This window comes from Bacillus sp. 2D03, from assembly GCF_003946765.1.
Taxonomy (GTDB): Bacteria; Bacillota; Bacilli; order Bacillales; family Bacillaceae_G; genus Bacillus_A; species Bacillus_A cereus.
The window spans coordinates 288,357-334,264 of sequence record NZ_RPSJ01000008.1 but is presented as its reverse complement, the minus strand read 5'-3'; the positions used below and the strand labels follow the sequence as shown (position 1 = coordinate 334,264).

Below are 45,908 nucleotides of genomic sequence, written 5' to 3'. Positions count from 1 at the left end.
TAAAAACATATATTGAAAATCAAAGTGAAAAGTGAGGTGAAATGATATGACAAAGCAGAATAAAGCATATAAATTCCGTTTGTATCCAACAGAAGACCAAGCACATCTTATGCATAAAACTTTCGGTTGCGTACGTTTCGTGTATAACAGAATGTTAGCTGAACGGAAAGAAGCGTATGAAAAACATAAAGATGATAAGAATCAACTAAAGAAACAAAAGCTTCCCACTCCTGCGAAATACAAAGCAGAATTTGAGTGGTTAAAAGAAGTTGATTCATTAGCTTTGGCAAATGCTCAACTAAACTTGCAAACTGCCTATAAAAATTTCTTTCGTGGTCAAAATGACTTCCCAACATTCAAAAGCAAAAAAGACAGAAAGTCTTATACAACGAATGTAGTGAACGGAAATATTATGTTGCTTAACGGTCATATCAAATTGCCAAAACTGAAAATGGTACGTATCAAACAGCATAGAGAAATACCACAAGGCCATATAATCAAGTCATGTACGATTTCTATGACACCTACTGGTAAATACTATGTGTCCATTTTGACTGAATACGAAAAAGAGATCGTACAAAAAGAAGTAGAAACAATTGTTGGATTAGACTTTGCGATGGATCAATTATACGTCAGTTCTGAGGATGAGAGAGCCAATTATCCTAAGTTCTATCGTGAAATGTTAGACCAGTTAGCAAATGCTCAACGAGTATTATCAAGACGTACAAAAGGTTCAGGGCGTTGGAATAAACAACGTATCCGTGTAGCTAAGCTGCATGAAAAAGTAGCAAACCAACGTAAGAACTTCCTTCATCATAAGTCTAAAGAGTTAGCTACTCATTTTGATGTTGTAGCTATTGAAGATCTAAATATGAAAGGAATGTCGCAAGCACTTCATTTTGGAAAAAGTGTCGCTGACAATGGTTGGGGTATGTTCACTTCTTTTTTAGCTTATAAACTACATGAACAAGGCAAACAACTTGTGAAAATAGACAAATGGTTTCCTTCCACAAAAACATGTAGCAGTTGTGGAAATGTGAAAAATATGTCATTGTCTGAGCGAGTCTATTCTTGTATATGCGGTGTAAATCTCGATAGAGATTATAACGCAGCTATCAATATCAAAAATGAAGCAATACGCCTATTGGCGTTAGTATAGATAGCAATAAAATAACCCTTGGAACAAGGGAGTTAGCTCGGCTGTCTTAGGACGAATTCGTTAGCTACCAAAAGTAACGACTAACCGAGAAGCCCCCACTTCAAACAGTCCGTTAGGACGTTAAGTGGCGGGTAGTTCACGAGTTCAACTATTTGTACTAGCTATTCTATAGGAGTGAGGTTTAAAGCAGGAAAATAAATTTTGGTATTATGTGTAATGAGTTCTTCTTTTTTATGAACCGATAAACCACTTTGTAGGATAGCTGTAATAATAAAACTACTATTTTATAGGAATACATTTCCGAATGATCTATTACCATCAATTTAATATTTTTCAAGTTTCCCAAAAACTGAAGTAATTACTAAAGTCTTTATAAGGAAATAGAAAGCTTTTTAAATCTTGACTAATATCTTCTAGATTCCCATATATATTATCTGCTGCTAAATTAATGTCCTCATTAAAATTATATAGCTGTTCATCTACATAACTGAATCCCTCACAGCAATTATTATGTATCAAATTAGATATAAATGGTTTTATTTTCAATACATTTTCTTCATTTAGGATAAATTTATCCCATAACAGCCCCAGTATTATTTTTACGGGTAATTTTTTATCATACGTTCCTTTTACGTTTTTTAATTTAGGTACGATGTCAACCAACTTATCATTACTAGATAGAGAAACTTCTATAATTTCAATAGAAGGGCTATCTAATGCTTCAATTGTCTGATCAGCCCAATCAATTATTTCAGTTTTTGAAAATAAACCAATTTGTAACCCTATACTCAGAACCTCAGCTATTATTTTCATATTATCCATATATAAAACTCCTTAGATTTTCCGGTAATTATACATCACAGTAACCTAAATTTCAAAAGGTTGTTGCTAGTATGCAGTAACTAAAGGGATTTTTAAACCTAGGATATCTCCACATTGTTAGCAAGATAAAAACAAAATCTCTCCTAAAACGAAAAAAAGATGAACAAAATAATAAAAAAGGCTCATTTCTATTTCTTTTTTAGATTCCATTCCTTAGTAAAAGAACTTAATAGATGAAAAGGTTAGATTGCACAATTAATTGGGAGATACGTACAAGTAACTTTGAATCTCTTGAACAAATAGTTCTAATTTATCATATACAGAAACAGACATAAAAAAAACATCCTTTCCTATGATTCTACAGAAAGAATGGCCTGTTTTAATATTTGTAGGATAGTTTTAAATACAAAAATATAGAATTGTGCAACTTATACATGACTTAATGTAAAATATATATTGCATTTATGTTATTAATAATTTAATATATAAAATATAAGATTTATGGTATGAAGTTATGTTTACAAGTGAGGTGTATTTAATGTCCGTAAGTAAAGTGAAGTTTGCAAGGGTTGAAAAAGGTCTGACCCAACAAGGGTTGGTCGATATTGTAAATGTTACACGACATAACATTAGTATTATTGAAAGTAATAATTATAACCCTTCTTTAAACCTTTGCATTCATACAGCTAAAACACTAGATAAAAGTTTAGATAAATTATTTTGGGAGGAATTTTAAAATGGAAAAACTAAAAAAATGGTTTTCACTCAGTACACACCCAGATGAAAGAATTCAACAAGTCGAAATGAAAATTTGGGCTCAATCTGGAATTATTGTCCTACTTATAGTTTTTGTTGATTTTGTAATAAGAGGAGCATATCTACACCGTCCATTTTTAGAATGGGCTGCTTCATTAGCCATTATAATTTGTTATATGATATTCGTTTTTATTAAGTCTATTCTAACTGGTGTCTATGAAACGGATATTAATAATAAAGAACAATTAAAAGAAAAATTAAAAGAAAAAATGAACAATACCTTTATTTTTTGTTTTGTCGCAATAGGTGCTACCACATACAAATATAACTTACCTGAAGATTTCGTTGGATGGTTATCAGTAATAGCAAGATTTATTATACTTTTCGCTTTCTTATTTGGTATTCAATATCTTATTACAGTATTAGCATGGAAGAAATCAAATAAAATTTAATAAGTATAGACAAAAAAGCTTATCTTTTAGCACTTAATGATAAGCTTTTTATTATTTTTTTCATCTTTTTTCGTTTTGGTGTACAATGAATTTCTTAGCTTGATAGCGATGGGATAGAACCACATCGCCATCAAGCGGAAATTTTATAGTACCCCAGAACAAAATTTCGTGCTAACTTGTAACAAAAAAACATGTGAAATTGCCCATAGATAACTATCTTATATTAATTACATAAACTAGTGTGTGATATAATAATATAAAGATATTACATTTAAAGGGGGATTCAAATTGGTTAAAAACTTACCTTTACTAATAGTGATTTTACTACTTGGTATAAGTTCTTCTACGTTAAGTACGAATGGATACTTTTCTCCAGTTATAGAAGGGTCTTTAATGATTATAAGTATTATTTTAAACATTGCTGCAGTGATAGGTTTATCACTACACGTTCTTGTATACCAACCTATGAAAAGATTTGAAACAAATTTAAAAGAGACATTTAAATAAAATAATTATATTTGAGGTAACACCCCATTGCTATCGAGCTAAAAAGTGTATCTATAAAAAGAAAAAATACGCTATTCTTTCTGTAGAATCATAGGAAAGGATGGCGTTTTTTATTTTAGGGAGTATTTTGTTCTGTTAGCTTGATGGATGTGTGGCGGTACCCTATTACTATCGATTTAAAAGAATGACTGCCACGTTTTATGCAAATATTAATTTGTTTTGATTGAAAATAGATTATAAAATTAATATTTAAATATAAAGAATTTGAATATTAGTATGTTATCATTTAAATGATTCAAATGATTCAAATATGTAGTACAAAGTCAATATTTGTAGCTGAGTTCGTTTATACATATGAAAGAATTAAATTATGAAAAGGCGGTATTTATTATGAAAGCAATTAAATTAGCAGGTTTAACAATTGCAGCAGGTTTATTATTGGCAGCGTGTGGTACTGAAGAAGCGAAAATAGAGCAAGACGTTAAGAAAGAGGAACAAAAAGAAAAAGTTAAAGCATTTCAGGCAGAAAAGCAGCAAGAAGATAGGAAAGTAACTGTGCAACAATCGACGGATAAGTCAAAACAGCATGAAAATGTAGCAAAAGAAACAGTTAAAGAAGAACAAAAAGCGGAGTCAACGCCTGTTGAACAACCAAAAGTCAGCGGGTTAAATGAGGCACAAGCACAAGAAAAAGTGGAACAATCGATGACAGCACAAGGCCAGGGAGCGCGTAATAAAGATGTGAAATTAAGCCAATTAGGCATCCAAACAGCAAAGGATGGAATAAAGGTGGCTGCACAGGCGCAAGACGTTCATATTGAAGCAAAAGACAGTCTAACTCGAATTGTTGTTATCGTTCCAGCTGGAACAACGAAAGAAAGAGCGCAACAAGTAGGCGACATAGCAGCGCGCCAAGTGGCAAGTTTTGGGGCTATGGGATTAAATGTAGATTTGAAAGCACCATCAAAAGACTATTTAGGGGAATATTGGGAGAATTTCTCTGGTGATATCGGTATCTATGACAGTAACGAAAAACAATTAGTACGTGGATATATTTCCAAGTTAAATCCAACAAAAATTAAATGGTAAGAAAAACAGAGTCCCTACACAATGTATGGGGATTTTTCCATAAAGAAAAAAACTTAAGGGGTCTTCGGACGAATTGAATTATCGTACAGTAATGCATGTTAATTAATAAAATTAACTATACAAATAATTTATTGTATATCCATGTAATCTAGCTGATATAATATGTAAGGGAATTATTGGTTAATTAATGATGTATATATGTAAGATTAGGGGGATACATAAGTAAAGTTAGATGCTATTTTGGCAGTTGTAGAAATACTCTTCGGTTTTTTTGTATTTATAATAACTTTATTTGCTTATCTTTTTTCAACAGGAGAAGAAAAGCAACAAGCAAAGGAGGATTTAAAGGAGCTTTCTAAAACTGCTCTCATCCCATTTGTAGTGGTTGTAATCGTAATATTATTTTTTGTTGTTAAGGTGATTGATCATGACAATAAAGTTGAACAAGAACAACAAAGGCTACATGAAGAGAACTACCAATGTTACCATAATGATAGTAATTCTAATCTAGATAAAAATCTGGAACAAGATATTAAATAATATAGATAAGAACCTCGCTATTTCTATAAGATGGCGAGGTTCTTACGCATAAAGAAAAGACACTCTAAGGTGCCTTTTCTAATAGTTTTTTAGCAGAAGCAACTGCATCCGATAATGATTAATAGTATAAAGAGTACAACGAGTAGAGCAAAGCCTCCAGCAAAACCGCAGCCCTCGCCGCAACTACCACCATATCCCATAATAATAGTTCCTCCTTTAGATAAGAGAAAAAGACTAGGGGGTCATTCCATGTGTTTTAATGGGTTCACTTTACCTTATGTTTTTACGTATGAATTGAGCAGGTCCTTTTGAAAATAAGGGAGAGATCATTTAATGTGCTTCCCCGAAATATTGATTACCTATTTTCTAAAAAACAAACTATTTAATTATATCAATAATAATATATATTAATATAATGTATTAATCCTAACAGAAGGGAGGATTAGCCATGCAATTAGTTTGTTTTAAATTAGTAAATGGTCAATACTTTTTAGTTGTAGAAGGTATCGAAATTCCTGCGCCAATTCCAGCGTTTACTGCAGCTTTATTAATTGGTTTAGGAGTAATCCCACTTTGTTCTTAATTTAAAGAATTTCAAACAGCTCTATCTTTCAATCGATAACCCCTTAAGTATATGAATGCTTGAGGGGTTTTTATAATAAAAAAAGAAAAGACGCCATAAGGCGTCCCCACAATTAGGTAGATAAGACTTTAGTTTTCCAATCTAAAGAAATTTTGTATCAGTTCTTTGAAAAAATATCATAATATCCAATTGATTTATTATGCATTATTACATTCTTCTCTCAAACCTTCTAGATTCTATTTGATAAAATAGAATCCTAATATTACTAAAAATCAAATAAATGTTTCTAAAAACCCTAAATATTTATAAGGGTAACAAAAGTGATACATTTAAGGTGCAAATTATAAAAAATATAAAAGGAGGGTGAATAAAGCGGTATTTAAAAAGGGCTATTATAAACGGTGAGCAGTTATACAGTATATGAACCTGAATCTTGTTAAAAAATGATACTCATTTGAGTGTACTTTCTGATTTGAACCAACTTGATTAAAATAATGAAAAATCATCATTTGTTTATTCTGATTTCTGGAAAAGTTTTAATAGTTTCATGCTGAACAAACATACTTTTTAGAAAGAGGAGAGATTATTGATGGATAATCAATTACTATATCAACAGCAAAAAAGAGAAAAGGCACTTGTGATTGGAGCTGGTATTGCAGGCTTACTTACTGCACGCGTGCTTTCCAGTTATTTTGAGACAGTGATAGTTGTTGAAAAAGATGAGTTACCTCAAAAACCATCTGAACGTCCAGGTACACCCCAAGACTTTCATCCTCATCGTGTATTACCACGTGGAGAAATAATTATGAACCGTTTCTTTCCTGGATATGTTGATGATTTATTAAATTTAGGGGCCCATAATGTCAAGAATGATAAAATGATTCGATTTTCTCCGTATGGGGCACTGGAACTAGTTATAGAACGAAAAGGTGCAGCAAGCAGTCGAGCATTGTTAGAATGGACAATTCGCCAACGTGTGCAAGAAATTCCTAATGTACATTTTTATTCAAAGCAAGCGGTGACAGGCCTTTTAGCTTCGTCTGATCACAAGCGTGTTATTGGAATTCATATTCAAGAACGAGACGAATTAAAAACAAAGCGAACTGTGTTAACCGATTTGGTAGTTGACACATGTGGTCGTCAATCTAAACTCAATAAATGGCTTACATCTATGGGCTATGATGTTCCAGAACCAGAACGTTTAAAGGTGAATTTTGGATATAGCACGAGATATTATAAAGTACCTTCACATATCAAAGAGAAATTGAGTGCAATTTCTGAAGGAGATCCTGCTAAAAACGTTGGAGCTGTAGGGTTATTATATATTGAAGATAACATAGCTCAAGCGCTACTATTTGTTGCTGGAGGTATGCACTATCCACCAACCAATTCAACAGAATATGAAAAAGAACTGGACTCATTAGTTACCCCTATGATGAGGGAGTTAATTAAAGAGTTAGAACCAATTAGTGTCCCAAGAGGATTTAGAGCGCAGGAGTCAACTCGTCAACATTTTGAACAAATGGAAAATTGGCCATCTGGATTATTAGTGTTAGGTGATGCTTTTTGTAATTTTGATCCCATTTATGGACAGGGGATGACCGTAGCTGCCATTGAAGCTGAAATGTTAGATACTTGTTTAAAAGAACATTCTACTCATAAACCTGGATTCGAACGCAAGGTGCTGCAACGTATGCAACAAGCTATTGAGCCGGCATGGTGGCTGAGTTCAATTGCGGATTTACGTTGGAAAGGTGTTGAACATGTAGGAGCTGTTCCACTCAAAGGTGTGAAATTTGCACAGAAATATTTTGATTTATATCTTAAACAAGCTGCAAAGCAAGCAAATGAAGGTAATTCATCCATGCTCCAAAAATATATAATGATGAATGGGCTAGTTCATTCGCCTCATGAAATCATTAACTCAGATATGTTAAGAATGTTAATCAATGGAGATGAGTCTTCAGAAGAGAATGAACTTTTGAACGAACTTGGAGAAGTAGATAAGAAACCAATGCAAGAAAGAATACATGAACTAATCCCTTCCTTTACATTAGCTTTTGAGAATAGCGTTCCAAATCTGTTCTCATCCATTTCAATTTCTAATGTCAAATGAGGAAAAGAAACATTGCTCTAATTAGGGCAATGTTTCTTTTATTAGATAAGCAGTATTTAATCAACTACTTTTTCAATTGTTGGCATTATAGCGATTGGTGGTAAAGAGTAAGTCCAAGCAGCAGCGTATACGTTTAATTTTTCACCTAATTTGTAGTTTTCACCATTGGATACAGGTACTCTTAAAATTTTATTTTGGGAAACTAGCTCCCACCAATTATTCTGATAATAAAGTGCTTCTTCTTTCGTAAAAGTATCAGCAACAATTAAGTAATTATCGTCTGCTGAAATAACATAGCCCGTGAAAGGTATTTGTATTCGTACCTGTTCCTCCTTAATTGGAGAAGTGTTATTGGCTGTATCCGCAGAAGCAGGTGTTAAGCCAAAAGTAAATCCGCACCCTAATGTTAATGTTGTAACTACTGTTAATAATTTTTGTTTTTTTGAAAACATAATAGAAAGCCTCCTTAAATTTTATTACCACACCAACACCTTTCTATTCATTTAGATATAAAGCCTTTCTGCATTCAAATATTTAACAATTTTGTCATAAATAAAACAAAATTGTATGTGATATGTATTTTTTAGAGTGATTTATGATATAATTCACTAGGTAAAGTATTTTCGTGGTTCATCTCTATATAGTTTTTTACCCTACTTACTCTGTAAAATATTATTGGTGAAGAGAGAATGTTTTCTCTCTTCTTTTTTTATTTGACATTAATAATATCGTTAATAAAGTATGTTTAATATTTTTTAGGCTATTTTGTTGTTGGTAATTAGTTTTGGTACGTATAATAAAATATGGTTTGATTAAGAGATTTAGTCTTGACGTACAGAATTTGCAAAATGTTGGTGTTCCGTCTTTATTTACATCAAATGTTAAATGTATTCTAATTTTAAATGAATTCAACATAATATTTTGTATCTATAATCCCAAAGGAAACTTTACATGGAAATGAAATTTTTCCTGCAGAAGCAGCTTGCATACAAGAAATTACCCAAGATTCCAATTCTAAAGGCAAGCGGTATACTTGAATATTACCATCACTGTTTTTTACAGTTACAATCGGTGTATTTACTCTGGTTGTAGCAAAATCGTCCGTTGTTATCATTCTTACTGCATTATTAGTGTGAAAACCAGTGTTTATAACTTCATAAATCTGTCCATCTTTCTCTTTAATAACCATAGGTATATTTAAATAGGGATAGTTTTTAATATCATTATGAATAATTGCTCCTACTGCATTCTTTCTTATTTGAACCTCTTGCATTCTTTTATGCTCCTTTATAATGATTTAAACATGTTTACGTAAATTTATTTTATTTTACATCTATATCTAAAGCTATTTTGCTCATTAATGGGTTAGGGTCAATTCCTATTGTGCATTCGATCTGTGTTTTTGCATATATTTCACGTTTAAATTTCAACGCAAATTCATAGGGATCGTTAGTAAATAAATGAATGCTATCCGTAATATCCATGAAGAACTCGTCGATGGAATATTGGTGAAAATCCTCAATAGGAACGTACTGCAAAGCTAACTTTGTTATGTAATTAGAACATTTAATGTATGTTCCCATAATCGGATTTATAACAAGAATGTCTTTTCTTCGAGGAATCTCGTATAATCTGGCCATCTTCTTTACTCCCAATTCTTTTAATGGGTGAGTGGCAGCTAATACGAAAGAACCGTTTCTATTTACATCACCGACTACTGCCAATTGTGTATACATAGGATCTAACCCCATTTTGATGCAACTTATAGAAGCGTAAAAGCTACGTAAATCAACACATAAGATGATTCTATTCGGTAAGATAGAATAGTCATACACTGCTATTCTTTCCTAAACAAAAGAACGTTTGTTCTTATTATATACGAGCTTGTGTTCTTTTATAAAGAGGTTTTGTTTTAAAATAATTTTTTCAGATATTTTTCTTGTGGGAGCAGCAGTTCTAACAACAATCAGTAATAGGGGGCGTGACATATGTCCATCAAGCTAAAATTTTAACATACCCACAAAAAGAAAATTTTTATCTCTCTACACCAATTTATGACAAATCATTTTTTTCATTTTTAGGATAATGAATTTCTTAACTTGATGGCAATGACCTAACATTAAAGTGTATGGGTAATTTCTATTAATTAATATATTGAATTTAATAAATATATTAATTAAAGCATAGGTGTATGATAAACGTATGTAATATCCTTCATTATGTCCATAAATGTGCCCTGGATTTATTAGTATTTTTTTGCTAAAACCATACTAAATAAAGGCCGCAATAAAATTAAAGGTAAAATGAACAGAATATTCAAAATTATATATATCAACTTATTTAAAGGTTAATCTAATGTAATACCATGATACCATGGTTTTACATTAGATATAGATAATTTTGGAAAAGGGGAAGATTCTATGAATGTTCAACTAGAAAATGAACAAATAACAAAATTATTAAACGACTGGTATCAATCCATGTTAAAACAACAATTAGTTAAAGCAAAACAATTAAAAGAGTATATAGAAAATGAAATTAACAATGTCAAAGAAAATCAAAACGTACTCTTATATTATTCTTTATTAGATTTTAGATACAAAGCATTAACAGATTGGATAAGTATTAACGAAAGCAGTTTTGATGAAATGGATAATTTCACAACTCCAGCAGATGACTTCCTAGCTTATTATTATCACTTCTTTAAAGCATTCCATTCTACTTTAACATCCAATTACACTGAAGCAAGTGAACACTATGAAAAAGCTAAAGAACTATTAATACACATTCCTGATCCAATAGAACATGCTGAATTTAATTATCGAATGGGGTATTTTTATTATCAAATCTATAAACAAGTAATAGCTCTTGATTATATAAAATTAGCTAAAGAAGAATTTTTAAAACATGAAGGTTATGAAATAAATGTAGCACTATGTGACAATTTTATAGGTCTGTGTTGTATTGATTTAAAACATTTCGAATTAGCTGAGGAGTCATTTAATAAGGCACTAGACACATTCCAAAAAAATAACCATAAAAATTCTATCCTTATGGTAAGACATAATTTAGCTTGGTTATATTCAAAACAAAATTTATCTAAACTCGCGATTCGTCATGTATCTGAAGTAACAAAGAACAATCCAAACCATTTCAAAGCATTTTTCGTAGAAGCATATGAATACTATAAGATAAATGACCATAATTACAGCGATCAACTAATTCAAAAAGGATTAAAACTTAGTAACGATTTTAACAATCAAGAATTCCAACATCGTTTTAAAATTTTAAGAGCCCTCAACAACAATGTCCCTACATTAACTTTAGAAATATTTATTTCAGAAGGTATTACTTATTTCAAACAAGAAAAACTATGGGAATGCGTAAAAGAATATGCTGATATCTTAGCTCTAAAGTTTTATGAAGAAAATAACCATAACAAAGCAAGTCAATATTTTTATATGAGCAATACAGCTCAAAAAAATGAATTAGAAAAAGGAGCGTTAAAATAATGAAAAAAATCTATCTAACTATACTTGGAATATCTTTAATTAGTATCCTATCGTTAGGGTTAAACGACTCTTTTAAAAATCAAGCTGTAAATATAGGAGACGGTGGAGGTGCACCAGCAAGACCAGATTATTTATTACAAACACACGCTGACTTATAAGAAAAAAACACCTTCATTCTTGAAGGTGTTTTTTTATAATCTGATTTTTAAATAAATGAAAAACGGAATATATCAAAGTTCTCTAAGCTAACATTATATTCCAATTATTAGAAAAATATTAAAAATTTTCATTTTTTGTTCTATTATGGAGGTGAGGAGAAATTATACTTATAAGGGAGCTGTATTAGTTTGAAAAAATTTTTAGGATTAGTTTTTGTCGTAGTTATATTTGCTTTTGGAGTTTTTCAACCATACTCACTAAATTTAGAAAAAGTTTTTGCACAAGATAATACTAGTAACAATATTAATAATAATACCAAAGAAAAAAAGATCGATTGTGTACCTTGTAAAAAACCAGAAAATCTTTCGAAAAATGAAACAAATAAATTTGCTGACGAACAAATTTTGGACAAAGTAAAAAAACAATTAACTGATCTTAAACAAAACAAATTAAGTATTTATTCCACAGCAGATTTTGAATGGAAAGAAGCTGTTAAAGTCGATTATAAAGAGAATAAAACATCGGCTATCATAATTCCTTCAAAAGAAAACCCTAAATCCAATGATACAAAACAATATCTAACTGTAGGATTTAACGAATCTGAAAGTAAGTTTGCAGACCCTACATTTTTAGAGTTGAAAACACCAAATAATGGTGATACGATTCTTTTAACAGTAAAAACATTAGATGGTGAAAATGTAGGGACTTTAGACCTAAATTCAAAAGATGGAAAACTTAATCAGATGAAATTATTCACTGATGGAAAAAGTGAATCAATCTTAAAAGAAAACAATGCAAAAGCAGGTTACTGGGAAGATGTTCAACGTTGTATTAAAAACAACTGGAAAACTATGCCTCAATGGGCTAAATGGGCTTGCGAAGGTGCATGTGGAGGATGTTTATTTGCTAGTCCATATGCATGTGGTGGTTGTCTTGGATGTCTAGCTGGTTACGCAATTGGTTGCGCTGCTAGTCAAATATAAAAAGAAGGGTGTGATTCCTCAAATGGAAATGTCTAAAGGAATACTGTTTTATAGACTAACATTGATTATTGCTTGTTTCGCAGTAGTTGCCTTCACATATCCATCTGAATTCTCTAAATTCGCATTAATCGCAGGTATTGTTGGTATTTTTATTACACTAGATAAAATAATAGCAAAAGATAACAAAAAAAGAGTTTATCTCCTCGTATCATTACTCTTTTTAATCGGATTTGCTATAACCTTCTACTACACATTCTTATAAAAATACTTTACAATAGGCGATACTTCAAAAAAAAGAATCCTGATTTTTAAAGGATTCTTTTTTTTGCCCTCCTTCTCTTTTCCCCCCTTAACAAACCAGATTAGCTAGCCAAAACAGGATATGCGAAGGGTAGGGGGCAAAGCTGGGGTGTGGAAAGCCTTTTGACTATGTGTAATTATTTCACTGCCTCTTTAAATTCTTTTCCAGCTTTAAAAGCAGGTGCTTTTGAAGCCGCGATTTGCATTTCTTCACCTGTTTGTGGGTTACGTCCTGTACGTGCAGATCTTTCACGTACTTCAAATGTACCAAAACCAAGAATCTGTACTTTCTCTCCAGTTGCTAACGCATTTGTTATTGTATCTAATAATGCTTGTGTTGCTGCTGCAGCATCTTTTTGTGTAAGTTCAGCTTTTTCTGCTACTACTTTTGTTAATTCAGTTTTATTCATTTTCTGCACCTCTTAATATGTAATTAGGTGACTATTATAACGTGTGTGTATTCATGACGCAATTATACTGTACATAGAGCCATAGCAAGAGCAAGAGGACAATGTCTGTGTAAAAGGCATAAGGAGGATATTAATTATCGCTTTAAACTCTGTTCATATTTCTTTACATCTTCCAGAGTTTTAAATGTTAACACATCAAAAACTCCTTTTTCATTCCCACATACAACAACAAAACCATCTGTTGCTTCGAGAACTCTACCGACGCCACCATCTGTAAGTGAAATATTGGTGAGATGTTTTACGTTCAGTTTTTCTTCTTTTTGAATGTAAGTAGTTATGGGTGTTCCTACAGGAAATGCGTCTGTGATCTCTTTTGTTGTATATGTGCCATCATCTATTGATTGAGTTTTAGCTGTAATAGAATCAGTTTGAGTGGCACATCCTGTTGAACATATTAAAAGAATTCCAGTAATCATACTTACACAAGCTGTTTTTACCATTCACAAAATCCTCCTATAACTGTTCGTATCGTCAACCTATTTAGGGTAACAAATTATATATACGAAGTTTGTTGGTTTATGTGAGTCGTAAATCAACAAAGATACAGGTATTTTGCCAGAATGTGTTTCAAACAAAAGAAAAGACACCCAAAGGCGCCTTCCTGCGACTGGAACCATCGTAATATGGTATTGGGTGCCAACCCGATCATTATTTTACTACATTAAGTAATTTTGATTGTTGAGAAATATAATTCAAATCTATATGTTGTTTACTTTTGCTTTGTTGGCTTTTTTGTAATGGATTCTTCAATCTGTTCAGATGTACTTTTAATTTCATCGGTTATTGCTATCTTGCTATCCGGTTGCACATAATAACGGTATTTTTTGCACCAGAACAAAAAAAGTAATTAAATGTAATAAAGTTAAAAGTCGAAACGTATGTTATTATTATATTGTGAATTATAAATTAAAGGTGGCATCTGGAAGGGAATAGTTAAAAATGAAAACAATAAAGGGGAAGTTATCTTTTAGCATTGATATTATAGGTTGTATCCTTTGCATTATAATGTTTATTATAAGTCTTGTTAATTTTAGAACATGGGTACACCCATTTTTATTCCTTATCTTCGGACTAATTTTCTTCATTAATATAGTAAATACCCGTAAGAGAAAAGGGCGTAATTCAAATTAAAATAAAATTGTATCCGTATAACCAAAAAACGCTATTCTTTTTGTAGAGATATACAGAGAGGATGGCATTTTTTATAATTTTTTTTGTTTCAAGATGAACTTCAATGATTTGCTTAGGGATTATATCAATATTTTCCTCCTTCACTTTTAGAACAGCTTGCTAGAGGGGGAGATTTTGTTTAAAGAAAGGGAGCTTTTGCGATGTTACCTAATTATATAAAAATAGCTCATGAGATAGCCAAAAAAGCCCATGCTGGACAAGTAGATAAAGCAGGTATGGATTATATCAAACACCCTGAGGCAGTTGCTAGATTTGTAAATACGGCCGAAGAGAAAGCTACTGCTTATTTGCATGATGTTCTGGAAGATACTGAGATAACTGCTAATGATCTGTTAAGTGCTGGTATACCTCATAACGTAGTTGAGGCAGTGCAGGTACTAACAAAAGAGAAATACACACCTTATTTTGAGTATCTGAGCAGAGTGAAAGAAAATTCTCTTGCCCGTACAGTTAAACTTGCAGACTTAAAACATAATTCTGATCGTTCAAGACTTGCTAGGATAACAGATAAAGACCTAAAACGATTGGAGAAGTACCGCAAAGCGATTCAGTTTTTAGGGAAATAAAAGAAACAGCAACTTCTTTAGTGATAATTTCTTATAATACTAGTTGTTTAAAGAAACTCCTTCTTGCAATGTTTTAAGAGATGTAAGAACAATTCTCTGGTTGTTATAAAATAAAAAAATAAGAGACGATATTCTAAAGGAGTCTAGAATATCGTCTCTTATTATAAGCCTTAAAACGTTAATTCAGGAATATGTAAATGGTTTTTTAATAAGTTCCAAGTCTCATCTAGAATGGGTTTTGGTGGTATGTAAATAATTGTTCCATCCCGACCTCTTGTTAAAATAACTCTATATGCATTGAGTTTAATTTGGAATGGATCTTCAACACCCCATTGATAGTGTTGCCCCTTCCAAGTCCCATTTTGTAGATATAGATCATCATCCCAATGAACAAGCGTCATATCTAGTTCAAGTCCCTGTGTTTGGAATTCAGTTGAGCTGTAGTTGAGCGCTCTACAATAGTATTGGGATTCGGCATAGTTAAAGTATTGAGCGATCTTACTAGGGCGTTCATATCGTTCATCTCTTGGTAGAACAGGGACTTCTTTTTGATGATCAGCGCCACCAGCACAGACAACGCCAACTGTTTTTGTATCATCCTGATAAAGCTGATGTAAAGTGTGTTTGGCTTTGGCTAAATCACGCGTAATAAAAAGTTGATAATGTTCTTTTGGTAGCTTATGAATAAGCTGTTTTGTTTGTTCAAAATTAGCATCTAATAAGGTATTAATAATTTTATAGTATTTTAAAGCTGCATGAGCACGGAAAGATGAGTTTAAATGTAGCTGAGAATGTGTTCTATAATGTGCTGCATTTGTGAATATAGAATTAGAATGTTTAGAGTGAACAGTCACGTTTTTTCCAGCGATCGCATGATTCCACAGGGCGAGACCGCCTTCTTCTCCAGAATAGATCTCCTGTCCGTCTCCGATTAAGCCAATTGTTACACTCCACGGTTTATTGTTTGTTGTAACATTCATTATAATATCCGGTTCGCTTAAGTTTTGGGCTTTTCGATTTCTTTTAGTGAGCGATTGATCGACTTTTTTTGTATCCCATGCTCGTTGGGCCTCATCAAAAATGATGATCTGTTCCTTTGGAATCATTCTCTTTTCGAGAAAGTCCATTTTATAGCCATATAGGCCTTGTACAAAGGTTCTATTTTTCAACGTATCTTGTAATACGTCTACTAATGGACCGTTACCTGATAAATAAACTGCATTTTTCATCTCATGTGCAATGGTTAGACCTAAATATGTTTTACCTGCTCCTGGCTCGCCAGATACTAAAATGAGATGATGGGTATTTGTATGTTGGGCTTCTTCAATGATTGAGCGTACAGTTTGTTGTACTGCTGGAAAGTTACTGCTTGATACAGCTTTAATATCAGGGAGCGGTTCATTATTTAAAATGGATCGAGCAGCTTCTAGCATAGAAGGTGAGGGTTCATAGACACCATTGATTACTTCCTCTAGCGTCAAAGTTGGTACTTCTGTTTTATTTAATATTCGTTTAAGTATGCTTTCCAATCCATCAACTGTTGAAAGGGTTACTTGATAATCTTTTTGGAAAACCCAATGTTCACCTTCATAATTTGTAAGCAGTAAAACACCAATGACTTGGATGTTAGATTGTTGAATAGCCGAGTGATAATGTTCGAGATCACGCATATAAAGGGATGTTTGGATATATTCAGAAGGGGAAACGTTATTATAACTTTTACATTCGAGAATTATCAAATAACCATTAATCAATAAAAGCACATCTGGACGACGACCGCCTCCGCGTAAAATCTCATATTCAAAAATAAGTGATGCATCTAAATTAGAAAATCGATTGAATAAATCTTGTAGCTTATTAAAACTATCAATCCATGCTCTCTTTTGAGAAGCTATTTTTGGATCATTTGTATTGGTTTTATAGACATGATCTAGCAATTGTTTAATAAAAAACTGTACATCTAATTGCTTAAATTGTTCAATAGTTCCAGTCCAGCCATAGTTCAAGATAAAGGCCTCCTTGTAATATGGTTTTATATATGAATATCTTTATTATACAAAATAAAATAAATAGTTTGGAATAAGAAAAGAGTTAATCCATTTATTTGAGCATTTTCTTTCTCAATTTCCCGATTAAGATGAAGAGGTTAAGAAGGGGAGATGAAGTGAGCTAAGATAAAATTTTTATATGCAAATTAAGATAAGTAATGATCAAGTGGTGATCAAGTGATGATCAAGTAATGATCAAGTGATGATCAAGTAATGATCAAGTGGTGATCAAGTGATGATCAAGTAATGATCAAGTGATGATCAAGTAATGATCAAGTGGTGATCAAGTGATGATCAAGTAATGATCAAGTGATGATCAAGTAATGATCAAGTGGTGATCAAGTGATGATCAAGTAATGATCAAATAATGATCAAGTAATGATCACTTAATCGAATCTTTGTGTTATAATGTATACACAAAGATGTAATTTGTATTTACAAAATAAAAAAGAATAAGTGTTCCAGCACTTATTCTTTAAAGAAACAATAATAAAACGATTTACCAGCATACTTATTTTTTTAGACCGTTTTCTATAGTTCCAGCTACAGAAACGGTTTTTTTCTGTTGTTCCATAAATGCTTTCCTTTTAAAATAATAGTCTATGTATAATTTTCCAACACATTCAATACTATTAAATAACACCAAAACAATAGCACTTATTACGACATTCTCCATTTAAAACACACCCCCTTCCCACACACAGTAAAAGAGAGTTAAATCGTCTTATTATTGCTGATATATATAGCATACCATATAAAAAATACTTATCCTATATAAAATGAGAGTATCATAGCAAAAAATGTTTGTATGCTAATCTATATGATATTAGCTTATTCTATGTATATGATAATTTCGATTCTTCTTTTTTAGGCATCAGAATTTAAAATTCCGAATATTAGTCTTCCACCAAGTAAATTCTTTTTTTTCTTTATTTACCGTATATTCATCTAGTAAAATTCTAATACTTTCTTTAATATGTTTTTTCTTTTCAAATTCACCAAAATACTTTGGGTTGTCTAAAGAAAATTTTATATTTTGTAATATCTCAATCAAATAAGAAATCCTTTGATCTCCCCACCTTAAAATCTCATCTATAAATAAATGTTTAAGAAGAATATATAACGCAAGCACAATAATAATACTACCGAATATAACACCTAAATAAGCTGTTGCTTGCCCTAATGCCATTGGATGATTTTCTTTATTATAATATTGAGTAAAAAACCAAGTATTAAAGCCTGTCCAAGCGGGAACCATAAAAGCTATAAATACAGCACTATATGATGAAAAAATTGTTAAAAACCTTGTTTTTTTCTTTCTTTCAAGTCTGCTTTCTAGTCTTTCTATACAAAAATCTAATGTGTTTCTATTTTTTTCTAAATCCTCTTTTTTAACAGACAAAATTTCTTGATAAATCAAAAATTCTTTTAACAAGATACATCTAAAAATATTCCATTCTTCATTATACAATTCTATTTTATAAATTCTAAAAAACTTTTTTTTACCTTTTCTAACAATACATAAATCAAAAATAAAAAGTAAGATTATCTCCCAAATTATAAAAAGGGACATATACCAAGTTGACATTTCATTTGTATTATCTAAACCGTAAAAGGAAAAAATCACAAAAGCTATAAAAGTACATACCTGAATTACTACAAAAAGAGTAGACCTTATCCATACTAGCTTAAATAATAATGACCACATACTCATACCCTTTCTATAAAAATTTAATATTTCTCTTTCAAACAAAGCAAAACCCCTCCAATATAAATTTTAAATGTTTTTAAATATAAACATGTCCTTCTCTCATTATCACCTAAATAAATGAATAAATGAATAACACTTCCATATTTAGAGATTCACATTCATTTTTCCTTAATAGTTGTCTAAACACATGGGGGAAACCACTACTTAAATTCTAGAATATGATATCGTATGAGGATTATCAAAATTTTTGAAGTACATAGAGCAATCTTTTAGGAATATGGAAATATACATTCTAACTATGTTTTAGTAACAGGTCAATTCAAAAATGCAGTTTTAAAGAGTGATTTAAAAGGTTTTGAATTTATTGAAGTCTGGGATTAAGAAGAGTTTGTATAAGGACATCTTAAAAAGATTGTTAATGGGGAACGATTTATATATGAAGTGAGAATGGAGTAATTATGTGTAGAGAAAAATTGCAGTTTCAAAGAAAATCAAACTGCAATTTTTAATTTTTATAGTAAGAAGATCCAGAATGGAAATTAAGTTTTTAGTAGGTTTGTTTAATTTTAAAATTTGTTTGGATGAAGGGGGAAGCTAAATACACTATGTTGTTCATTTCCTTCTTGGTTCATACCTGCTTGATAAGAAGAAAATCCTTTATACGTTTTTCTTTTCCATTGCCATAAGCCATTAGTTTGATCGAATTCACCATAGTAATGATTGTAATCTAGTTTGTTCCCAGTGTTTTTATTAAAACTATTGCTAATAAAAATACGGCTATTACTTGCATAGATTTGGTTATTGGTAATTACATTGTTCCGAGTATCATAATTTAATTCGATTTGGCCACTCTCTTGATCTTTTGTATCATTTTTATAAATTACATTGTTCGTAATCGTGTTATTTTCCGCATATCCTTGCTGACTGTCATATCCACCAATTGCAATACCACTCATGATATTATTGGATATTGTATTGTCTCTAACAGTAATTTGGCTTGCGCTTTTTCCTGCATGTTCGCTGGCTACTTCAATACCGAGATCATTTTCATAGCTTTGATTTTGCTCAATGATAATTTCCTTCCCACCATCCACGTAAATACCATCAGCTGAATATTCATTGTAACTAGTATTATTAATGGATGTATTGTGATGGACAATGTTATTACGAACAACTCCATTTCGTGCCTGATCTAAAGCAGCTACTGGAGATACGCCTTCATGTCCAATTAGAACAATTCCGATGTTGTTGTTATCATGTACTTTGTTATTGGTAACTTCAAAAGAATCCACATTCCCATTCACAGCAATTGCTTCACTTAATCCTAATTTCAAATTTGCTACTTCGTTATTATCGATGACAATATGATTTAAATTATTTTGTGCACTAGATGAAGTACCGTATACAGCAATACCGTGTGCGTTTCCATCCTGTACAGTCGCTTCAATGTGATGGATATAATTATTTCTAATATTAATGTAACTTCCTGTTCCAGTGATATAAATACCAATAGGGGTTTCGTTAACTTTCGTTGACTTTAAATTGCGAAATTCTAATCCATTTACTTGAATATAGTTTTTGTCTTCTATTGTAAATAACCCATCATCTTCTAATTTGACCTTAGAACCATCGAGAATGACTTTTTCATCCTGGTAATTTTGAAAAGTAATGGGTGCTCCTGAGTTACCAGAATGAGCGACACGAACTTTTTGGTTATAAACTCCGCCTCTTATGTAGATTGTACTTCCTTCTTTTGCGACATTAGCAGCTTTTTGAATGGTAGCGAAAGGTTGATCTAATGTACCGGGATTGAGGTCATTTCCTGTTGGCGATACATAGTAATTTGTAACAGAAATTACATTGTCATTGGATTGTGCAAAGGTAGAGGCAGGGAGTGTGAAAATTAACATACTGAAAGAAAGGATAAAGATAAAAAGCGGTTTTTTTAATGAGGAAAATAAAGTTTGATATTTCATCATGATCCTCCTTCTTTATTAAGCATTCCTTCTCAACTATATAATTCAAACTGACGATTTATATCTTGTACTAATAAAAAAAGACCCAGTAATGTATTCTGGATTAAGAAACACCAACTCCTATGGTCTACGTATTCTATCTGAAACTAAATTTTTAATAATTCATGGTTTTTCGTATAAAATCAAATCATATATATATGTACTTGAAGAAATACGGATATTAAAATCGGTAGACGAGGGAATGAGGGATACTGATACTAATTTTAAGGGAAGTTATTCAAAATATATTTTCTATTCAATTAAATCTTCCCTGTGTATCACGTTAACTGTTGTACTAATTGGATTGGTAAGATTAGCAGATAATTATTTAAAGTGGGGGTAGTTCAATAAATCTGAAATTAACATTGTTTAATATAAGTATTCGAAAAAAGTTTATCAAGTTTTAATATTCAAAAAATAATTTATATAAACTAGTATGTTGTGGTAACATTTAACAAAAGGGGGTAGCGTATATGAATGTTGAAATTATTTCTAAAGAAGAAATCACAAAATTATTAAACGACTGGTATCAAGCTATAATTTCACAACATGTATTACAGTCTAATAAAATAAAAGAAGAGATTGCAGATAAAATCAATAATATTAAGGAAGACCAAACAATATTAGTCTACTATGCTTTATTGAATGCACGGTATAATCTGCTAATTCGTGATATGGATAGTTCAAAAGATATTTTGGATAAAATTGAGCCATTACAAGAGCCTACAGAAACATTTTTAGAGTACTATCATTATTTATTTAAAGCTATTTATGCTACTAATACAGCAAACCATAGTGAAGCAAGAATGCAATTTGAAGAAGCTGAAAAGTATTTAGAGTACATGCATGATGAAATCGAAAAAGCTGAATTTAATTATTGGCTTGCAGTTCATTACTATCACATATTGAAACCAATCCTAGCAGTTCAATTTGCTACGAAGGCAAATGAAGTATTTTCAATTAGTCCAGGGTATGAATTAAAAACTGCTGCTTGTTTGAATACTTTAGGGATGGCACACACTCGCTTAAGTGATTTCGAAAGTGCAGAAGAATATTTACTTTCAGCATTGGGTACTTTCCAAAAATCTCATGACGAAAGTCTTACTAAACGTGTAAAGCACAATTTAGGACTTTTATATGCAAGTCAAAACATGTCAGAGTTAGCAATTAAGCATTTAGAGGAATCACTAGAAAACAACGCTAAAACGATGTTTCTTTTAGCAAGAGAACATTTTAAGTTAGGTCATAATCATAATGCTAATGAATATATTGAGAATGGCTATAAGATTAGTGACTTATGTTATCGTCATCATTTTCAAATTTTACAAGCAGTACATAACTATGCACCACAAGAAGAATTAGAAAAGGTGGTCATGGAAGGTATTTCGTATTTTGAAAAAGAAGAATTATATGATTGGGTAAAAGAATATGCTTATCTTTTAGGTAATATATTCTATGGTTCAGAAAATCACGAAAAATCCAGCAAGTATTTACACATCGCTTTAGATGCAGACAAAAAGAGTATAGAAAGAAGGGCGCTAAAATGAAAAAAGCAATCTTATTAATGATGATGTTATCCGCTGTTTTTACTTTTGGTCTTACTAATGTAAAAGACGTATCACAAAATGAAACTATTGAAGTGTTTATGGATCATGGAGAGCATATTTAATTATCTAAAAAAAGAGGGAGCTGCGAGCACCCTCTTTTTTAATTATGACCATATTAATTTAGAAATAACATAAGTAGCAGTAGGAAAAATATAAGAGATAATGTTTCATAGTACCAAATACTGTCTGATTTACATTCTTAAATACCAAACCATACATTCTTCTTTACACCCAATGCTTTTAAGGGTGGAGTTGCGGCTATAACGATTGAACCGCTTCTATTTACATCACCGACTACTGCTAATTTTGTATGCACAGGGTCTAATCCCATTGCTATCAAGCTAATATTTTGTGGTACCTCCATAACGAAAAAACAGTATTTTTTCTATCTAGGATGTACATGTATCTTTTGAATAAAGTTTGATAAAAATGCTTTTTCTCCCATCCATAAGGAATAGTTTATATTTTTGATACTAGAAAATTGAATTTTTAAACTTGTACCTACAGTTACGTGAGGTAGTATGATCAAGGTAAACAGGTTTGAATAAAGAAGGGAGAATGTAAAATGAGTAATAATAAAAAATATTCAATTGGAGAATTTTCTGCTAAAACCGGGACATCAATACGAACATTACATTATTATGATGAAATAGGGTTACTCAAAGCTGAAAAGCAACTTTCTTCTGGTCATCGGCAATATAATGACCAAGATGTCCTTACGTTGCAAAAAATAGTTAGTTTTAAATTTTTAGGCTATAGTTTGGAACAAATCGGTAAAATGATGAAGGAGTCTAGTTTTAATTCAAACTTAAATGACACATTACAAAAACAAAAAAAGGCTTTCGAGCAGAAAAAAGAACAAATTGAAACCACATTAAACGCTATTAATCGCACGATTGAATTAATAGCAGATGAAGGAGAAGTTGATAGTCCAGTTTTAATGAGTTTAATTAACAGCATGCAAATAGAGAAGGACCAACGACTATGGGTTGAACAACATATATCAAAAGATGTGGCTGATCAGTTATTTAACAAGCCTAAAGAAGAACTAGTGGCATTAGATAAAGAATTTATTCAGTTGTCTAAGGAAGTAAAAAGGTTGATGGGAAAATCGGTGCAGGATCCTGAGGTACAAGAGGTAGTAAATAAGCATATGAAGGCAACATTTGAATTTGTTGGTGAAGAAGCGATATACGCTATACGAGATTTAGAAGATTTAGAAAAAGAAAAGCTTGAAAATATGTTTTCCTCCCCATATACAAAAGAAGAGGAAGAATGGTTAAATCAAGCGATGGAGTATTATATGATTCAGAATGGTATGTATACTCCAAAGGTAGATTGAAAAATATAACAGTGCATTATGTTAGTTAGTGTTTCCTTTTTTATGGATTCAATCTTTAATAAAAAAAGTTAGTTTGATAGCAAAAAGAAATACCCTCAAAATAAAAAATACGTTATTCTTTCTGTAGAATCATAGGAAAGGATGGCGTTTTTTGTATGTCTATTTCTGTATCTGACGAATTACAACTATTCGCGCAGGAGATTCAGAGTCTTTTATCCCCAAATACCTTACAGAATCTAGCTAGAGATGTTGGGTTTGTACAGCGAGCAAGTAAGTATCGAGCACAAGATTTAATAGCTTTATGTGTATGGATAAGCCAAAGTGTAGCAAAAACGTCTTTAACCCAGTTATGCAGTTGTTTAGAATCATCAACAGAAGTGCTCATCAGTCCCGAAGGACTAAATCAGCGATTTAACGCTGCAGCTGTGCAGTTTCTACAGAAAGTATTAGCCAAACTTCTCAACCAAAAGTTATCTTCAGCTAAGCTGCTCTCTTCTCCATACACTTCTATTTTCAAGCGTATTCGTATCCTAGATTCAACTGCATTTCAACTTCCAGATCCTTTTTCATTCGTTTATCCAGGAGCAGGAGGATGCAGTCATACAGCGGGAATAAAGATTCAGCTTGAGTATGATTTATTAAGTGGACAGTTTCTTCATATTCATACAGGTCCAGGTAAACAACATGATCGAACCTATGGTTCCCTGTGTGTCCCAACTGTAACAACGAATGATTTATGCATCCAAGATTTAGGTTATTTTCATTTGAAAGATCTTCAATATATACAAGATAAAAAAGTTTATTATATCTCACGTATCAAATCGAATACACGTATTTATCAAAAAAATCCTAACCCTGATTATTTTCAAGATGGCAGAATCAAGAAAGGTACAGAGTATATCCAGATAGATATGGAGGTTGTAATGAACTCTCTTCAACCAGGACAAACATGTGAAATATCCAATGCTTATGTAGAATGAATGATAAAATCCCAACTCGTGTGATTGTTCATCGACTAACAAAAGAACAACAAAAAAACGATTACAAGATCAAACTGTAAGAGAAAAAAAGAAAGGAATGAAGTATTCCGCTCGTAGTAAACGACTTAGCGGTATCAATGTATATATGACAAATACTCCTACAGATATTGTCCCAATGGGACAAGTACATGATTGGTATTCTTTACGTTGGCAAATCGAGATTTTATTTAAAACGTGGAAATCATTCTTTTATATTCATCATTGTAAAAAAATAAAACGAGAACGATTAGAATGCCATTTGTATGGACAATTGGTTGCCATTCTACTCTGTTCTTCTACCATGTTTCAAATGCGTCAATTACTTCTTATGAAAAAGAAACGAGAACTGAGTGAATATAAGGCCATATATATAATTAAAGATTACTTTCTTCTTCTTTTCCAAGCTATATAGAAAGACACCCAAGAGCTATCAAAGATTCTAATTCGCCAGTTTAACCTCCTACAGCAAAACGGGAGAAAATCTCATCGATATGAGAAGAAAACAGTCTTTGATATATTAGGTGTCGTTTACAATTGTACCATGTCTGATAATCAAGCGGCTTAATTCAAAAAAATGAAACCTGTTAGGGCTTATTTCGCATGCAAATCTTTAAATTCCCTACACGTGGTCTTTAGAAAAAAGAAGCAACCCCTACTATGATTGACGTTGTATGAGCTTAGCTTGATAGCGATGGGTCTAATCCCTTTACTTGAATATAATTTTTGTCTTCTATTGTAAATAATCCATCATCTTCTAACTTGACTTTAGAACCATCTAGAATTACCTTTTCATCTTGGTAATTTTGAAAAGTAATGGTTGCTCCTGAGGAACCAGAATGAGTCACATGAACCTTTTGGTTATAAACTCCGCCTCTTATGTAGATTGTACTTCCTTCTGTTGCGACATTAGCAGCTTTTTAAATAGTAGCGAAAGGTTGATCTAATGTACCGAGATTGAGGTCGTTTCCTGTTGGGAATATATAGTAATTTGTAACAGAAATTACATTGTCATTGGATTGTACAAAGGTAGAGGCAGGGAGTGTGAAAATTAACATACTGAAAGAAAGTATAAAGATAAAAAGAGATTTTTTTAATAAGGGAAATAAGGTTTGATATTTCATCATGATCCTCCTTCTTTTTTTAGGCATTTCTTCTCAACTATATAGTTAAAACTGATGATTTATATCTTGTTTCAATAAAAAAAGACCTGGAACTGAATTCCGGGTCAAAGGACATCAACCACCGTGGTCTCCGTCTGCCATCATACTTTGAACGACTTTTACTACGTGACTATCTGTTTGAGATGTAATTCCCAATGTAAACATTAAAGCAGTAGCAATACTCATCACTTTAATTAGCTTTTTCATTTTAAAGCTCCTTTCGCATCGGCTTTTTTCTTAGCTTGAATTGCTTTATAGAAGTATGTACCTGCTTTGGCATGCTGACCTTGTTCAAAAATCTTTTCTGCTAAAGCATTACAGCATTCATAGATATACTCATATAAATCTTCTCGTTCAAAGTATTCAATTCCTGCAAGAACGGTAGCTTCTAATTTCTCGGCAGGGACATTATTATTAATGTCTCTTAAAATTTTAAACCGATGCTGATATTCTTCATTGTTTAGTTCTGTACAGAGTTGTAATCCTCTTTCAAATAAAGTATTAGCAGTTTCTTGGTTTCCTAGTTTAGAGTGTTCTCTGCCTTCGATGAAAATTGCTTTATAGTGGTTAGGTTTCTTTTCGGATACTTCAGAGAGGTAGCGAATAGCTAATTCAGACATATTTTGCCCTGCATATAATAAACCTAAATTATGACGAACCATTACAGTGAATTTTTCTTCTCCAATTTTTTGGAATAGATCCATTGCTTTTACAAGGTGTTCTTCGGCTAATGCCCATTCTCTTAAATTGGTACATGCCATGCCAAAAAGGTTTTCACAGAATCCTATATTTCGTTCATAGCCTTCATGTTTAGAGAATATTTCTTTAGCTTTGTTAACATACTTAATTGATTGTAGTGATTCGTAAATATCATAATGGAAAGCACCAATTTTATAGTAAAATTCAGCCTGCTCAATTTCATCAGATACCTCATTTAGAAGTTCTTCTGCTTTATCATAATTATCTCTTGCTAATGAATAGCTGCCTACGGTACTGGCATGAATTGCTTTAAAGAAGTGATAGTAGTAGGTTAATATATTATCATTTGGAATTTGAAAAGTTTCTACTTTGTCGAAGCAACCCTTTGAAATATTTAAATTATCTACTATATACTTATAACGAAAATCTAATAGTGAATAATATAAGTGTAAGCTCTGATCCGAGACATCTTTCATTCTATTATCAATTTCTTCTTTTAGCTGGTGAGCATTATCAATGCGTCTCGCACGGATTTCAATATACCAATCATTTAACATATTAGCGACTACTTCATATTTTTTGACTAAAGTATCCATAGTATCCTCCTCATCCTATTGCAGTATATGTATTAATAATAACAGAATTTGGATATATTTTATCTAAAAATATAGAAAATTACAATAAATAAAGACACTATGAGTAAATTTATATATTTTTAGAGATTATTAGTTTATAAATAAAAAGAAATTTTAATACTAACTTTAACGAATTGTCCTATTAGGAGAAAACTAGCGCTGATTTTAATTTGAAATTATACGTTTCCTTATGCTTCTAATATTTATTTTTGGTATATTTTTCAAGAAAGTTCTAACCTTTTTGGTAATATTTTCGGTGATGAGTGATTAGATTTATTATGAAGAAAATGAGTTTTATTGTATTTTAATTTGAGTCTTCTGAGTAAATATTTCTCCATTTGGTTTTAAAAAGGTAAGTCCATTTTCATATAAATTATCATGATTTTTGAACAGGTAGGTAGATTCATAGCATCATCTTTATATTTATAAGCTGAATAGATATGAGAAGTTATTAAAACAGAGCTAAGTGTTTTATCATCAGGGCACATTGATTATTATATGTATTAAGCACATTTGGTCTGAAATTAATTTTTTAACTGTAGTTTCCGTTTACTCCCTTCCAATAGGGGAGGGTCTTTTAGCGTTTATTGTTTCTTCAGTCTCGAGTTTAACTGTTCCATTTTCGTGAAATATAACTTTTTATAGAGAATTATATCTGTTCTTTGGTAAATCTAAATGCGCTGTTGTTTCTTTCTTGCTCAAAATAATTTTAATTCTGACTTCTCCTCTATCATGTTTGTCATAGGCAGCTAATAGGGGATAAACTTTATTATCTAGCAAACGATGAAGGTAATTTTTATCTAATAGGCGTTTTCTTTAATGAATGCATTATTAGCCTCTATTAAAAGAGTATTTATTATTAAGTCGAATAGGGTGCATAAGACCTAGTATCCTTTTTAATATTAATTACACCTAATGAATTATTACAATGCAATTTATAGATATGTATTATTGGTAATACATAATTAAAAAGTAATTATAGTTAATGTAAACATAGAAAAGATTTAATTAATAAAATTGTATACTATTCAATTTAAGAAATAAGAGCAACCAAGATAGTGAGTGATAGTTCCTATTCATAAACTGTAAGATAAGTGTTATGGTCATAAATAAAATTTAAGGGGATTACTAGAATATTTTAAGAACAAAAAATTAAGAAATTAAATTATGAAAAGTTTGCGGTGATATAATTTAATTGTATATTTTTATGGTTGAATTTATTAGGCTCATACATTAGATAATTTAATATGTTATATATTAATATATAACTATAGTTATAGTATAATGATATATTGGGGAGTGGTTAAGAGTATGGAAAATGAGAAAGAACGTCAAAAAATTCAAGATAGGATACCTCGGTTAGCATTAATACTCACTATCTTTGGAGGAAATGTGTTTGTTACTAAATGGTTTTTAGTAGCATGGTGGAAAACTTTTTCGAATAGTGCATATACCCAAACAATTTATAATAAAGAACATATACTAGTTTTATTTCTAGCTTTGATAGCATCCATAATTTCCATAAAGTTTATTTATTATATCTATCTTGAATTAAGAACTTTAGGTTATTATAAAAATGATAAAGAACATACAACTTCAATTAATAGGGCTGATGAGGCGTATAGAGATGTGTTTAAAACTATGCAACTAAGTTCTAAGATAATGCTAATTCCATCAGTAATAATAATTGTTACGGAAACTCTAAAGAGAAAAGAAACAATACCTTTTATTGTATATGGCGTATGCATTGTTGGAATTTGTTTAGTTTTAGTACATTTTTTGCGGAGGAAAACCACTTTTTTTGAAAAGAAAATATTTAATTATAAAATTTTTAAGAAAGTAAACAGTCCTTTTGAATCTCTTATGGAGATAGGATATTTTTTTATTTTATTTGTGATTTTAAGTTTTACTATAACTACAGTAGCTGCAGGGGGAAACAAGCAGTTAGAAATAAATATAGGTGAAATTAAAGAAGTTCCTATTACATTAACTACACAAAATATCAAAAACTTAAATATACAAATGAAAATTAACGATAAAATATACATTAAGACGGAAGAATTCGAAAAAAGTGACAATCTTGTAGAGGTATTTGATAATAGTGAAGATTTATCGAAAAAGTATATAGATATTGATAAAGTATCTGAAGAAGTAAATAAGAATAATTATGGAATCCAACTAGAAAAAACAAAATATAAAGATAAATATGAAATGGAATTAGAAAAGTATATGGTAGAAGGAAAAAATAAAGTTGAGATGTTAGTAATGTTTACTAGTAACGACATTGATAAATATTTGAATTTTAAAACTTATATTTATATAAAAAAAGATAAAATAAAAATCTCTGAAAATAATATCAAAGTTTCATGGTGAAAATTTGATATATATGTATTGAAAAAATGGAAGAACATTATTATATAAATGAAAAGAAATAACCGGTAATTTATATTAAAAGAGTTGATTTATACTTTTTATAGGCTATAGAAAAACTTTTATTTTAAAGAAAAGAGAATGGGGCTGATTAATATAGGTGGTTTAATGCCTTCTTATACTAATGAAAAAGAAATAAAGGAAAAAATTGAAATATTTAAGGGGGAATTTCATACTTTTATTAAAGAGAAATTAGATATTGAGGATATGGAGTATTTAATTGATATTGGTACTATTAGAAATATAGACGGTTTTCCAGAAGATAGTATTAAAGCAAGCACAATTATTAGTAAGTATGAATCCAAAGTAGAAAAGGTAGTATTCTTTACAAAAAGTATTAGTGCGGATATCAATTTTAGATTTGCTAAAATTACAAATTCAAATATGTTTAAAGAGGTAGTATCTCTTTATATAATGTTTGTGTTTATTCATGAGTTGGTCCATGTAAAACAGATTAAGAATGGTATGAAAATAGAAGAGTATAATGAAATAGAATACAAAATTAATGAATTTGAACAAGAAGCTAATGATAAGGCGAAAGAAATTTTGAGTGAATTTGGAGAATTTCAAAGAGAAATATCTTATATAATTTATAGCAATAAAATGGTAGATAATGATAGTTTTATAGAACTTATAAAGCTTTATAAAGAAAAAGAGTTCCAATGATTTGATAAATATATTTCTATTTAATTAAAAGGTAGTATCTTAAAAAAATTCTTTACTTAAAGTTGAGATAAAAATTGTTTACTACTGAATTATTTAAAATGTATTTGTGTAAAATAACGTTCATCCTTTTTGTTGATGAACGTTATTTTTGTGTGTTGTCTATATTTTTCTATTGTCTAGAAGATGTATATAAGTATATGGGATACAGAGGTATGTTACTCGAAAATAGAGAAGATTACCCTTTATAATATTATCTAAAGCATCGGTTTAATACTAAGTATCTTATTTTATTATTAAGAGCAGTCTTAACATTTAAAACAGTTATCGATCATCTTTTATTAGTGATTTTAGATGAAGTAAGGCAAGAGGATTAAAAAATTTACCGACCTTTTAAAAGCGTTATATAATTTACAAAAAAATAGTTTAAAGAGTTCTAAGTAATCTTGGCATCATCAGAGAAATTAAATATTAGAAAAAAGATATTTTTTTATCTAGAAGAAAAGTAATGTTTAATCAAAGAGAGTGTTACAGGATAAACAGTGAAAAAATATAAATTTTATTAATAATAACTAATATATAATGAACTTCAAACCGTCAGGTATAAAGATTATTTTTAGAAAACAAGTTTACAAAATGTTTATTTCAGTTTGGAAATAACATCTTCTATTTAATAGACTATGATAAATAATACATATGCAATGAAATTTTAAAAAAGAAAGGAGAAACAAAGGTGCATAAACATGAATATATTTCTTTTACCTTAGCTACAGAAACAGCTGCGAGAGTAATTTCAAGTTTTTATAGGGAAGATGAAGAAAGTGAAGTTTCATTAGAAGATTTTTGGAATTGGGAGAAAGAAAATATAATAAAAGTACTTATTAAACCACATCGAAAAACAGTGATACATATGTGGTTAGAATACTATGTGCATGTAGATTGTGAACTATATAATGCTAAAACAAGTTTAGATAAAGAAAGTTATATTAATGAAATGATTTACTTATTACATGAAGTAGAAGTGCTTCCTCGAGAGTATGAGCCCATTCGTTATACTACTGAGTATTTCCGATTAGAATTAAACGAGGCAGAATTTATAACCATAATAACAGATGAGAATAATAAGAAGATACAAGAATTGGAACAAATGGTTTCTGATAATCTTCAAAAAATAAATGATCTTATAATACACTCTGCTTTTCAAATTATAATGCAAAATCGTATGTTTCTTCATGATTTTCATTTAAGACTTAGTGAAATTTTGGAAAAAAGATTTGACTGGATTAGTGAAAATTATCCTGAAAATGTTACAGATACTAAGAAATTAAAAAGAGCAAATTATTGGCCTACTTGGCTAGAGGGTGCTATTTTTTATCGTGATAAAGGTACTTGTGTTATTTGTCGAAGAGATGTATCTGGTTTAAGAAATCTTAGTATGAAACAAGCTATAGATCACATTATACCTATAAGTTTGTATGGAAGTAATGATGCTACTAATTTACAGATTCTTTGCCGTAGCTGTAATGAAGAAAAAGGTAATAGGTCTACAGCAACAAGTGGAATAAATGTTCCCTTTTGGAATTTAGACCAAAATTAGTCATGTTATTTTTAGAATGATGCCCTTGATCTACTGATTTTTGTTGCTATGTGATGAAAAATACTGAGTTTATTAGTTGATTTGGTTTTTCGTTGGATTAATTTAATAGAATATGATGTGTTGAAATATGTTTTATAATTTGGACTCTAGATAAATGTAAATAGATACATAAGAACGTCTTTACTGAATTAAAGGGAAATAAGTTCCATCGCATACAGAGAGGTTCTCTATGCTGTCAGAAATAGATAGTGTTTTGTGCTATAAAGTAGGGATTTTGGAAGCTTGCTGACGGAAATATTTATTCATGTTCCTAAAGTTATACATGTTGAATAAGTAAAATGGGAGAATTAGTATGGTCTTAAGTATTAATCAGGCTGAAGCATACCATAAGTAAGGCTCTTTACCTTTATAAATTATAGGCAGAATTATAATTTATAAATTTTGGTTGTTCTCTGGTTAAATTTATATATTAATATTATTCCAATAAAATTTAGTTTTAAAAATAGGCTACTTTCTTGTCTAACTATAACAAGAAGCATAAGATGGCCGTTTTGGCCAACTTATGCTTCTTTTAGTTTACTGCCAACTTATGCTTCCTTTAGCGGTAGCTTTATGGGTAAGGTCATAAAGGGTGTTTCTTGAAACAAAGAAACAGCCGTCCGTATAAATCAGCTTTTTTTTGTCATAAAATTATTTAGCAGGCAACCATTAAATAATTAGACCAAAAAATCTATACAACATCTTTGAAAGATTACAGGAATATCAACGAAAAGCGTGATTCATTTCTACCTCGATTAGAGTTGAGCTTTGTATTGGTCACAATATAGGGAAACGTTATTTTCCATGAGAACTATCGTATAATGTAAGTAGTTATGAAATGGTGATATATTTGCTTTAAATACATAATTAAATATAGGAGTATTTGAAATGGGAAAAGGTAAAACGCACGAGGAATATCTTGCGGAACTATTAGAAAAACGCGGGGACGAATTCGAGGTTATCGAAAACTATGAAACAAATGCTAAAAAAATAATGCATCGTTGTAGAAAATGTTCGCATGAATGGCCTGTAAGACCTATAAACCTTTTAAGAGGTAGCGGTTGCCCTGGATGTAGAAATAAAAACTTAAGTAAAGAACGAAAAAAGACAAAAAAACAATATGCAGCAGAAATTTTAAGAGTTCATGGTGGTAATATCAAAGTTATAGGTACATACAATGGCGCTAGAAATACCACAGACCACCAATGTAATGTATGTAAAAATATTTGGAGCGCAGCACCAACAAATATCTTAAAAGGAAGAGGTTGCCCAAAATGTGTAGGTAAGAACAAAACGCAAGATGATTATATAAACTGCGTTTATAAAGTTCATGGCGATAATATCCGTGTTATAGGAATGTATAAAGGAGCACGCGAAAAAACAAAACATAAATGTAAGTGTGGCCACGAATGGAATCCAATGCCGACAGATATTTTAGGAGGAAAAGGTTGCATAGTATGTGGTGGGAAAATGAAGCGTACACATGAAAGATATGTTAGAGAAGTTTTTGAAGTACACAGCGATAAGATTGAGGTTATAGGAACATACGTAAATGCTAAGACAAAAATAATGCATCGTTGCAAGGCGTATGGCCACGAATGGGATGCAGCACCTTTAAATGTTGTAAATAAAAGCTCAGCTTGTCCAAAATGTAATGAGTCGACAGGCGAAAAACTTGTAACTGAAATTTTAGAATCACATAATGTTTTATTTGATACACAGGTTTCGTTTGGAGACCTGGGATTCAAGAAACATACTAGATTAAGACCAGACTTTGTTTTATACAGCAACGAGAAACCGACGCTTGTTATCGAATATAATGGGATACAACATTATAGACCGGTGGATATATTCGACGGTGAAAAAGGCTTTAAAATAACGGTGAAACGTGACAATATCAAACGTGAGATGTTAAATAAAGCAGGTATACATATATTAGAAATCCCATACTACAAAACGGATGTAGAAGTTAGGGAAATGATAGAGGAAGCTATTGAACGTTTTGGAATAGAAAAAGAGTATGATTTCATAGATCGTGCTTAATTAGAAGAACAAACTCTATTCAATCCATAAATTTAACATAAATGATAAGCGTCGTAAAGAAGTTTATTAGATTTTTACGATTATGATGAACAAAAAGGATTAATGCAGTTATAAATTTTGCAAAAGACAATGACGATAAAGTAATTAGTTCTAAGAATGATTAGTTTTAATTAAATAATTTAAGAGCGTGTTTTGATTAATCTTTTTCAAAACACGCTCTTTCTTTTTACTCGTTTATTAAAGGTATTGGTATGGAACTTTATGGGTAAAGACATATAATCAATTTTTTTTATAAAAAAAGAAAGTTTATAATAAAAAAGAAAGCTTTTAATTAAACTAAATTTTAAATCTACATTAAGTCCGGTCGCAAAATTAAATAAATTTTCAAAAATATGATGCTTGTAAATTGTGTTTAATGATTGTTCGTAATACAATATATAGTAGTTATGGTTTTGTTTACTAAAAGATGAAATTTTAGAAGGGTTAAATTTCATGAAAATGATTATAAAAACCCAGAGGAATTTTAGGATGTTTAGAAGGTAGATAAAACCAAGGGGAGGAATCTTAGCGTGAATAGTAAAGGGACAAAATACCGGTCAATTATTTCTACAGATAAAAGATATAGAATCCAGCAAAATCCGTTATACTTTATTTTAAATGAAAACCAAAGCATCTTTAAAAGTGCAGAATATAGAGCTTCCGAACAAGAAGTCCAAAGGATTATTGAGCTAGAATTAGAACAGGATTTTAAAATTGGTGGGCACGTAGATTTTGACTATTTACTTGATAATATAAAAGAATACGATGACTTTAATAAGGAATCGAATCAGAAAGCGAATGTTAAATTGTGTTCCCTCTTTGTAGACTTGCGAAATTTTACAAGAAGAGCTTTGTTTGTAAATGAACCGGGTATAGAATCAATTCAAGAGATTGCCAGTTTAAAACAAAAAGCGATCTCCACATGGATTAAATTAGCTAGATTTTACCAAGCTCATATTCATTCTATTACTGGGGACGGCTTGATGATTCTTATCGGTGGAACCCAACCAGAAGATGCGGATGACTGGACATTAGGAGCAAGAGCTTACCTTTTGGCATTGCGTATTTTGGAAAGCACAGATACTTTGAATGAGGAATTAAAACAGATTTTAATTGAAAAAGGTAAGCCAACGCATGCAACCAACCATAATAACCTATTAGATATAAAAGTAGGCGTTGAATTTTCAAATGAAACACTTATGAATCCGCAAGGCGTTGTCGTTAACGTGGATGGAGTAAAAAAAGCTGTTGGTGAGATTAAAGCTACTGCTTTTGAAATTGATTTCTCCGCAAAATTGCTTGGGCATTATAATAGTATTAAGACGAATAAAATTGAAGGAACCCCTAAATATGGGAGAGTTTTATTGATGGGGGAGAGATATAAGGAGCTAATGAATTTCATAGATGAAACTTCTATTGTTCATTATGCAAATTATGAAAAACAGATGTTTGATGTAAAGCAATCCAGAAAAGTTTTATATAGGGATTGTAAGGACCATAAAGGTTCAATCATCACAATTGAAGAAGTAGCAGCACTTTGTAACGTCCACGATATTTCTGAACAAGCAAGAATGGCAAGTATTCATATAGCTAGGGAGGAAAAAACTCAGCATGGATAAACAAATAAGTGATGTGAAAACCGAGTTGGAAAAACTCGGTTTTCATTTTCCTAAGGAAAATATTGCTGTTGGAAGAGTTCCACAGGATAGCGATATATCTGGCTTTTTCATTAAAGTGGAGATTAACCTGGACAATTTCCCGATAAAACAGCCATCAATAAAATTAATTAGTATAAACGATAAGGAAGATTTATATAAAAGTATCCCTGTTCACTGGAGACATGTGGACGAGTTCGTTGGCTCAAATCCAAAAAACTCCCAATTTCATATATGTTGTTTACATAATTGGAGTGCGAAACAAGAATACAATGGTGTGTTCATATACCAAAGAATATTAGATTGGTTAAAATCTAATATAGATGAAAAGTGGAACCCAGAAGAAGATTTAATTACGTGGCGCATTTTACCGCAATTTAGCCAATCAGTTATTTATATTCCACAAACTTTTATTAAAGAGTTAGAGAAAAGCGAAGTAAGAACTCTTTTTGAAGTTGATATATGTCATCAGCCCTTCACTTTTAAAACAGGGGCTCAAGCTTCTCTCAAAAATAGGGGTGAAACATATTCATACAGTCAAATTGATTATAATCAATCTTATCATTTTTTTCCGGAAATCAAGGGTGATGTGGAACATGTTCTGCTAAAAGATTTGATGATTAAAGAAAAGCATTCAAAATCGAGATTACATATTATTAGACTTCCTAGCCGTTCTGCATTTAAAACGTTTTATCAGTTGCTTATCTATATAAGAAACAACACTGAATTAACAAAAATAGAAAAAAGTGTAAAAAATATCGTTTTATTTGTTATGTTTAAAGGTGATAGCGGAAAAATGGAGTACATCTCTTTTATTGTTGGGAGAGAATTCTTGGATAGAAAGAAAGATTTCCAAACAACAATTTTAAAAATAGAAAGCATTGCCCAAAGGGAAAGTGCTGTAGACTTGGCAGTTGGATTATTGGGAGTGGGCTCTTTAGGAAGCCAAGTGGCACGAGTATTGGTTGAAAAGGATGTAAAGAAATTGATACTTGCTGATTATGATAGATTTTCACTTGAAAACCTTGGCCGTCATGTATTAGGGTCCGTACATTTAGGATTGAGTAAATCAGTTGCCTTGAAAAATTTTTTATCAATGTATTATTTAAAAAATAATATTATTGGAGTGGGTAGTAATCAAGATATTGAAGTTGCTGAACATGCGGATTTACTTCTAGTGACTGTAGGAGATACCCAAGCATACGATAAGCTGGCATTCCAAAAATTACTAAATTATGACAAACCAATAATCTGGGCATGGACTTCTGAAAATAATATTTTACAGGAGATCGTTATTACAACAAAATCAACAGGTTGTTTAAATTGTTACTACAGAAGAATTATAGAGGATGATGAACTTAAGCAACTGCAGAAGCTAGCCAAACAGGAAATAGCAAAATACCCTAAAGCTGAAATCGATGTTTGCGGAAATCCGCATACAGCCTCATTAATGGAGCGTATGGTATTTTTAGCTTCACAAATTGTTTCGATTATATCTTATTATTCTAAACATAAAAGTTTTAAGTTCGATTATGTAAACTACTATTGGGGAATGGATGACATTATTCCAACACCTTTGGTAGGGTATCTTGAAAAGAATCAATCATGCTTTTGTAATTAGGAGAATATATGAAAAAAAGAAAAATATTAATTTCAAAATATGTCTTAAAAAAAATGGAACTTTTAACAACGAAATATGATAGGGTAGAAAATGGTGGATTGATATACGGCAGGATGAATCCGGAGTGGATTCAAATTAACGATGTATCAGATGCTGGCGAAAAAGCTAAAAGGACATATTCAGGTGTTGAGTTCGATAGTGAATATTTATCGAAGTATACAGAACAAAAATTACTTGAAGAGCAGTTTGTAGTTGGTACATGGCATTCCCATCCTAAGGGATATGACATTGTTCCCTCCGCCATTGATCGGACTACGATGAGTCGTTTATTTCGATATTACGATGAATCGCATTATCCTGTTTTTATCATAACAAAGTTTGAAGAAAACAAGTTTTTTTTCGCACTTTATAAAATTGAAGAAGATGGTTCAGTTACAAATCTGGTTGATTATGAGGTGTTTGAGGAGGAGACATAGCATTTGGCTGAAGAGAAAAAGGATAATAAAAATCGGTTAGATTTCTTATATAAAGCAATCGATGATACACAAAACACCATTCGCTTTACAGATACAAAGGCTGGTGCCGTAGTTGTTTTTTGGACTTTGGTATTGAATATTATTTTGCGTAAAGATTTCAATTGGTACTTAAGCGTACTAACCACTAATAATTGGGTTGAACAATTAGTGGTAGTAATTTTAACTGCAACCTTAATTTACTTTTTTGCAAAAAGTGTATGGATGGTATATATGACATTGGTACCCCGTATTAATCCAAGGGAACATATTGATACTACGGATTTTGATGCACAGCATTTATTTTTCTTATCAGAGACAGTCCCTGGGATAGAGGGGAAGTATCTTTATAGTAATTACGGGAATCCTAAAATGAAAATAAGTGCTAAAGAATATTATGATAAATTAACTAATTTAGATTCCGAAGGTGTTGAAAAAGAATTAATTATTGAGTTACAAAAGGTGTCCTATATACGTAATGTAAAACTAGCAAGGGCCAATGTGGCAATAACAGCTGTGGTATATTCCTTAATTACAGTAACATTGTTAGTGCTGTACCTTACGGGCAATAAATTTTTCACACAATAAGGAGGAGGATTGATATGGTTCATTTAGAACTAAATGTTTCCTTATTTATAGTGTTATATATTGGACATAAAATTGGTGATTACTTGCTTCAAACAGATTACCAAGCAGTAAATAAGAAAGATAATTGGATAGCTTTAATTAGTCATTGCTTTATTTATACTTTAGCTGTATCTATAATGGCGTATGTGTTCGTCGGTTTCTTCAACTGGACTGCTATCTTTATATTATTTATTAGCCACATAATTATTGATAGAAAAATTTTTTTAAATTGGTGGGCAAAAAATATAAAAAGAATTAGAGATACCGAAGAACCAGCTGTTCAACCGGGATTAATTGAATTAGATCAGGCATTTCACTATATTATATTATTTATAATCAGTTTTTTATAAGGTGAATGTAAAAATATTGATACAGAAGAAGTAAAAGGACAGATGGATAGCGAAATCTGTCCTTTTGTTTATAAAAAAGTTGCACTGTTTTTCCCCTTTTCGATTACAGAATTCTAAATGATTATTAATAAAACTAGTGGTTTTATTCCGCTATATTGTATATAAAGATATAATATAATGGAAACAATCAAAAAATATGTTTTTTATAAGGGGATGAAAGGATGAGTAACTTATTTATTATTGGTAATGGATTTGACTTATCACATGAGTTACCTACAATGTATAAGGATTTTTATAAATACTTAATAGAAAACTACCCTAATGCAATGGATATGAATCTAACGTTTAATATTGATGGTTCATCAATGCCTGATGGTTCAATAGAATTTGATAAAGATGAGGTAGTAGCTTTTCTTATCGATTTGATTTCTAGAGCTGAGAGAAACGGAGAAGACTGGTGCGATATCGAAACAAGTTTAGCGCGTTTGGATTATGATCAGTACTTTGATGAAATGTCTTATCTATATGATGAGGATGAGGATGAATTTAGAATAGCAAACATATATGAAGATGTTGCATCAAATTTTTATTTAGTCACTATACAGATTAAAGAATTGTTTGCAGAGTGGATTAACACTATTGATATATCCCAAGTTGAATTTAAAGATTCTTTTTATGAATACTTAGATCCAGAGAGAGATTCTTTTTTAACCTTTAACTATACATCCGTTCTAGAAGAGGTGTATGGTGCTATATATGTAGAACATATACATGGAATGCAAAAAAGAGATATAATAATTGGTCATGGAAATAGAGACAGAGATTTCCAAAATGGCCCTATAGGTACAGAGTGGCCGTTGTCAAAAATACATGATTCTTTAAGAAAAGATACGCAAAAGATTATAGAACAGAAACAGGATTTTTTTAATTACTTACCACCTGTAGAAAAGATATATTCATATGGTTTTTCTTTTTCAAATGTAGACTTACCTTATATAAAAGAAATCTGTAATAAATTAGATACTATAAATATTACTTGGTTTCTACATGATTACCACGAAAAAGAAGTTAGGGATAGGTACAGAAAGATTATTAGGGAATGTGGGTTTAAAGGGAAATTTGAAGTGTTTAGTGTAAATGAATAAGATGTGAATTTAAAGTAGAGCCTTACTACTTAGAAAAGAAAGTTCGGTTTGACAATGAAAGCCCCAGGAGGACTAAATTATGTTGGATATATTTGATGGGAATTCTAAAATCTACAAAAAAATTGTCCACGAAGTGTTAGATATTGTTGTTGAACATTTCATGGAAGTGGGAAGTAACCCTGAATACGATGAAATATATGGAAATGTATTTCCATTACATAAGCAAGATGAAGAAGATAGAGAAAATCAAGGATTAGCTTTTCTAAAAAAATTGCATAGAGAAATCATTGATAACTTTTCACATGAATTTTCTCCTTTAAAAGAATATGTTTTATACCATATTCTGTTGTTTGTTCATGAAGCTTCAGAAGGAACCTTTTTACTTTCCGAAACGATTCAAAAATTCTTAAAGGAAAGAGAGATAAGCAGCCTGGATGAAGATGAATTAAATGTACTAAATTCTATTAAAACGCCTGAAGATTTAATTGGAGTTTGTTTTGAGGATTTGGATTTCCTTGAGGTTGAAAGGATATTTAATATATACAAAAAAAAACCAAGAATTGTAACTGATTTTCTTCATGTCGATTTAGAATATTATAAAGAGTTGCTACCTGATGATATCTTATCTGAGTACAATCAAATTCAAGAATATCTCAATCTTAAAGAGGGGAGCACTAAACAGGATACAAACATTAAGGAAGTACCAGAAATTGTGAATACAAAAGATGATTTTTATAAAAACGTAGAAGATTTGATTGCTACGTTCAAGCATTATATTGAACACAAGAAGGTACATATTCTTTTAAATAATGAAAAGGGAAAAGCTAAAGAAAAACAGGTTCAAGTAATATTCGGTATGATGGCTAATCTAGCTCTAAAAGGATCTGGAATTGTAATCTCACCAGAAGTTCACACTGGGAGAGGAATCGTTGATTTTCAACTTTCAAAAGGCGCGGATTTCCAAGTACTTATAGAACTTAAGTTGGGGAATCATGGAAGGTATGAGGATGGATTGAATTACCAGTTACCTACATACTTATTGACTGAACAAGTTGACCATGGCTTTTTTGTTTTAGTTTGTTATACGCAGGAAATCTATGAAGAGGCGCAATCTTTGTATCACAAAGCTGAAGAACTTAGTCAAAAATACAACAAGAAAATCCAATTTGAGAGAATCGATGCCAGTGGAACATTAGAATCCGCATCAAAAATCCGAACAGAGAAATACATGGGTTTTAACTAGTACTGCTTTTTGAAAAAGTAGTAACAAAATATGAGAATCAGGATAGACCCTATTCAAAATGTTGTAACTATATGAGTAAACTATGAAGAAGTGTGCTTAAACGAACGGGTGGTGTTAGTGAAAGAGGGACCGATCTATGTCTTATGACAATTTTGTAGTTTTAATCTTTAGCAACCGTGTGCTTTAATTGAATATAGAAAAAGCGTGTTTTGAACAATCTAAAATAACTAGATTTTTAAAAAGATTTAGCAACCTTCTTTCACTTACATAGATAGAAGGCTACTGTAATTTTTTATTATTACTACAAAGGTAAGCGCAATACATTAACAAAAATATTTTTGTTAAAAAGTTAAACACAATAGATTATAAATATATATTATAACAATAATTTAATAGGAGGATTTGATTATTAGTGAAAATTAATAGAGAAGCATTTGATGAATTTAATCTAGTATGTAATGATTACTTTGAAAAAGACGCAAATAAAAATGTTGGTCTTATCCCTGTCAAGTAGACAGTATTAAAAAGACTAAGCAGCCATCGAGATTCGATATTCTATCGGAGCTCGATGGTTGAGTCGTTTTTGGAAACGTTTATAGTTATAAAAGTAAATATATTCTTCAATTGCTTGTATTAAATCCGCTTCTGTTTTAAAATGATTCAAATACAACATCTCCGATTTAAAATGGGAGAAAAATGACTCGATACAGGCATTATCATGGCAGTTTCCTTTGCGAGAGTGGCTGCCAATGATACCTAAATCTAAAAGTCGTTTGTTGTAGGCATGAGATGTGTACTGGAACCCCTGATCTGAATGGAGAATGGTTCCACGCACATCTCTTTTTTGTGCCAACAGTTCAATTGTATCTAATACAAGTTCATTATCATTACGCTTGGATATTTTCCAAGAAACAACTTCGTTATTATAAATATCTTGTACAACAGAAAGATAGCGGAAGCCCTCTTGAAATCGTAGGTAGGTAATGTCTGTAACAAGTGCTTCATTTTGTTGGCGATCTTTGAATTCACGGTTTAAAACATTTGGAAAAGTATTAGAATAATTCCCTTTAAAGAAGCGACGCTTCTTCCGAATAATAGACTGAATGTTAAGCTCACTCATTAATCGATATACCTTTTTGTGATTTATAAAATAACACTCTTCTTCTAAAGCAATTTTCATACGTGGATAACCATATTCTTTGTGCTTTAGGTGAATAGATTGAATTACCTTTTTTAATCGTTTATCGGATTCTAGTCGTATGTTGTTCATACTTTTTGTATGAACCCACTTATAGTAACTTGAGCGATGTACACCCGCAAAATTAGGAAGCCATATAACGGGATATTTTCTCTTTAGTAATTCAATGATATGATATCGTTCTTTATATTTTAGTACGCCCCCATTTACAGATTTGGATACTGCTTTTTTAAATATTCAACCTGAGCCTTATAGTAATCACGCTCTTCTTCAACACTTTTAAAATGAATCCGTTTACCTTTTAAAGGGTTCGGTATACCTTTCATTTTATTATTTTCCCCACGAGTATCTGTAATTTCACCACATTCTTTATATTTTTTCACCCAATTTTTAAGTTGTGTAGAGCTTCTAATTTGATATTTCTCCGCTATCATATCGTAGCTTCCTTCACCATTTAAATAACTTTGAACCGCTGATAACTTTATCTCATTTGAGTATGTATTAAATGTTGTACCTTTTTTGGCCATGAAAAATCCCCTCCAAGTAATAGTGTAACATCCATGTGTATACATGGTCTTTTTCACACTGTCTACCTAAAGGGGATAATATCAAAAGAGAGTTACACCAAACTTTTAAAAAAGACAATAGTCATCATGAGAATGTGAATTAAAGGTGAATAGCTTAAAATCTTTAAAGAATAACCCTTAGAATTAAACTTAAAGATTATCAACGCCATATATTCAGAAGATATAGAGAGAGTGGGATTCGTATTTAGAATTTGTGGATTAAACGTTGGAAGGAATATTTGTAAAATTGCTTATATTAAATGTTACGTAGTATTTACCTAAATTAAAATATTGAATATTTATGTAGGAACAGGTGATTAAAAAATTAATTTATAGAATAAAATTTTTGATTTGTAAATTGATCTAAAATAATATTGAAAACCTAAAGTACTGTTTGATGCAGATACTCTATATTAATTAAGTTTGTGTACAGTTATTCTTTGTAGAATGAAGTACTACGTATTAAAATTCTTGAGATTCAAGAAGAAAGGATTTCTATTATAACCATTACAAACACTTCTTCATTCTGTTAAAATTACAAATAGAAGTAAGTAAAAAGAATCATGGGAGGTTAAAAGTCGGTGCTAGCTAGAAATGTTAAAGTGAATATTAGGGACTTATATAAGAATCTTGCAACAGAATTATTCGACAAGTTTGTCATTAATAAGAAGTATTTTGCAGAACAGCAAAGTAATGGGAAATATAGTACAAAGAATAATATTTTTGATCCTTTGCGAATAAATGATATGTTAATGAATCAGAAAAGTTATCTCACATATCAGCAAGTTAAAACTAGGTTGAAATGGATCTGTTTAGATTTCGATATAGATAAAAAGATACTAGAAAATGACTTTCCTAAAGATCAACAAAAATACATTGATATACTTATTAATGAAGTAAGAGAAATTTGCAGGTTTCTTGATTCATTTAAAATTGATTATCTTGTCGAGTTTTCAGGCAATAGAGGCATACATATTTGGGTAATATTCACCGAACCGGTTGAAAAATCACATGCCTTTCAGCTCGTAAAGAGGTTGAATGAGGAGATTGAGAATAATCTGAGCCCTTATATCAATGTCGACCTCTTTCCTAAAAGTGGTCAAAATAATAATAATAAAGTAGGGTTTGGGGTAAAATTACCTTTATCTCTTCATACTAAGTCTCAGAATTATTCTTATTTTATAGATGACATTTATTCATTCGTATATTCATCTGAAATATGGAAGAATAAACTTGATGAAGAGTTTCTTTCCTCTCAACTTACTTTGCTATCGTGTTACCCAAAGCAAAGTTTTAAAGATGTGGCCTTAAAGTTAAATTTAAAGTTAGAAGCTGCAGAGATTACTACACAAACTAACCCATTTATACCAACAAAGAATGCTTTAAAAGGGACAAATGAAAATCTGGATGATGTTCTAAAGAAAATAAAGCAATGTACAATTATCGATCAAATATTAAAGAAGTATCCAAACGATTTAAATGAGAGTGAAAGAATTATATTTGTTGGTCTACTGAATAAATTGAGGACTCCTCAAAATGACAACTATGGGAAAGAACTTCTTTGGGACTTTTTCTCTAAAATGGATAACTTCAAACCTGAACTTACAAGAAAAAAGTTGGAGAACCTTAATCTCCATCCTCCGACATGTGGTTTCTTAAAAAGTAAGTTCTCTCAACATAATTGTAAGTGTGAAAGTAACTGTAGTCTTGAGGATAAAGATATTATCGATTTAAAAACAACATCTCCACTTAAGTTTCTTGATGTTGATTTATTGCCTTATGACGCTTTTGAAGTAAAGAAATCAGAAATAGACAAAATTATTAAGGCTCAAAAGAAGTATACTGACCAGAACGATGAAATTGCATTTTTGTTTACTCAATTAGAACTTGAAAATATCGATGTCAAGGATATGAAAGAAGACATAGAAAATATTCTTGTTGGTAACTATACAGTAAGGGAACCTTATAAATTCTCTCGTTTAGAAAAAAATAGTAAGGTTCGAAGTCTCTATGCACTTCAAGCTGAAGAAAAAGTAATGAGTACATACCTAATAAAAATACTTAATGCTTTCTATTACACTGAGTTTTCTGATGATTCTTATGGCTATAAATTTGAAAATAGCTTTGCTAACTACAATATTTTCAAACCATGGATGCAACAATGGCTAATTTATCGGAATAAAATTATGGAAAGGCTGAATGATGACTTACTTGCAGAACATTATATAATAAAACTTGACATTAAAAATTTCTATTCAAGTCTTAATTTAGGGAGATTAAAAACAAAGTTAATTCATGGGCCCTCTGAAATAATTAAAGAGAAAATAAATTCACTCTCAAGCGAGCAGCTCAGTAAATATAATCATTTAATAGATTACTTAATAAAGCTTTGCGAAAAAGATAATTTGGAATCCAAAGGCGTGCCACAGGGTCCAGCATTTGCCAGATATTTAGCAGAAGTCTATTTAATTGAGTTAGATAAATACATACATAGTTTGCTTGAAGATAACTTTAACTTTTACTTTAGATATGTAGATGACATGATTTTAATTGTAGAAAATGAGGGGAAAGCTAAAGAAACTTTAGAAAAGATACAAACTTATTTAGAATCATTAGATTTACATATAAATTGGGATAAGTACCTTCTTTCCCAGGTAAAGGCTTCTAAAAGTGACTTTGAAAGTTATTTTAATGATAACAAGTACTTTATAGATAACTCTTCAAAAAGCCAAGAAACTA

At 30.9% G+C, this 45,908-nt stretch carries 41 protein-coding genes and 5 pseudogenes (1 of these 46 only partly in view); 30 read left to right on the top strand and 16 right to left on the bottom strand.

Annotated features, from left to right (window positions below; all coding sequences use genetic code 11):
- Positions 1-46 precede the first annotated feature (46 nt).
- Positions 47-1,159: an RNA-guided endonuclease TnpB family protein gene (locus tag EBQ15_RS19790; protein WP_000166214.1), complete on the top strand. Its 1,113-nt coding sequence runs from the start codon at positions 47-49 to the stop codon at positions 1,157-1,159.
- Between the two features lie 333 nt (positions 1,160-1,492).
- On the opposite strand, the gene EBQ15_RS19785 is transcribed toward EBQ15_RS19790, so the two are convergent.
- The gene (locus tag EBQ15_RS19785; protein ID WP_000369592.1) at positions 1,493-1,981 is read right to left on the bottom strand and encodes a hypothetical protein; all 489 of its coding nucleotides are present in this window, start codon (positions 1,979-1,981) and stop codon (positions 1,493-1,495) included.
- Positions 1,982-2,519: 538 nt separating this feature from the next.
- On the opposite strand from EBQ15_RS19785, the gene EBQ15_RS19780 reads away from it, so the two are divergent.
- The 5 genes from EBQ15_RS19780 (at position 2,520) to EBQ15_RS19760 (ending at position 5,325) form a co-directional block, all read left to right on the top strand.
- The gene (locus tag EBQ15_RS19780) at positions 2,520-2,717 is read left to right on the top strand and encodes a helix-turn-helix transcriptional regulator (RefSeq protein WP_000116660.1); all 198 of its coding nucleotides are present in this window, start codon (positions 2,520-2,522) and stop codon (positions 2,715-2,717) included.
- A gap of 1 nt (position 2,718) precedes the next feature.
- Complete coding sequence (locus EBQ15_RS19775) at positions 2,719-3,189, top strand: DUF6773 family protein (protein ID WP_000413132.1); 471 nt, start codon at positions 2,719-2,721, stop codon at positions 3,187-3,189.
- A gap of 288 nt (positions 3,190-3,477) precedes the next feature.
- Positions 3,478-3,696 (top strand): hypothetical protein, encoded by a 219-nt coding sequence (locus EBQ15_RS19770; protein WP_000240395.1) that lies wholly within the window; start codon positions 3,478-3,480, stop codon positions 3,694-3,696.
- Between the two features lie 354 nt (positions 3,697-4,050).
- Complete coding sequence (locus tag EBQ15_RS19765) at positions 4,051-4,785, top strand: DUF874 family protein (RefSeq protein ID WP_002001782.1); 735 nt, start codon at positions 4,051-4,053, stop codon at positions 4,783-4,785.
- A gap of 240 nt (positions 4,786-5,025) precedes the next feature.
- Entirely contained in the window at positions 5,026-5,325 is a 300-nt protein-coding gene (locus EBQ15_RS19760; RefSeq protein WP_000301804.1) for a hypothetical protein, read from the top strand.
- A gap of 89 nt (positions 5,326-5,414) precedes the next feature.
- On the opposite strand, the gene EBQ15_RS19755 is transcribed toward EBQ15_RS19760, so the two are convergent.
- Positions 5,415-5,525, bottom strand: coding sequence for a YjcZ family sporulation protein (locus EBQ15_RS19755; protein WP_000540371.1), 111 nt, complete (start codon positions 5,523-5,525; stop codon positions 5,415-5,417).
- 248 nt (positions 5,526-5,773) lie between these two features.
- Here EBQ15_RS19755 and EBQ15_RS31810 point away from each other — a divergent pair, with 248 nt between their 5' ends.
- Entirely contained in the window at positions 5,774-5,908 is a 135-nt protein-coding gene (locus tag EBQ15_RS31810; RefSeq protein WP_001177695.1) for a hypothetical protein, read from the top strand.
- 589 nt (positions 5,909-6,497) lie between these two features.
- A complete protein-coding gene (locus tag EBQ15_RS19750; RefSeq protein ID WP_000370148.1) occupies positions 6,498-8,024 on the top strand; it encodes an NAD(P)/FAD-dependent oxidoreductase in 1,527 nt (508 codons plus the stop codon).
- 56 nt (positions 8,025-8,080) lie between these two features.
- Here the strand turns inward: EBQ15_RS19750 and EBQ15_RS19745 are convergent, their stop codons facing one another.
- The 3 genes and pseudogenes from EBQ15_RS19745 to EBQ15_RS19735 form a co-directional block, all read right to left on the bottom strand.
- Positions 8,081-8,476: a DUF3221 domain-containing protein gene (locus EBQ15_RS19745; RefSeq protein WP_000491768.1), complete on the bottom strand. Its 396-nt coding sequence runs from the start codon at positions 8,474-8,476 to the stop codon at positions 8,081-8,083.
- 446 nt (positions 8,477-8,922) lie between these two features.
- Positions 8,923-9,297, bottom strand: coding sequence for a hypothetical protein (locus tag EBQ15_RS19740; protein WP_001158653.1), 375 nt, complete (start codon positions 9,295-9,297; stop codon positions 8,923-8,925).
- Positions 9,298-9,349: 52 nt separating this feature from the next.
- Positions 9,350-9,859 (bottom strand): annotated as a pseudogene (locus tag EBQ15_RS19735) (Y-family DNA polymerase); the annotation flags it as partial.
- A 585-nt stretch (positions 9,860-10,444) separates the two neighbouring features.
- On the opposite strand from EBQ15_RS19735, the gene EBQ15_RS19730 reads away from it, so the two are divergent.
- From EBQ15_RS19730 to EBQ15_RS19715, 4 genes are all read left to right on the top strand, one after another.
- Complete coding sequence (locus EBQ15_RS19730; protein WP_001102657.1) at positions 10,445-11,536, top strand: response regulator aspartate phosphatase; 1,092 nt, start codon at positions 10,445-10,447, stop codon at positions 11,534-11,536.
- Positions 11,536-11,694 carry a Phr family secreted Rap phosphatase inhibitor gene (locus EBQ15_RS19725; RefSeq protein WP_000725639.1) on the top strand — a complete coding sequence of 53 codons (159 nt, stop codon included), beginning with the start codon at positions 11,536-11,538 and terminating at the stop codon, positions 11,692-11,694. Before EBQ15_RS19730 ends, EBQ15_RS19725 begins: the two co-directional genes overlap by 1 nt.
- 189 nt (positions 11,695-11,883) lie before the next feature.
- Positions 11,884-12,678, top strand: a complete 795-nt coding sequence (locus tag EBQ15_RS19720) for a hypothetical protein (protein ID WP_000713969.1) — start codon at positions 11,884-11,886, stop codon at positions 12,676-12,678.
- A gap of 22 nt (positions 12,679-12,700) precedes the next feature.
- On the top strand, positions 12,701-12,940 hold the full coding sequence (locus tag EBQ15_RS19715) for a hypothetical protein (protein WP_002001785.1): 240 nt from the start codon (positions 12,701-12,703) through the stop codon (positions 12,938-12,940).
- A 175-nt stretch (positions 12,941-13,115) separates the two neighbouring features.
- Here the strand turns inward: EBQ15_RS19715 and EBQ15_RS19710 are convergent, their stop codons facing one another.
- On the bottom strand, positions 13,116-13,388 hold the full coding sequence (locus EBQ15_RS19710; protein ID WP_001043942.1) for an HU family DNA-binding protein: 273 nt from the start codon (positions 13,386-13,388) through the stop codon (positions 13,116-13,118).
- A gap of 134 nt (positions 13,389-13,522) precedes the next feature.
- Entirely contained in the window at positions 13,523-13,888 is a 366-nt protein-coding gene (locus EBQ15_RS19705) for a hypothetical protein (protein WP_000241080.1), read from the bottom strand.
- An 891-nt stretch (positions 13,889-14,779) separates the two neighbouring features.
- Here EBQ15_RS19705 and EBQ15_RS19695 point away from each other — a divergent pair.
- Positions 14,780-15,205 (top strand): HD domain-containing protein, encoded by a 426-nt coding sequence (locus EBQ15_RS19695; RefSeq protein WP_000937349.1) that lies wholly within the window; start codon positions 14,780-14,782, stop codon positions 15,203-15,205.
- A 170-nt stretch (positions 15,206-15,375) separates the two neighbouring features.
- Here the strand turns inward: EBQ15_RS19695 and EBQ15_RS19690 are convergent, their stop codons facing one another.
- From EBQ15_RS19690 to EBQ15_RS19685, 3 genes are all read right to left on the bottom strand, one after another.
- A complete protein-coding gene (locus EBQ15_RS19690) occupies positions 15,376-17,211 on the bottom strand; it encodes a DNA/RNA helicase domain-containing protein (protein ID WP_001106186.1) in 1,836 nt (611 codons plus the stop codon).
- Between the two features lie 553 nt (positions 17,212-17,764).
- Entirely contained in the window at positions 17,765-17,929 is a 165-nt protein-coding gene (locus tag EBQ15_RS31255) for a hypothetical protein (protein ID WP_000432712.1), read from the bottom strand.
- A 198-nt stretch (positions 17,930-18,127) separates the two neighbouring features.
- Positions 18,128-19,006, bottom strand: a complete 879-nt coding sequence (locus EBQ15_RS19685; RefSeq protein ID WP_000462937.1) for a hypothetical protein — start codon at positions 19,004-19,006, stop codon at positions 18,128-18,130.
- 237 nt (positions 19,007-19,243) lie between these two features.
- Between EBQ15_RS19685 and EBQ15_RS32095 the strand changes: the two are divergent.
- Positions 19,244-19,345: pseudogene (locus EBQ15_RS32095) on the top strand (imm11 family protein); the annotation flags it as partial.
- Between the two features lie 185 nt (positions 19,346-19,530).
- Here the strand turns inward: EBQ15_RS32095 and EBQ15_RS19680 are convergent.
- Entirely contained in the window at positions 19,531-20,940 is a 1,410-nt protein-coding gene (locus EBQ15_RS19680) for a right-handed parallel beta-helix repeat-containing protein (protein ID WP_033683776.1), read from the bottom strand.
- 512 nt (positions 20,941-21,452) lie between these two features.
- Here EBQ15_RS19680 and EBQ15_RS19670 point away from each other — a divergent pair.
- Positions 21,453-22,526, top strand: coding sequence for a Rap family tetratricopeptide repeat protein (locus tag EBQ15_RS19670; RefSeq protein ID WP_001100151.1), 1,074 nt, complete (start codon positions 21,453-21,455; stop codon positions 22,524-22,526).
- Positions 22,523-22,648, top strand: coding sequence for a hypothetical protein (locus tag EBQ15_RS19665; protein WP_000709205.1), 126 nt, complete (start codon positions 22,523-22,525; stop codon positions 22,646-22,648). The genes EBQ15_RS19670 and EBQ15_RS19665 overlap by 4 nt, the downstream gene beginning before the upstream one ends.
- Positions 22,649-22,806: 158 nt before the next feature.
- Here the strand turns inward: EBQ15_RS19665 and EBQ15_RS19660 are convergent.
- Positions 22,807-22,935, bottom strand: a pseudogene (locus EBQ15_RS19660) (Y-family DNA polymerase); the annotation flags it as partial.
- A gap of 216 nt (positions 22,936-23,151) precedes the next feature.
- On the opposite strand from EBQ15_RS19660, the gene EBQ15_RS19655 reads away from it, so the two are divergent.
- Positions 23,152-23,928: a MerR family transcriptional regulator gene (locus tag EBQ15_RS19655; RefSeq protein ID WP_000069462.1), complete on the top strand. Its 777-nt coding sequence runs from the start codon at positions 23,152-23,154 to the stop codon at positions 23,926-23,928.
- Between the two features lie 155 nt (positions 23,929-24,083).
- Positions 24,084-25,512, top strand: a pseudogene (locus tag EBQ15_RS19650) (IS4 family transposase).
- A 130-nt stretch (positions 25,513-25,642) separates the two neighbouring features.
- On the opposite strand, the pseudogene EBQ15_RS31685 reads toward EBQ15_RS19650, so the two are convergent.
- The 3 genes and pseudogenes from EBQ15_RS31685 to EBQ15_RS19640 all read right to left on the bottom strand — a co-directional run.
- Positions 25,643-26,068 (bottom strand): annotated as a pseudogene (locus EBQ15_RS31685) (right-handed parallel beta-helix repeat-containing protein); the annotation flags it as partial.
- Positions 26,069-26,182: 114 nt separating this feature from the next.
- Positions 26,183-26,314 carry a hypothetical protein gene (locus EBQ15_RS31805; RefSeq protein ID WP_000733479.1) on the bottom strand — a complete coding sequence of 44 codons (132 nt, stop codon included), beginning with the start codon at positions 26,312-26,314 and terminating at the stop codon, positions 26,183-26,185.
- The gene (locus EBQ15_RS19640) at positions 26,311-27,402 is read right to left on the bottom strand and encodes a Rap family tetratricopeptide repeat protein (protein ID WP_000380441.1); all 1,092 of its coding nucleotides are present in this window, start codon (positions 27,400-27,402) and stop codon (positions 26,311-26,313) included. The genes EBQ15_RS31805 and EBQ15_RS19640 overlap by 4 nt, the downstream gene beginning before the upstream one ends.
- Before the next feature lie 1,350 nt (positions 27,403-28,752).
- On the opposite strand from EBQ15_RS19640, the gene EBQ15_RS19635 reads away from it, so the two are divergent.
- The 11 genes from EBQ15_RS19635 to EBQ15_RS19585 all read left to right on the top strand — a co-directional run bounded on the left by EBQ15_RS19635 (position 28,753) and on the right by EBQ15_RS19585 (position 41,405).
- Positions 28,753-29,814 (top strand): hypothetical protein, encoded by a 1,062-nt coding sequence (locus EBQ15_RS19635; protein ID WP_000426685.1) that lies wholly within the window; start codon positions 28,753-28,755, stop codon positions 29,812-29,814.
- 138 nt (positions 29,815-29,952) lie between these two features.
- Positions 29,953-30,537, top strand: a complete 585-nt coding sequence (locus EBQ15_RS19630; protein ID WP_002001828.1) for a hypothetical protein — start codon at positions 29,953-29,955, stop codon at positions 30,535-30,537.
- A 730-nt stretch (positions 30,538-31,267) separates the two neighbouring features.
- The gene (locus EBQ15_RS19625; RefSeq protein ID WP_000548761.1) at positions 31,268-32,131 is read left to right on the top strand and encodes an HNH endonuclease; all 864 of its coding nucleotides are present in this window, start codon (positions 31,268-31,270) and stop codon (positions 32,129-32,131) included.
- A 927-nt stretch (positions 32,132-33,058) separates the two neighbouring features.
- Positions 33,059-34,213, top strand: coding sequence for a zinc-ribbon domain-containing protein (locus EBQ15_RS19620; protein ID WP_000515250.1), 1,155 nt, complete (start codon positions 33,059-33,061; stop codon positions 34,211-34,213).
- 569 nt (positions 34,214-34,782) lie between these two features.
- On the top strand, positions 34,783-35,871 hold the full coding sequence (locus tag EBQ15_RS19615; RefSeq protein ID WP_001085068.1) for a hypothetical protein: 1,089 nt from the start codon (positions 34,783-34,785) through the stop codon (positions 35,869-35,871).
- Positions 35,864-37,528 carry a ThiF family adenylyltransferase gene (locus tag EBQ15_RS19610; protein WP_000360762.1) on the top strand — a complete coding sequence of 555 codons (1,665 nt, stop codon included), beginning with the start codon at positions 35,864-35,866 and terminating at the stop codon, positions 37,526-37,528. Before EBQ15_RS19615 ends, EBQ15_RS19610 begins: the two co-directional genes overlap by 8 nt.
- 8 nt (positions 37,529-37,536) lie before the next feature.
- Complete coding sequence (locus EBQ15_RS19605) at positions 37,537-38,004, top strand: Mov34/MPN/PAD-1 family protein (protein ID WP_000746298.1); 468 nt, start codon at positions 37,537-37,539, stop codon at positions 38,002-38,004.
- 3 nt (positions 38,005-38,007) lie between these two features.
- Positions 38,008-38,628: a Pycsar system effector family protein gene (locus EBQ15_RS19600; RefSeq protein WP_000796956.1), complete on the top strand. Its 621-nt coding sequence runs from the start codon at positions 38,008-38,010 to the stop codon at positions 38,626-38,628.
- A 14-nt stretch (positions 38,629-38,642) separates the two neighbouring features.
- Complete coding sequence (locus tag EBQ15_RS19595) at positions 38,643-39,017, top strand: DUF3307 domain-containing protein (RefSeq protein WP_000233468.1); 375 nt, start codon at positions 38,643-38,645, stop codon at positions 39,015-39,017.
- A gap of 221 nt (positions 39,018-39,238) precedes the next feature.
- Positions 39,239-40,162, top strand: a complete 924-nt coding sequence (locus tag EBQ15_RS19590; RefSeq protein ID WP_000067201.1) for a bacteriophage abortive infection AbiH family protein — start codon at positions 39,239-39,241, stop codon at positions 40,160-40,162.
- Between the two features lie 79 nt (positions 40,163-40,241).
- A complete protein-coding gene (locus EBQ15_RS19585; RefSeq protein ID WP_002001730.1) occupies positions 40,242-41,405 on the top strand; it encodes a hypothetical protein in 1,164 nt (387 codons plus the stop codon).
- 529 nt (positions 41,406-41,934) lie between these two features.
- On the opposite strand, the gene EBQ15_RS19580 is transcribed toward EBQ15_RS19585, so the two are convergent.
- Positions 41,935-43,130, bottom strand: a protein-coding gene (locus tag EBQ15_RS19580; protein WP_369015227.1) for an IS3 family transposase whose coding sequence is annotated in 2 segments (ribosomal slippage) — positions 41,935-42,836 and positions 42,836-43,130 — 1,197 coding nt in all. Because the reading frame shifts where the segments join, the coding sequence is not laid out codon by codon here.
- A gap of 620 nt (positions 43,131-43,750) precedes the next feature.
- On the opposite strand from EBQ15_RS19580, the gene EBQ15_RS19570 reads away from it, so the two are divergent.
- Positions 43,751-45,908: the 5' end (the start) of a TOTE conflict system archaeo-eukaryotic primase domain-containing protein gene (locus EBQ15_RS19570; protein WP_000881083.1), read on the top strand. The gene runs 3,482 nt beyond the window's last position; only the first 2,158 of its 5,640 coding nucleotides appear in the window; its start codon is at positions 43,751-43,753; its stop codon lies beyond the right edge, outside the window.

Bases quoted from the DNA above. Each gene is read 5' to 3' on its own strand.
- EBQ15_RS19790 (WP_000166214.1), top strand. From the start codon at position 47: ATGACAAAGCAGAATAAAGCATATAAATTCCGTTTGTATCCAACAGAA.
- EBQ15_RS19775 (WP_000413132.1), top strand. From the start codon at position 2,719: ATGGAAAAACTAAAAAAATGGTTTTCACTCAGTACACACCCAGATGAA.
- EBQ15_RS19750 (WP_000370148.1), top strand. From the start codon at position 6,498: ATGGATAATCAATTACTATATCAACAGCAAAAAAGAGAAAAGGCACTT.
- EBQ15_RS19640 (WP_000380441.1), bottom strand. From the start codon at position 27,402: ATGGATACTTTAGTCAAAAAATATGAAGTAGTCGCTAATATGTTAAAT.
- EBQ15_RS19635 (WP_000426685.1), top strand. From the start codon at position 28,753: ATGGAAAATGAGAAAGAACGTCAAAAAATTCAAGATAGGATACCTCGG.
- EBQ15_RS19605 (WP_000746298.1), top strand. From the start codon at position 37,537: ATGAAAAAAAGAAAAATATTAATTTCAAAATATGTCTTAAAAAAAATG.
- EBQ15_RS19630 (WP_002001828.1), top strand. From the start codon at position 29,953: ATGGGGCTGATTAATATAGGTGGTTTAATGCCTTCTTATACTAATGAA.
- EBQ15_RS19730 (WP_001102657.1), top strand. From the start codon at position 10,445: ATGAATGTTCAACTAGAAAATGAACAAATAACAAAATTATTAAACGAC.
- EBQ15_RS19595 (WP_000233468.1), top strand. From the start codon at position 38,643: ATGGTTCATTTAGAACTAAATGTTTCCTTATTTATAGTGTTATATATT.
- EBQ15_RS19755 (WP_000540371.1), bottom strand. From the start codon at position 5,525: ATGGGATATGGTGGTAGTTGCGGCGAGGGCTGCGGTTTTGCTGGAGGC.
- EBQ15_RS19780 (WP_000116660.1), top strand. From the start codon at position 2,520: ATGTCCGTAAGTAAAGTGAAGTTTGCAAGGGTTGAAAAAGGTCTGACC.
- EBQ15_RS19680 (WP_033683776.1), bottom strand. From the start codon at position 20,940: ATGAAATATCAAACTTTATTTTCCTCATTAAAAAAACCGCTTTTTATC.
- EBQ15_RS19710 (WP_001043942.1), bottom strand. From the start codon at position 13,388: ATGAATAAAACTGAATTAACAAAAGTAGTAGCAGAAAAAGCTGAACTT.
- EBQ15_RS19665 (WP_000709205.1), top strand. From the start codon at position 22,523: ATGAAAAAAGCAATCTTATTAATGATGATGTTATCCGCTGTTTTTACT.
- EBQ15_RS19765 (WP_002001782.1), top strand. From the start codon at position 4,051: ATGAAAGAATTAAATTATGAAAAGGCGGTATTTATTATGAAAGCAATT.
- EBQ15_RS19695 (WP_000937349.1), top strand. From the start codon at position 14,780: ATGTTACCTAATTATATAAAAATAGCTCATGAGATAGCCAAAAAAGCC.
- EBQ15_RS19610 (WP_000360762.1), top strand. From the start codon at position 35,864: ATGGATAAACAAATAAGTGATGTGAAAACCGAGTTGGAAAAACTCGGT.
- EBQ15_RS19705 (WP_000241080.1), bottom strand. From the start codon at position 13,888: ATGGTAAAAACAGCTTGTGTAAGTATGATTACTGGAATTCTTTTAATA.
- EBQ15_RS31810 (WP_001177695.1), top strand. From the start codon at position 5,774: ATGCAATTAGTTTGTTTTAAATTAGTAAATGGTCAATACTTTTTAGTT.
- EBQ15_RS19785 (WP_000369592.1), bottom strand. From the start codon at position 1,981: ATGGATAATATGAAAATAATAGCTGAGGTTCTGAGTATAGGGTTACAA.
- EBQ15_RS19620 (WP_000515250.1), top strand. From the start codon at position 33,059: ATGGGAAAAGGTAAAACGCACGAGGAATATCTTGCGGAACTATTAGAA.
- EBQ15_RS31255 (WP_000432712.1), bottom strand. From the start codon at position 17,929: ATGGAGAATGTCGTAATAAGTGCTATTGTTTTGGTGTTATTTAATAGT.
- EBQ15_RS19745 (WP_000491768.1), bottom strand. From the start codon at position 8,476: ATGTTTTCAAAAAAACAAAAATTATTAACAGTAGTTACAACATTAACA.
- EBQ15_RS19655 (WP_000069462.1), top strand. From the start codon at position 23,152: ATGAGTAATAATAAAAAATATTCAATTGGAGAATTTTCTGCTAAAACC.
- EBQ15_RS31805 (WP_000733479.1), bottom strand. From the start codon at position 26,314: ATGAAAAAGCTAATTAAAGTGATGAGTATTGCTACTGCTTTAATGTTT.
- EBQ15_RS19725 (WP_000725639.1), top strand. From the start codon at position 11,536: ATGAAAAAAATCTATCTAACTATACTTGGAATATCTTTAATTAGTATC.
- EBQ15_RS19740 (WP_001158653.1), bottom strand. From the start codon at position 9,297: ATGCAAGAGGTTCAAATAAGAAAGAATGCAGTAGGAGCAATTATTCAT.
- EBQ15_RS19590 (WP_000067201.1), top strand. From the start codon at position 39,239: ATGAGTAACTTATTTATTATTGGTAATGGATTTGACTTATCACATGAG.
- EBQ15_RS19585 (WP_002001730.1), top strand. From the start codon at position 40,242: ATGTTGGATATATTTGATGGGAATTCTAAAATCTACAAAAAAATTGTC.
- EBQ15_RS19715 (WP_002001785.1), top strand. From the start codon at position 12,701: ATGGAAATGTCTAAAGGAATACTGTTTTATAGACTAACATTGATTATT.
- EBQ15_RS19670 (WP_001100151.1), top strand. From the start codon at position 21,453: ATGAATGTTGAAATTATTTCTAAAGAAGAAATCACAAAATTATTAAAC.